Below are 57,671 nucleotides of genomic sequence, written 5' to 3'. Positions count from 1 at the left end.
CCACGCCCGGGACGGCGTCGGCATCGAGTCCGTCGTCGACAACCGCAACCTCGGCGCGGCCGGCACCCACACCCTGACCGTCGACGGCACCGCCCAGCCCGCCGCCCAGGGCTGGACCGCGACCTTCCCCGCCGCCCGGTGGGCGCACCTGGCCGGACACGGCGGCTACGTCTTCCCGGGCGGCGCCCCGCTGAAGGCCCTGCGCGAAACCCGGACCGGGGCCTGGTCCGACATCAACACGGGCGGCACCACGGACCCGGTGAGCCGCCGATACGTCACCCTCTGGTGCGACCACGGCACCGATCCCACCTGGGCCACCTACGCCTACGTCCTCATGCCCGGGGCGACCGGCGCCCAGACCGCGGCGCGCGCCGACGACACCGGTTGGCTCCAGGTCCTCGCCAACTCCGACGAGATCCAAGGCGTTTCGGTCCCCTCGCTGGGCTTCACGGGGATCAACTTCTGGTTCGCGGGCACCGCGGGTGCCGTCTCGGTGAGCGCCCCGGCCTCCGTGCTGATCCGACGCACCGGCAGCACCGCGGAGCTCCGGGTCAGCGGACCGCTCCGGGACGGCGCGGCCATCGACCTGACCTGGAACACCCCGGTCGCCGCCGTCACCGCGAAGGACGCATCGGTCCAGGTGCTGGGCACCGGGGCCGCGCTGCGCCTGCGCATCACTGCGGGAACCCTCGGCGCGGTGCACGCCGCGACCCTGACCCTGGCCTGACGGCAGGGGCACCCCCACGCTCCGTGGAGGTGCCCCGCCCGTCGGCCCGGCTCCCGCTCCCGACCAGCTCCCGGTCCCGGCGGCCCGCGCGCATCGGCCAATAGCTGGCCGGTTGTCGCCCTGCGCCCGCGTGGCGGCCGGGACGGTCGGGCCGGGACGCTACGATCACGGCGTGATGACGAACCGGTCACCGCTGTGCAACGCGTCGGCGGTTCAACCCGTCCGGCCCCTGCTGCGGTTGTCGGCCCTCGTCCTGCTGCTGCTCGGCGTGGTGCTCACCCACGGGGTGTACGCCGACAGTGCGGCCGGGCACGCCGCCGCACACCTCGGGGTCGCCCCCGCTGCGCACCACGCCACCGCGGACCACGGCCCCGCACCGGCCGACGCATGCGCCACTCCCGTACAGCGGACCGCTCCCGACGGCGACCACGCGCCCGCACACCCGGGCGAACACTGCGCCTCCGGCCCGTTGCCGTCGGGCCCCAGCGCCCCGGCCCCGGCCGTCGACCCCGGTGGCCGTCCCGCGGCCCTCGCGCGCTCGGCCCCGGACGGCCACCCAACGCCGCCGGCGCTCCTGCCCGGAGCTGCCGCGGGCCACGGCTCCACCGTCGTCCAACAGGTGTAGAGCGCACGCACGGCCCCGGCCGTGCGCCCCGCTCCACCGTCCTGCCCTCCGCCCGTCCGAGAGGGCCACCCCCCACCACTTCGCGCCCTGCAACCGCCGAGGCCACGGCCTCCCGTGCGGTCAACGGGCGTACGGAGAAACCCCGTTGTCCAAGCACCGCCCGCCCGTTCACCCCCGCCGACCCGGCCCCCACCCTCCTCCCGCCCGCCACCTGACCGCCCTCGTCCGCGGCATCGTCCTCGCCGCCCTGGGGTGGTGCGTCCTCGCCCACGGCCCCCTCGAACCGGACGCCCACGGTGCTGGACCGCTCCCGGTGGCGGCCGCCCCCGCGCCCGCCAGCTCCGAACACCACCAGCCCGGCGACCACCACGGCGGCGAGGAGTGCGCCACCGACCAGGCCCAGCGACTGCCGGTCGCCGCCCCGGACTTCCCCCCGGCCCCCGGTACCCCCGCACTGATCGCCGTCGCCGTGGTGGCCGTGCCGAGGGCGTGCCGCCGCAGCCCCCTGCGCCGTCACATAGACGGGCGCACCGGCAGAGCCACCTTGGTCCACACCTCGCGGTGGCGGATCTAGACCGCCTTCCCGCGGCCGGAACCCCGGCCGCCGCGCACCGGCCCCCCGGCGGCCCACCACCCGCCGCTCCGGAGCCGGGGCGCGAGATGAGCGCACCCGTGCACCCATCGAAGGAAAGCGAAGGACATGCAGTCCCTACGTGACACCACCACGACCCCGCCCACCGGTTCGGCCCTGCCCGCGCTGGTGGGGAACACCCCGCTGCTGCGGGTCTCGGCTCCGCTGACCCCCCGGGACCGCGGCTTCTGGGCCAAGCTCGAAGGCTTCAACCCGGGCGGCATCAAGGACCGGACCGCCCTCCACATGGTCGAACGGGCCCGCTCCCGCGGGACGTTGCTCCCCGGGAGCCGGATCGTCGAGTCGACCAGCGGCACCCTCGGACTCGGACTGGCGCTCGCCGGAATGGTCCACGACCACCCCGTCACCCTGGTGACCGACCCCGGACTCGAACCGTCCATGACCCGCCTCCTCACCGTGTACGGCGCCCGCGTCGACATCGTCACCGAACCCCACCCGGTGGGCGGTTGGCAGCAGGCGCGGCGCGACCGGGTCACCGAACTGCTCGCCCGGGAACCCGGCTCCTGGTGCCCCGACCAGTACAACAACCCGGACAACACCACCGCGTACACCCCGCTCGCCCTCGAACTGGCCGCCCAGCTCGGACACGTCGACACCCTCGTGTGCAGCGTCGGCACCGGCGGACACTCGGCCGGCGTGGGCCGGGTCCTGCGCCAGCTCTACCCGGACGTCCGGATCGTCGGCGTCGACACCGTGGGCTCGACCATCTTCGGCCAGCCCGCGCGGACCCGACTGATGCGCGGCCTCGGCTCCAGCATCCATCCGCGCAACGTGGCCTACGGACTCTTCGACGAAGTCCACTGGGTGGCCCCGGCGGAAGCCGTGTGGACCTGCCGCACCCTCGCCGCCTCCCACTACGCCACGGGCGGCTGGAGCGTCGGCGCGGTCGCGCTCGTCGCCGGCTGGTTGGCCCGCACCGAAGCCCCCGACGCCCGGATCGCGGCGGTCTTCCCCGACGGGCCGCAGCGCTATCTGTCGACCGTGTACGACGACGACTACTGCACGCGGCACGGGCTCCTCACCGGCCCGCCGCCGCCCGCGCCCGAAGTGGTGGGCAGCGCGGGCGAGAAGGAGGTCGTCCGCTGGACCCGGTGCGTCGACGTGCGTGACCCGCTCGTCGCCGGGACGGACGCCGGCACGGCCCGCGCGGAGGGCGCCCGGTGACCGGTGCCGCCGGCACCCTCGCGCAGCTGCGTAGCCATCCGCGCGGGGTGCAACTCCTCCTCGTCAACCAGTTCACCATCAACCTCGGCTTCTACATGCTGATGCCGTACCTCGCGGCACACCTGTCCGGCACCCTCGGTCTCGCGGCCTGGGTCGTCGGCCTCGTCCTCGGCGTGCGCAACTTCAGCCAACAGGGCATGTTCCTGGTCGGCGGCACCCTCGCCGACCGGCTCGGCCACAAGCCGATGATCGTCGCCGGATGCGTCCTGCGGACGGTCGGGTTCGCCGCCCTCGGACTGGTCAGCTCCGTCCCCGCGCTCATCGCCGCGTCCGCATTGACGGGTCTGGCGGGTGCGCTCTTCAACCCTGCGGTGCGCGCGTACCTGGCGGCGGACGCGGGGGACCGCAGGGTCGAGGCCTTCGCCCTGTTCCACGTCTTCTACCAGGCGGGCATCCTGCTCGGCCCGCTCGTCGGCCTGGTGCTGACCGGGGTCGACTTCCAACTGACCTGTCTCGTCGCGGCGGGACTCTTCGCCGTCCTGTCGGTCGTCCAGATCAAGGCCCTGCCGCCACGCCCCCGGGAAGCCGCGCAGGACCCGGACCCGGACCCGGGTTCGGGCTCAGGCGCGGGCGCGGAACCGGGCGCGGAGAAGACAACGGGGGACGGGCCCCGGGGCGGGGTGCTCCGCCAGTGGCGCGACATCCTCGCCCACCGTTCCTTCCTGCTGTTCTCCCTCGCCATGACCGGGTCGTACGTCCTCACCTTCCAGGTCTATCTGGCGCTCCCGCTGGAGGTGCGCAGGATCGGCGGCGAGGGAGGGGGCGCAACCGCCGCCGTCGCCCTCCTCTTCGTGGTGTCCGGGTTGTGCACGATCCTCGGTCAGACCCGGATGACCGCCTGGTGCGGAGCGCGGTGGGAGCCCGGAGTCGCGGTGGCGATCGGCCTCGTGGTGATGGGCCTGGCCTTCGTCCCCCTGCTGGTGGCGACGGCACTGCCGGTCCCCGAAGCGGGCACCGCGCGCTGGCTGCTCGCCGCGCTGCCGCCCGCACTGGCCGCGCTGCTCCTGGCCGTCGGCACGATGATCGCCTACCCGTTCGAGATGGACATCGTGGTCCGTCTCTCCGGGGGCCGCTGGGTGGCCACGCACTACGGCTTCTACAACACGGTCTGCGGCATCGGCATCACGCTCGGGAACCTGGTGACCGGTGCGGCACTCGACGCCTCCCGCGCCGCCGGAGCCCCCGCGTTGCCCTGGGCCGCGTTGGGCGTCCTGGGGCTCGGTAGTGCGGTGGCGCTGCACGCCCTGCACCGGGCGGGCCGCCTGGCGCCCGCCCGGCCCGTGACCGTCTGAGCCCGGACGGTGGGGCGGGCGCACGGTGCCCGCCCCACCGTCAGCGGGTCGCATCCCGGTGGTGACGGAGGGGTGCGCCCCGGCCCCCCTGTCGGTCAGGAGATCGACGGGGGCAATGACTACGGGGAGGACTGCTACCTGAGCTTCACCGAACGAGGTGAGCGCACGGGTGATCTGGTCGCCGTGCAAGTCAAGAGCGGCGTCGAGTACCGGAGGTCAGTCGGATACGCGATCCCCTGTCGCGATCACGTGGAAGATTGGACCCGGAGCCGGATCCCCGTCATCGGAGTCGTCTACGATCCCGACTTGAGGAAGCTCTTCTGGGTCAACCTCACTCGCCACCTTCGCGGGCAACTGGGCCGAGGGAAGAGACCTAGGAGCGTGCCGATCGCAGAGGACGCGGTCCTGGACGCGGGAACGCTCTCTTCGGTGGTCCGGTGCATGCGTGAGTTCATCGCGCAGGACGACGTCAGAGTGGCGCACGAGCGGGGCTTGGTGTCGCACCTGAGATCCAGTCTGCGTAGTCGCGGAAGCCGGTCGTTCCGTGAGGTGGAGGACGTCCCGATCGGCGGTAAGCCGTTCACCATTGGTGAGGGCATGCGGCCGTGTCACCACTCGACCGCCCCCCTTTGCGGATTCCCGGCGCGAACGGCCACGGCCCGGAGGCGCCTTGCACGGTGTTGCCGACAACGGCCGGCGGCCCCGCCCGGGGCACCGGGCCCGCACCCCCATTACCTCCCGCGTAATCGACGAGGCCCCGCCCCTGGATGCAGCCTTGTCCCACCGGAACCCGGGCGGCGCACTCCGTCCGGGGGCCGGCCTCCTCGGGGTCCAGAGCTCCGGGACCCGCACCGATGTCACGACTCCGCAGGAGGCCGAACACCATGTCCGCAACGTTCCTGACCGGCATCGCCCGCACCACCGAGCCCCTGACGATGCTGCGCCGCTTCCTCGCCGTCGACGCCGTGGTCACCGCCCCCACCGCGGCGGTCTACCTCGCCGCCTCCGGCCCGGTGGGCAGACTGCTCGGGGTGGACCCGGACGTCCTCCTCGGCAGCGGGGCCTTCCTCGTCCTCTTCACCATCGGTGTCGCCCTGATCGTGGCCCGCAGGGAGCCGCCCGCCGGTGCGGTCAAGGTGGTGATCGAAGTCAATCTCGCATGGACCGCCGCCAGTCTCGCCGCTCCCTTCCTCTGGCTGGACCCGAGCGCCGTCGGCACCGTCTGGATCGTCTTCCAGGCCCTCGTGCCCGCCGGACTCGCCGGTCTCTACTGGGGTGCGCTGCGGGCCGGGGCCGGAATCAGGCGCTGAGGGAACTCAGGTGGTCGACGGTCGCCGCGTCCGCCGGGAGGAAGGTCTCGATGGCCAGCTCGGCGACCGTCACGTCCATCGGGGTGTTGAACGTGGAGATCGACGACACGAAGGACAGCTCCCGTCCCCGGTGCGCGATCCGCAGCGGCAGCGCGAAGCACGGCATCGCCGGTCCGGGGCCCGGGTCGCCCGACGCGTCGGCCCCTCCCGGACCGTGGTCCGGATGGCCGTCGGGGAAGGGGTACGAGGCCACCTCGTCGTACAGCTCGCGCAGCGGGTCCGAACGCACCAGGGACATCTGGCTCTCCATCTGGTGCAGCAGATGGGAACGCCATTGGCGGAGATTCAGAATCCGCGGGGCCATGCCGTCCGGATGCAGCACGATGCGGATCCCGTTGAGCGGTGGCGTGAGCAGGTGATCGGCGACCCCCTCCAGCAGTCTGGTCATCCCCAGGTTGGCCGCGACCACGTCGTAGACCCCGTTCAGCACGATCGCGGGGTACGGCTCGTAGCCGTGGAGCAGCCGCTGGAGTCCTTCGCGCAGGGCGCCCATGGAGGGGTCGTCGTACGACGTCTCGGTGTACCGGGGGGCGTAACCACCGGCGAGCAGGAGCGCGTTGCGTTCCCGTACGGGGACGTCCAGGTGCTCCGCGAGCCGCAGGATCATCTCCTCGCTGGGGCGGGAACGCCCGTTCTCGACGAAGCTGATGTGCCGGGCCGAGGCGTCGGCGCGCAGGGCCAGTTCGAGCTGGCTGACCCGCCGCCGCTCCCGCCAGCCCCTCAGCAGGGGACCCACACCGGTGTCGGACGCGAGAGTAGTCATGCCCCCGACCGTAGTACGGCCGGCGGCCTGCTCCACCGGTGCATGTCCTCGGGCCGCGCGGGTGACGGGCCGGGTGCCTCCCCGGGTGTCCGCCCGCGGACCAGCGACGGAAGCGACCGTTCCGGACGGCCCGCCCCCGGCGGAGCCCGTCCGGGCCGCAGGCGCCGGTCTCCCGGCCTGCGGCCTTTCGGCCGACTGCGGTCCCTGCGGACCTTCCGCTCCCCACTGTTCCTGCTGTTCCTGCTGTTCCCGAGGTCTCGGAGGGCCTGAGGCCCTCCGGCCCGTTTGCGGTGCCGGGTGGTCCAGGTCGGGCCGGCCGTGCCCCGCGGGCGGTCTCCTCCCGGTCCCCCGGGTGCGGGCGTCCTCCGGGTGCCGCCCGGTCAGCCGTTCGCCTGGCGCAGCAGCTCCGCCAGCCCCGCACCCACGTCTCGGCGACGGCGTGCCGGGCCTGTCCCAGGGTGATGTGGGGGCGGGTCCGCTTGTACGCGCGCACGGCGCGGTCCTGCTCGCGGTTGTGGCGGTGGGTCATGCCGTCTCGTCCCAGTCGTCCCGGCGGGGGCGGTTGAGGTTGATGCTGAAGGTGTACGCGGTGTCGTTGGCGCGTACGAGGCGGACGATCGGCGCGTGCTGGTGGGTGGTGAGGAACTCGCGGACGGTCAGGCCGGCGTGCGTGCTGTCGTCGGCGGTGCGTTCCAGGGGGGGGCGGTCGCTGGACTTCGCGTCCGCCCCCCCCGGACCTCTCCTACGGCTCCGGCACGGCTCCAGCCGTCATCGCCGGCGACGCGACGTCGCGGCGGGAGGCTTCGTGCGCAGGCCCGGGATCAGCACCGCCGCCACCGCCAGATGCATCAGCGCCAGCGCGCCCCGAGTGCCGCCGTCCATGCCGTCGCCGGTCAACGGTAGGAAGGACACGGCGAGTACGGCGACGGCCACCCCGGTCCAGACGGCGCGGGCGCGACGTATCCCGAACCGCTCCAGAGCGGCCAACAGCCCCCAGCCGGCGAGTGCCGCCAGCAGCGCGGCTAACCCCACCGCCACCACGCCGATGTCGAGCGTCCGCGCACCGTCGGCGATCCGCAGCCGGTGGCCCCACACCGGGTCCGCGACCAGCCACACCAGGACGGGCGCCAGGACCGCGAGGCCCACGACCCCCGAGCGCCGACCGCGCGCGCTCACTTGGTGCCGCCCGCGAGCGCGCCGTGCAGAAAGACCTCCACCACGTCCTGTGTGGTCAGCTCCACCTCGTCCTCCAGATGTGCGTGGGTGAAGAGCAGCCCGAAGAAGAGGGCCGCGATCTGCTCCGGCGGCCGTCGCAACGCGGCCCGGTCGGGCTCCAGGAGGTCCACGAGGGCCGCACGGATACGGGTCGCCGACTCCTCGCGACCCGCGCCGCGCACCGTGCCGGGGTGCTTGCCACCGCGGTGCCCCAAAGCGTGCAGCGAGCCGGCGATCGCGCCCATGCGGGACAGATGGGCCTGCAACGCCTGCGCCGCCTCCACGAGTCGGTCGGGCAGCGGCTGCGACACCTCGATCGTGTCGAGTTCGCGCACCGCGTGCTCGGGGGAGAGCGCCTCCGCCAGGCAGGCCTGAAGCAACTCGTCCTTGTCGGCGAAGACCCGGAAGATCGTGCCCTCGCCGATGCCCGCGGCACGGGCGACCTTCGCGGTGGTCACCGCGGCGCCGTACTCGGCGATCAGCGGGATCGTGGTCTGGACGATCATCGCGCGCCGCTGCTCCGGCGACATGCCGGGGGCGCGGCGGCGGGTGGTTCGGTTTCGGTTCCCATCGGGTGATGTCATGACTGCGAGACTACGGAGTGAGTCCTCACTCCGTCAATGAGTGAGGACTCACTCCGTAAAGACGTCAGGGCAAAGTTCCGGAAGCGGGCCCCGTCCACCGGCGGCTTCGCGGCCCGAGCGCCGCCCCCTACACCCGCGCGGCTTCCTCCCCGGGCGTCTCCCGCGCGGACGCCGGCTCCGGCTCCGGCCGCGTTTCGGGCAAGGCGAGGAAACAGGCCAGGCTCAACACCGCGACCCCGGTCAGCCAGCCGGCGACGCCCCACGGCGGCCGGGCGCCCTCCGACAGCGCCGTGGCGACGATGGGGGTCACCGCCCCGCCGAGCACTCCGGCCAGGTTGTAGCCCACCGCCGCTCCGGTGCAGCGCACCCGCGGTTCGTAGAGCTCCGGAAGGTACGCCGCGATCACCGCGAACATCGTGATGAACGCGATCAACGCCACCATGAACCCCAGGAACATCAGCACCGGTTCCCCGGTGTCCAGCAGCGCGACCAGCGGGAACATCCACACCACCGAGAGGGCGCTGCCCGCCAGGCACAGCGGACGCCGGCCCACCCGGTCGCTGAGCAGGGCGACGGCCGGCGTCAGCGCCCCCTTGACCGCGACCGCCACCATCACGCACGTCAGCATCACCGAGGAACTGACGCCGACCCGATCCGTTCCGTACGCGAGCGCCCAGGTCGACACCGAGTAGAAGGTCGCGTACCCCACGGACAGCGCGCCCGCGGTGAGCAGGACCAACCGCCAGTGGCCGCGCAGGACTTCGGTGACGGGGGCGCCCGCGCGTTGCCCCGTTTCGCTCAGTTCGCGGAACTGCGGGGTCTCCGTCAGCGAGGAGCGCAGCACCAGGCCGGCCGCGGCGAGCAGGCCCGCCGCCCAGAACGGCACCCGCCATCCCCAGGACCGGAACTGATCGTCCGTCAGAGTGGCCGACAGGGCCAGCATCATGCCGTTGGCGAGGAGGAACCCCAGGGGCGGCCCCATCTGCGGGAAGCTCCCCCACAGTCCGCGCCGGCCGGCGGGCGCGTGTTCGGCCGTGAGCAGGACCGCCCCGCCCCACTCGCCGCCCAGGCCGATGCCCTGGACGAAACGCAGCACCAGCAGCAGCGCGGGAGCCGCCGCCCCGATCGACGCGTACGTCGGCACGCACCCCACCGCCACGGTGGCCGCTCCGGTCAGCAACAGCGATCCGAACAGCACCGGCCGTCGCCCGTAGCGGTCACCGATGTGCCCGAACACGACGGACCCCAGCGGACGGGCCACGAAGCCGACGCCGAACGTGGCGAACGCGGCGAGGGTGCCCGCCAGGGGCGAGAAGGACGGGAAGAACAACGGGCCCAGCACCAACGCGGCAGCGGTGCCGTACACGAAGAAGTCGTAGAACTCGACGGCGGTCCCGACCAGTGAGGCGGTCGCGAGCCGCAACATCGACGGGGCTCCGCCCCGGCCGGACGCGGACGACGGAGGGCGACGGGTAGACATACCGGACCAACGCCGCTCACCCGGCGCCGGTTACGCCTGGCACCGGCCCGGACGGAGCGCACGTCGGGGGCACGGACGGTGCCGTGTGCCGGACCGTGCGCGACCCCTCGTCGGGACCCGGGTGCGTGCGGGTCGCCGGGTGGCCTGCCCGGTCCCGGCCCCGCTCCAGCCCACGCGTGCGCACGGTTCGTGCGACCCCGCCCGGCGAGCGGCCCCCGTCCGGCGACACATGCGCCTAGCCTTCCGGACATCGCCGCATTCGGCGCTCGCACCATCACTGGAATCACCAGAAGCAGCGGGATCCGCGAGAACAGCGAGATCCGCGACACCAACGCAGCACTGCCGGACCGTCCGCGGTCGCGCGGGTCACGGCACCTGCCCTTCTCGGAGGTTGCCCATGCTGGAAAGCATCGTCGTCGTCGGTGGGGGAACGTCGGGCTGGATGACGGCGTCCTATCTGAGTGCCGCATTCGGGGACCGGATATCCATCACCGTGGTCGAATCCGATCGGGTCCCGACGATCGGCGTGGGGGAGGCCACCTTCAGCACCGTCCGGCATTTCTTCGAGTACCTGGGGCTGGCCGAGCGGGATTGGATGCCCGCGTGCAACGCCACGTACAAACTGGGAATCCGGTTCGAGAACTGGCGGGCGCCGGGGCACCACTTCTACCACCCGTTCGAGCGGCAGCGGGTGGTCGCCGGCTTCTCCCTGCCCGACTGGTGGCTGGCCCGATCCTCCCCGGCCGGTCGCTTCGACGAGGAGTGCTTCCTCGTCGGCACCCTCTGCGACAACGAGAGGTCGCCGCGCCACCTGGACGGTTCGCTGTTCGAGGGCGGTCTGGCCGACCGTTCGCCCGGCCGCAGCACCCTGACCGAACAGGGCACCCAGTTCCCCTACGCCTACCACTTCGACGCCGCGCTGCTCGCCGGGTACCTGCGCGACTACGCCGTGGCCCGGGGGGTGCGGCACGTGGTGGACGACGTGGTGCGGGTGGCGCAGGACGAACGCGGCTGGATCACCCATGTGGCCACCCGTACCCGCGGTGACCTGGCCGGTGACCTCTTCGTGGACTGTTCGGGCTTCCGCGGCCTGCTGATCAACGAGGCGGTCGGCGAGCCCTTCGACTCGTACCAGGAGACCCTGCCCAACGACAGCGCGGTGGCCCTGCGGGTCCCCGTGGACATGGAGCGCCGGGGCCTGCGCCCCTGCACCACGGCCACCGCCCAGGACGCCGGTTGGATCTGGACGATCCCCCTGTACGGCCGGATCGGCACCGGGTACGTCTACGCGCGCGACTACTGCTCGGCCGAGGACGCCGAACGCACCCTGCGCGCCTTCGTCGGCCCCGCGGCCGACGACCTGGAGGCCAATCACCTCCGCATGCGGATCGGCCGCACCCGCCGCTCGTGGGTCAACAACTGCGTCGCGGTGGGACTGGCGAGCGGATTCGTCGAGCCGCTGGAATCCACCGGGATCTTCTTCATCCAGCACGCCGTGGAACAACTCGTCAAACACTTCCCGGACTCCGATTGGAACCCCGGACTACGCGACTCCTACAACCGGCTCGTCGGTCGCTGCATGGACGGGGTACGGGAGTTCCTCGTCCTGCACTACTACGCTGCCGCCCGCGCGGACAACGCGTACTGGAAGGACACCAAGACCCGGAAGATCCCCGACTCCCTCGCCGAACGCATCGAACAGTGGCGGACGAAACTCCCGCACGCCGAGTCCGTCTATCCGCATTACCACGGATTCGAGGCGTACTCCTATGTGTGCATGGTCCTCGGACTCGGCGGCATTCCGCTGTCGCCGTCGCCCGGGCTGCGGCTCCTCGATCCCACCGCCGCGCAGCGGGAGTTCCGGCTGCTCGCCGCCCAGGCCGACGAGCTGAAACGTTCCCTGCCCAGCCAGTACGCCTACTTCGCCCAGTCCCGCTGACCGCGGCGCCGGGAGCCGTGGATCATGGCGGATCTGCTGATGGCGGGGCTGCACCTGATCGCCCTGCTGGGAGTCCTCGGTCTGGTCGCAGCCGTCGGGCGGGTCCTCGCCGGACGGCTGCGGTTACCGCTGGTGATCGGGGAGATCCTGGTCAGCCTGCTGGTCGGCCCCGCACTGCTCGCCCTCGTCGGCAGGCACCGGTTCGACACGCTGTTCCCCGAGCAACTCGCCGACCCCCTCAAGGCGGTCGGCGAGATCGGCCTCGTCCTGTTCCTCGTCGGTGTCGTCCACGGCCTGGACCACGGCGCGGCCGACCGGGGGAACCGCACCCTGGTCCGGGTGACGGCCGGGGTGTTCCTCCTGCCGCTGCTGACCGGGCTGGCCTTCGCCGGATGGGTCTGGTGGGCCGGTGGGCCCGCCCTGCTCGGAACGGCTCCGTTGCCCGCCCTGGTGGTGATGCTGACGGTGGCGATGAGCGTCACCGCGGTCCCCGTACTGGCGTGCATCATCGACGAACGCGCGCGGGGGCTGGGCCGTTCCGCTCCGCTCGCCCTGCTGTCCGCCATCCTGCTGGACACCGTGGCCTGGTTGATGCTCGCGGTGGCCCTCGGTCTGGCGGCCGGCGGAGCGTGGGGCGTGGCCGGCGCGTTCGCGGCCCTCGGAGCCGGTGCGCTGGTGACCCGGTGGGGACGGTCGGTCCTGGGACGCCCGTACGTCGCTGCGGTGGCCGCAGGGCACCCGAGGGCCGCGGCCGTCGTCCTCGCGGTCATCGCCCTGGTCGCGGCTGCCGGGGCGCGCGAGGCCGGACTGACCGTCGTCCTCGGCGCCTTCCTCGCCGGGGTGCTCCTGCCCAAGACCCAGGACGGCCCGTGGGAGGGGGTGATCGAGCCGGTCGTCCGGCTCGGGCGGCTACTGCTGCCGGTGTTCTTCGTCGGCACCGGCATCACCCTGTTCACCGAGTCCCGCGCGGCGCTGCCCTGGGCCGCGACGCTGCTGTGCACCGCCCTGGCCGTCGTCGGCAAGGTGGGCGGCGGGTACCTCGGCGCCCGCTGGGCCGGGGAGGACCGGGTCACCGCCCTGCGCGTCGGCGTCCTCGTCAACACCCGGGGACTCACCGAGATCGTCGTCCTCCAGGTCGGCTACGCGGCGGGCATCCTCACCCCCGGCCTGTTCCTCGCGATGCTGGTCATGGCGCTGGCCACGACCGGTCTGACCGGACCGCTGCTCTCCCTCATCGATCACCGCGTGGCCCGCCACGAGCCGCGCACGCTCCAAGGCGGTGTGCAGTGAACCTGTCCGACACGATCACCCCCACCCGGTTCCGCGCGCTGATGGCGGGGTTCCCCAGCGGGGTCGCCGTCCTCACCGCGGCCGACACGACGTCCGGACGGCCCTGGGGCATGACCTGCTCCGCGGTGTGCGCGGTCTCGCTGACACCGCCGACGCTGCTGGTGTGCGTACGGGTGGGCAGCCCCACCCTGGACACCATGCTCCGGGCGGGACTGTTCGCGGTGAACCTCCTGCACGACGGGGCACGCGCCACCGCCGAACTGTTCGCCTCCGGCGCCCCGCACCGCTTCGACCAGGTGCGCTGGGAGCAGGGTCGGGGCCGCGGTGGCCCCCATCTGGTCGACGACGCGCACACCGTCGCGGACTGCGTGATCAGCGGCCACCAGGTGGTCGGCAGTCACACCGTCGTCTTCGGCGAGGTGTACGGAGTGCGGCAGCACCGGGTGCCCAGGCCCCTGCTGTACGGCCTGCGCCGGTACGCCGTGTGGCCGCACGACGGGGAGGAGGTCCCCCCGGGCCACACGGTCACCTGACCCGACCCATCTGACCTGACCTGACACGCCGTCGCCTTCGGGGCCGTGCTCACGGGTCGACGGTCCGTCTGCCGGCGCCGCTACCGAGGAGCCAACCCACCGCCGCGGTCGCCGCGGCGGCGCGGCGACTGCGCGGCGACCCCGTCACCTGCTGCAACCGGGACTCGCCGGTGAGCGCGTCGGCAGCGGTCCGCGAGGAACGCAACGGAACGGTGGAAGCGCCGCTGCCGTGCACGATCAGGGTCGGGGCGGTGATCGCACCCAGCACCCCGCGCGGCTGGAGCCAGAAGACCTCGTTGAGCATCGCCCGGCCCAGCAGCAGACCGGGGGAGTACCGCACCCGGCCGTCCGCGACCAGCTCACGGCCCGTCACCTCGTCCAGATAGCCGTCGTGCCACGCGGTGGAGCCGTCCACGAAGTGCTCCTTGTAGTCGATCAGCGGATCGCACAGCACCAGCCGGCGCACCTCGTCGCCGCGGCGCGCCGCGTACCCGGCGGCCACCCCGCCGGTGAGGCCGGCCGCGACCAGGTCGACCTGCTCCGCCCCGGTCCGCTCCCGCAACAGACGGCTCCCCGCGCTGATCACGTTGAGCAGCCCGGACAGACTCAGCTCGGCCTGCCGGCCCTCGCTCACCCCGTGGCCGGGCAGGTCGAAGCGGAGACCCGTCACCCCGCCGCGCGCCAGCGCGTGCGCCACGGTGGTGTACAGGCCGCCCTGTTCCCGGGTGGCGCCCTCGGCGTGCAGGAACAGGGCCGCCCGCGTCGCCTCCCCGCCCGCCGCGGGGTCCGCGGGGGTCAACGTGCCCGAGAGCCACAAGCCGTCATGGGTGCGCAGATGGGTGCGCGACCCGCTCGATCCGATCCGGGGTGGTTCCACCCGCACGGTGGGATCCTCCATCACTCACACACTCCGTTCGGCTCGGGAACCGGGACGGACAGCCTGCCCCCGGGCGGGGGCGGACGATTCACCGCACGTGGGATTCCGCTGGCTCGCACGGTGTGGGACGCCACGGCGTGCAGGTACGGGCGCACCCGGCAACCGCAAACCGTCAAACCCCACCGATGCGTGGGGATGTGGGCCCCACCCCCACCCCCGCACGATGGGCGGCGTGGGTTCCACGCCCTCGCCGCCGCCCCCGGCCGGCGCCCGCCACCGGCGGTTCCGCAGCCGCGAGGGCCGACGGCCGGCCCTTCGGCACCCCACCAGCCCAGGCTCCGCAGCCGAGCCCGTCCGCCCCCTTCTCCCTCTCCGATCTCGTCCCCTCCGATCTCGTCCCCTCCGAAGGAGTCCGGTGCGCAGGAACGGCCCCACCGCCACGGGCACGGCCCGTCCGTCCCCGTCCCCCACGTCCCCCCGTGATCCGCTGCTCCCCGCCCCCGCTCCCGCACCCCCGGCGGCGGGCCCCAAACGGATCACCGTGCTCGGCGCCGGCATAGCCGGACTGGTGGCCGCCCACGAACTCGAACGGCTCGGCCACCGCGTCCAGGTGCTGGAAGCCCGGTTGCGTCCCGGCGGTCGGGTCCGCACGCACGGCTTCGCCGGCCGCGGCCACGGCCCGCTCGTCGAACTCGGCGCGATGCGCATCCCCGCCGCCCACCGTCTCACCATGCAGTGGATCGACCGGTTGGGGCTCAGCGACCGGGTCCGGCAGTTCCGGCCCCTCTTCTCGGACGACGCCAGCTACCTGGAGACCACCGCGGGGCACGTGCGGGTCCGGGACGCCTCGCCGGCGCTCGTGGAGGAGTTCCGCCGGAGCCTGCCGCCGGGCCACCGCTACCGACCCGAAACCGTGCTGTGCGCCGCCTGGCTCGCCGCGAGCGTCGACGCCGTCGCCCCCGGCACCTTCGGCCGGTCCCTGCTCTCCGGACTGCACGGGGAACTGCTCGACCTGCTCGCGGACATCGACGTCCGCCCGTACCTCGTGGACGGCCCCGTCCAGCGCGTCGACCTGAATCGATTCTTCGCCCACCACCAGGGGTTCGCGGCGAACGGCAGGTTCCGCTACTTCTTCAACGACGTGGTCACCGAGACCTCCTCGGCGTTGTTCCGACTCGACGGGGGCATGGACCAGATACCCGGGCGGCTGGCCCGACGGCTGCGCGGCCCGGTGCTCTGGGGACAGCGGGTCCTGGGACTGCACGTACGGCCGGACGGGGTCCTGGTCGACGTCCGACACGGCCTCGCGGTCCGCCGGTTGGTCTGTGACCACGTCCTGTGCACCCTGCCGTTCTCGGTGCTGCGCCGGATGCCGCTCACGGGCGTCGGCCCCGAGAAGACGGCGGTGGTCAACGACATGCAGTACTGGCCCGCCACCAAGATCGCACTCCACTGTCGGGAGGCCTTCTGGGAGCACGACGGCATCAGCGGCGGCGGCTCCTTCACCGGGGGACTCACCCGCCAGACCTACTACCCGCCCGTGGAGAGCGACCCCAGGCTCGGCGCGGCGCTGCTCGCCAGCTACACCATCGGCCCGGACGCGGAGGCCCTGAGCGAAGTGCCCCGGGAGAAGCGCGTCGGCACCGTCCTCGGCGAACTCAGCGCCGTGCACCCCGAACTCGGCGCACCCGGCATGGTCCTCGGCTCCGAGAGCCAGGTGTGGGGCGAGGACCCGTTGAGCCGGGGCGCCGCCTCGGTGCGCTGGAGCAAGGACCCCGTCACCGCGGAGGAGGAACGCGCCCTGGCCGCCGTGTCCCAGGGCGCCCTGTTCTTCGCCGGCGAACACTGCTCGTCGACGCCCGCGTGGATCGAGGGCGCCCTCGCGTCGGGACTGGCCGCCGCCGAGGAGATCCATGCGCACGCCGCGCCCCGCCGGGCGACGACCGCCGGGCACCGGGCGGACGCCGGCGGCGCCCGGTGACGCCGGAGGGCCACCGCACCTGCCACCCAGGAGGTCAGATGAACGCTCCCCAGCCCGCCGCGTCGCACACCGACGTGTTGATCGTCGGCGGCGGACCGACCGGCCTCGCCACGGCCCTGGAACTGCGCTCGCGCGGCGTCGACTTCGTGCTCGTCGAAGCGGGCGACGGCACCGTCACCCACCCCAAGGTCAGCAGCATCGGCCCGCGTTCCATGGAGTTCTTCCGCCGCTGGGGCGTGGCCGACCGCCTCCGCCACTCGGGCTGGCCCGGCGACCACAGCCTCGACGCCGTGTGGGTGACCCGCATCGGCGGCCACGAACTGTTCCGACTGCCCCGCCACACCATGGACACCCGCCCCCCGTTCCGGCACACCCCGGAGCCCGACGCCATCTGCCCCCAGCACTGGCTGGGGCCGCTGCTGCGCGCGGAGATCGGCGAACGGCCCGACGGCCCGGTCCGCATGCGGACCCGCATGGACCGCTTCCGGACGACCGACGACGGGGTGCGCGCCACGCTGACCGAGGCGGACACCGGGCGCACCACCACCCTCCACGCCCGCTACCTCATCGCCTGCGACGGCACCGGTTCCGCGGTCCGCAAGAGCTGCGGCATCCCCGCCCCGGCCCGGCACCGCACCCAGGTCTTCCGGAACATCCTCTTCCGGGCACCGCGGCTGCGCGCCGAACTCGGCGACCGCAACGCCAACTTCTACTACCTGTTGATGTCCTCTGCCCTGCGGTTCCCGCTGCGCGCCCTCGACGGCGCCGGCCTGTACCGCTTGACGGTCGGCCTCCAGGGCCACCCCGACTCGGCCGTCGACGCGGACGTGCTGGTCCGTCGGGCCATCGCCCACGACACCCCCGTCGAGGTGCTGTCGGACAACACCTGGCACCTCGTGCACCGGGTCGCGGACACCTTCCGGGCCGGACGGGTGTTCCTCGTGGGGGACTCCGCGCACACCCTCTCGCCGTCCGGCGGCTTCGGCATGAACACCGGCATCTGCGGCGCGGCCGACCTGGGGTGGAAGCTCGCCGCCGCACTCGACGGCTGGGCCGGACCCGCCCTGCTCGACAGCTACACCACCGAGCGGCGGCCCGTCGCCCTGGAAGGGCTGGAGGAAGCCAACGTCAACCTCCTGAGGGCGATGGGGCGGCAGATCCCCGACGCGCTGAACGACGACACCCCCGAAGGCGAACGGTTCCGTCAGCTGATCAGCGCGGCCCTGGCCCGCGGGGGAGTGGGCCGGGAGTTCGACGCCCCGGAGATCCACCTGGGATTCAGCTACGAGGGCTCCCCCCTGGTCGTCCCGGACCCCACCGCGCCCGTGGGGGCGCAACCCGACCGGCGGCCCAACACCCGCCCCGGCTCCCGCGCCCCGCACGTGTGGCTGACGCCCGGCAGATCGACCCTGGACCTGTTCGGCGAGGGCTTCGTCCTGCTGGCCTTCGCCCCGTCCGAACGCACCGACGGCTTCGCCCGCGCCTTCGCGACGCGGGGCGTGCCGCTCACCGTCCACCGCTGCACGGTGCCCGAAGCCGCCGCCGCCTACGAACGACCCTTCGTCCTGGTCCGCCCGGACGGCCACGTGGCGTGGCGCGGCCGGGCCCTGCCCGCCGACCCCGCCGCCGTGGCCGCCCGGGTGACCGGCGCGCACCCCCGACCCGACGCATCCGAGGGACCGTCATGACCCAGGCACCGGCCCGGCCCGCGCTGCCCCCCTTCAGCCTGACGGGATGGCCCACCGAACGGCTCGCCGACCCGTACCCCGTCTACCGGCGCTACCGCGAGGAGGCCCCCGTCCACCGGGCCGCACCCGCCCCCGGCCCGCCCGACGCCCCCGCCACCTTCTACGTCCTGGGCCACGACGAGGTCGCCGCCGTCCTCAGCGACGCCGCGTACGGCCGCAGCGCCCGGCGCGCCGCCACCGCCTCCACCCGCGCCCCGGAGCTGGTCCCCGAGGACCGTCCGACGCTGCGCGCCATGGTCCAGAACTGGCTGGTCTTCCTCGACCCGCCCCGCCACACGGAACTGCGGTCCGTCCTCAACCGGGAGTTCTCCCCGGGGGTGGTCACCCGGCTACGGGGGCGCATCCGGACGATCGCCGCCGACCTGCTCGCCGACCTCGGCCGCGAGGTCCGCCGGGACGGCAGCACCGACCTGGTCCGGTCGTTCGCCGCGCCCTTCCCGATCCTGGTCATCTCGGAACTCCTCGGCGTTCCCCCCGAGGACTGGCCCTGGCTCCGGGACCAGGCCGTGGCGGTCCAACAGGCGAGCAGCAGCCGGGTGGGGCAGTGCCCGGCCGCCCACCAGATCGCCGACCGGGCTGCCCGGCACCTCACCGACTACTTCCTGGACCTCGCCGCCCGCCGCCGCGCCGCCCCGGGACCGGACCTCGTGTCCCTCCTCGTCTCGGCGCAGACGCGGGGCGCCCCCCTGAACGACACGGAGACCGTCGCGACCTGCGTGCACCTGATGACCGCGGGCCACGAGACCACCACCAACACCCTCGCCAAGGCCGTCCTCACCCTGGGCGCCCGTCCCGCTGCCTGGGCGGCGCTCCGGGAACGGCCCCTGGTCCCGCTGCCGGCCGTCGACGAACTGGTCCGGTTCGACCCGCCGGTGCAGACGGTGACCCGCTGGGCCTACCGGGAGGTCACCCTGGGCGGTCTGGACGTCCCGCGCGGCAGCCGGCTCGTCGCCGTGCTCGGGGCCGCCAACCGCGATCCCGCGCGCTTCCCCGAGCCGGACGCGCTGCTCCTGGACCGCCGCGGCCGCAACCTGGGCTTCGGGCTCGGCATCCACTACTGCCTCGGCGCCAACCTGGCCCGCACCGAGATCGAGATCGGGCTCGGGCTGCTGCTGTCAGCCCTCGACGACCTCGGCGGACTCCGGGGCCCCGACGGCTCCGGCGCCCTCACCGTCACGGACGTCGCGTACCCCGACGACCTCGTCTTCCACGGTCCGTCACGGCTCCGGCTGCACCTGGGCTGAGGGCGCGGACGCACGCACCAACACCTCGTCCAGGTACCCGGCGAGCCGCCCGACCGGGTCGCCGTCCGGCAGGTCGACCACCGCGCCCACGTGTCCGTCCGGCCGGACGAGGACCAGTCGGGCGCCCTTCACCTGGTAGGCGTGGTGGGCCGCCGTCTCCCCGGGCGGCACCGCGTGCACGGCCACCATCCCCGGATAGCGGTCGTCCAGCGCCTCCGCCACCTCCCCCGCGTTCACCGCAGGCGACGGGCCGTCGCCACCGCGGTCGAAGCACAGCAGGTGGTAGCCGCCCCCATGGGTCAGTTCCAGCACGCCCCGGTCCTGCCCACCCTCCGCACCGCCCCGGCCGGCCGGGGCGTACGGTGCGCGGTCCCCGGGGCGCAGCCGCCCGGTCGCCGAGCCGTCGCGGGACACCGCCCGGCTGCCCCGGTAGGTGATCCACAGCTGCGAGAAGATGTGGAAGAACAGCCGCCGCACCGGGGCGAGCCTGCTGACCGCGCCGATGACCCGGGTCACCACCCGGGTCCGCATCCACACCGCGAGCGCGTTGTTCCCGGTCTCGGCCCGGAACCCGAGGTCCGTGCGCTTGAGGACCGCCCGCGCGACCGGGCGCCGTTCCGCGTCGTAGGTGTCCAGCAGCCACGCCGGGGCGTGCCCGTGCGTCACCTGGGCCAGTTTCCACGCCAGGTTGACCGCGTCGCCGATGCCCAGGTTCAACCCCTGACCGCCCGCCGGGTTGTGGATGTGCGCGGCGTCCCCGACGAGGAAGCAGTTCCCCGACCGGAACCGGGACGCGATCCGGCTGTGGAACCGGAACATCGACGCCCACACGATGTCCTGGAGTCCGGCGTCCACCCGGAAGTAGTCCGCGAACCAACGGTGCAGCACCTCCGGCTCCAGCGGTGCGTACGCCTCGTGCGAGGCCTGCGAGGCATCCCCGCCCCGGTGGATCCACGGCGGCACCACCCCGAACAGCCGGCACCGGCCGCTGGCGAGCGGGAGGATGCCGACGAAGCCGCCCCGCGTCAGGTTCAGCCGCATCCCCCGCACCCCGAGGTCCACGTCGAGGGTGACGTCCGCGAGCATGCCGCTCTGCGGGTACGTCCGCCCCCCGAAGTCCAGCGCCAACAACCGTCGTACGGTGCTGCTGGCCCCGTCCGCGCCGATCAGCCACCGTGCCGTCACCGTCCCCGGCGCACCGCCGTGCCGCACCCCCACCCGCACGCCCCGGCCGGTGTCCGTCAGGTCCTCCACGCCGGTGTCCCACTCGACGGCCACCCCGTGTTCGGCCAGCGCGTCCACCAGCAGCTGCTGGGTCTCGAACTGCTCCAGGGCCAGGGCGTACGGGAACCGTGTCCAGGCCGCCGTGCCCTCACCCGCGAGCGGCATCCGCCCGACGTGCCGGCCCCGCTCGTGGATCGCCACCTGGGTGATCGCCAACCCCCGCGCCACCGCCTGCTCCGCCACCCCGAGCCGGTCCAGCAACTCCAGGGTGCGGGCGTGCACGATCGCCGCCCGCGCCTCCTCGACGGGGCCGGACCCCCGGTCGACGATCCGTACCCGTACGCCGTGCTGCGCCAACGCCAGGGCGGCGGTCAGCCCGCTCGGTCCCGCCCCGGCGACCAGGACGTCGCAGTCGTGTGCATCGTGCATGTGACCCCTCAGCGTGGAAGTCGCCCCCGGGCCCGGCTCCGGACCCGCTGGCCCGAGTCTGACCGTCGGGCGCACCCGTCCGCATCGCGCGCCGCACGACACGGCGGACGGTTCTCGTCGCCGGCCGACCGCCCGGGGCGTCCCGGCGGAGGGGACCACGCGGGGCGCGGGGGCGCGCCACCCTACGCGAGTGCGCGGTATCCGGCGCGCCCCCGCCCCCACCCGCTTCCGGCCCCGGTGCCCGGCCGGATAGGTTCTGGCCCTCCCCCGACGGCCCACGTGCCCCGAATCCGTCCGGGAAATCCCCCCGAGCCGCCCCGAATCCACCGAGACCGGGGTCGACCACCCCGATGAGGACGTGCCGATGAGTGACGAGGAGTCCCGCGTGCACAACCGCCCCGAGCCGTTCTTCGACGACCTCGCGGACCTGTACGAACGCTTCACCCGGGTCCGCGACGCGGCCACCAGCCCGGTCCGCTCCTGGCTGGTGAGCCGCCTCCCGCCGGGCGCCCGGGCCGTGGACATCGGCTGCGGCAGCGGGAACAACTGCGTCCTGCTCGCCGAACGCTACGACCACGTGGTGGGCGTCGACATCTCCCGCCGCATGCTCGACATCGCCGCCACCAAACCCTCCCGCGTCCCGGTCCGCTACCAGCACCGCAGCGCCCTGGACCTGACCCCCGCCGTCGACGGCCGCTTCGACCTGGTGCTCTCCGTCAACGCCGTGTTCCACCTCGGCCCGGCCCCCGAAGTGCTGCCCCGGCTACGGGACCTCGTCGCCCCCGGCGGACGCCTGGTGGTCATCGACATCACCCAACCGGACGACGAGGAGGTGGCGCGCCCCGCCCAACAGAGCGCGTACGCCTTCGACACCGCCCGCACCCTGTACGAGGTGTCGGGGGACGCGGACGCCGCCGCCGACTCGCTGCGGATGATGCTGCACCCCCGTTGGCTGGAGATGAGCGCCGCCCACATGCCCCTCACCTACGCCGAGTTCGCGCACGCCTACCGTGCCCACCTGCCCGGCGTCACCCTCACCAAGGACCTGATCCCCACCATGAGCGCCGCCGTGTGGGACGCCCCGTGACCCCCGCCGGTGCCCCGCACGCACCCCGGGAGCCGCGGTGAGCGGACCGACGATCCGGCGCACCACCGTCTGCGTCGTCGGGGGCGGCCCGGCGGGCGCGATGCTCGGGCTGCTGCTGGCCCGCTCGGGCGTGGCCGTGGTGGCGCTGGAGAAGCACGACGACTTCCACCGCGACTTCCGCGGCGACACGGTGCACCCCGCCACCCTCCAGGTCCTCGACGAACTCGGCCTCGTCGACCGGTTCCACGAGCTGCCCCACCAGAAGGTCACGACCATCGGCGTGGTCCAGGAGGGCCGCCGCATCGACATCGCCGACTTCTCCCGGCTGCGCATCGCCTACCCGTACATGGCCTTCGTCCCGCAGTGGGACTTCCTCGACCTCATCACCGCCGAGGCCGCCCGCCATCCGACGTACCGGCTGTTCATGGGCACCGAGGCCGTCGGCGTGCTGCGCGCCGCCGACGGCCGGGTCAGCGGCGTCCGCGCCCGGGGACCCGACGGCGAGACGGAGGTCCACTGCGCCCTGGTCGTCGCCGCCGACGGCCGGCACTCCGCGCTGCGCGCCGCCGTCGGCGCCCGGCCCCGGCTGATCGGCCGCTCCCTCGACGTCGCCTTCTTCCGGATCTCCCGGCGCTCCACCGACCCCGACGAGGGCATCTGCGTACGCGTCGGCAACGGCAAGATCTTCGGCGCCACCGACCGCGGCAGCTACTGGCAGATGTCGTACGAGACCGTCCGCGGCGGCTTCGCCCGGGTGCGCCGCGAGGGCCTGGACGCCTTCCGCTCCGACCTCGCCGCCCTGGTGCCGTTCCTCGCCGACCGGGTGCACGAACTGCGCTCCCTGGACGAACTGAGCATCCTGGAGGCCCGGATCGACCGGCTGGACCGGTGGCACCGACCGGGCCTGCTGTTCATCGGGGACGCCGCGCACGCCATGTCCCCGGTCGCCGGCTTCGGCGTGAACCTCGCCGTGCAGGACGCCGTCGCCGCCGCCAACGCCCTCACCGCACCGTTGCTCCGCACCCAACGCACGGGTGCCCCCTTCGACGACACGCGGCTCGCCGCGGTCCGCCGCCGCAGGCTGCTCGCCACCGTACTGTCGCAGGGGCTGCAACGGGGCACCCAACGCTTCGGCATCGACACCACGGTGAAGGAGGCGCGACAGCCGCCCGCCCCCCGGCTGTTCGAGCGGTTCGGGCCCGCGCAACTGCTGATGAGCCGGGTCATCGGGGTCGGGTTCCGCCCCGAACACGTCCGCACGCCACCCGCCCCCGACCAGGAGAAGGACGCGTCATGACCGCACACGACACGACCGGGGGCGAGGAACCGGGGGAGTCCGGGGAGCCCGTCCTCGGCGCGTCCGACACCAGCAGCGGACCGGTGGGCGGCGGGGCCGCCGACCGGATGATGTCCATGATCACCGGATACTGGCGGACACAGATCGTCCGGACCGTCGCGGAACTGTCGATCCCCGACCACCTCGCCGACGGACCGTTGACCGCCCCCGCCCTCGCCGAACGGATCGACGCCGACCCCGACGGCGTCGCCCGACTGCTGCGGGCCTGCGCCTCCCTCGGCCTCGTCGAGGTCGACGCGCACCGCCGGTTCCACCGCACGCCCCTGCTCGACACGCTGCGCACCGGATCACCGCACTCCCTGCGCACGATCGCCCTGGTCCACGGCTCGCCCGGCCACTGGCTGCCCTGGGGACACTTCCCCCAGGCCGTACGGTCCGGAACCCCACAGACCGCGGCGGCACTGGGCCGGGACATCTGGGCGCACTTCCTCGCCCACCCCCGGGAAGGCGAACGGTTCGCCTCCTCGATGACGGAGCTGACGGCCCACCTGGCCGAGGAGGTCGCCGCGCTGCTCGACACCACCGGAACCCGGGTGGCGGTGGACGTCGGGGGAGCGAACGGCGCCCTGGTGCACGCCCTGCTGCGCGCCGATGCCCGACTGCGCGGCATCGTGGTCGACCTGCCCGCCGTGGCGGCGACCGCGCTCGCGGCGGCGCAACAGGCGGGGCTGAGCGACCGGGTCACCGTGCTCGGCGGCTCCTTCTTCGACCCGCTGCCCCCGGGCGACCTCTTCCTGCTCAAGGCGGTGCTGCACAACTGGGACGACGACGCGTGCGTGGCCGTGCTGCGCAACTGCCGCACCGCACTGAACCCGGGCGGCCGGGTCGTCGTGGTCGAGATGCCCCTGGGCCCGCCCGGAGAACCGGGGTTCGCCCCGCTGCTCGACCTCAACATGCTGGCGGTCCTCCCGGGCCGCGAGCGCGAACTGACCCACTACGACGCCCTGTTCGAGGCGGCGGGACTGCGCCGCACCAGGGTCACCCCCACCCGCTCCCCGCAGAGCCTCATCGAAGCGGTGGCCGGATGAGCCGCCCGGGCCCCGTGGTGCGGGCCCGGGCGGCTCATCCGGCCCGCCGTCAGGGGCTGCCGAAGGGGGGACCCGCCCCGTGGGCGCCGGGTGCGCAGACGATCCGGGTGAGGTCCACCCGGGACTGGATCGCCAACTTCCGGTAGATCTGCCGCAGGTGGAAGCTGACCGTGTGCGGTGAGATGAACAGCTCCCCGGCGACCTGACGGTTCGTCAGCCCCCGGGCCACCAGGTGCGCCACCTTCTCCTCCGCACCCGTGAGGCTGTCCCAACCGGTCTGCGGACGGGCCACCAGGTTCCAGTGCCGGCGCCGTACCCCCAGCCTGCGCAACCTCCGGCGGACCCGCGCCGCATCCCGTTTGGCGCCCAAGGCGTCGTACCCGGCCATCGCCGTGTTGAACGCACCGATCGCGCCCTCCCGGTCACCCACGCCCAACAGCACCCCCAGGTCCTCGGTCACCGACGCGACGGCCCACGGGTCGGTGTAGTCGTCGGCCGCCCGGGCCAGCAGCGCACCGTCCCCGTCGATCAGCGCCCGCCCGTGCGCCGCCGCCGCGCCGACCGTGGGGTGGTCCGGTGCCGTGACGGCGATGTGTTCGGCGCTGTCCGCCATCCGGGCGGCGAACTCCCGGTCGCCCGCGGCCAGCGCCGTGCGCACGCACCACGCGGTGGCCGACGGGTCCTCCAGCACCAACTGCCGCCGCAGCCCCGCGTCCTGCCGGGCGGCCCGCAACACCTCCAGCGCCTGTTCGGCCCCCCTCCGCGCGGCCGTCACCTGGGCTGTGATGAGGCACCGCATGGCCCACCACGGGCGCGGCGGCCCGTCCGGCGTGCCCGTCGGCTCCCACTGGGCCTGGCGTTCCAGTGCCTCCGCCAGGTCACCGCGGCGCAGCGCCACCGCCACCAGCACGGCCCGCAGATGCGGTTCGCACAACGGCATCCGGGCCTCGGCGGAGGCGGTGAGCCCCGCGGTCGCCAAGGTCTCCGCCTCGCAGAGGTCACCGCAGGCGAAGCGCGTCCACGCGCGCAGTGCGTACGGCAGCGGCTCCAACACCCCGTTCGACTCGGTGTCGATGGTGCGCTGGATCGCCTCGACCGTCGCCGCGGCCTGGTCGAGCCGGCGCAGCTTGATGAGGACCCACGCCTTGTTCCACAGTGCGGTGCCCTGCCAGATGCCGGCGGTGCGCCCGCCGGGCGGCGCGTCCGGGCCGAGCAGCGCGAGCGCTTCGTCCAGCCGGCCCTCGGCCCACCGGGCCCCGGCCCGGATGGTGCGGGCCGCCGACCGTTCGTCGTCGTGGTGGGCCGTCTCGTCCCCCAGCACCTCGTCGGCCGCCGTCAACGCGGCCCGTTCGTCGAGGTGGGAGAGCATGGTGAGCCTCAGCAGCAGCGGGGACGGACCTTCCTGTTGATGCCGGGCGACGCTCGCGCGGGCGGGTCCCGTGGCGTGCTGGAGGACCTGCGGCACGGCGTCGGCGTCCCCGCGCAGCAGCAACGCCGTCGCCAACCAGGCGCGCAACGGCCAGGTCGACGCAGCGGGGCCGGCGGGCTCGTCCGGTGGGCGGGCCCCCTCCGGGTCACCCGCGTGGTCGGGGCGTGCGTGCCGGTGCACGGTCAGGACCCGTTCGGCGATCTCCACGGCACGGTGCAGACTGCCGGAGCGCACCAGGGCGGCGGTCGCGGTGGTGGCCAGGTCGAGGTACGCCGGTTGCGCGGGCCGGGTGATGTCGAGCCCGCGCAGCGCCAGCGCGGCGGCGGCCTGCGGCGAGACCGGGAGCAGCCGGTCCGCGGCGGTCCTGATGGTGGTGATGGCCTGGGTGTCGTCCGCGTGCGCACAGTGCACCAGGTGCACCGCTGCCGCCGTGCCGTCCCCGAGTTGACCGAGGATCATGTTGGCCGCCTGCCGGTGCAGCAGGGAACGCATCAGCTGGGGCACGGTGCCCAGCACCGCGTACCAGATCGGCTCGCGGTGGAAGGAGAACTCCTCGGCGCCACTGGTGAGCAGCCCCGCGGCCAGCGACTCCTGGAGGGGACCGAGGAGTTGGACGGGACGTTCGTCGGCCATCTCCGCCAGGTCGCGCGGGATGAACGAGGGACCGAGCACCGCCGCCACCTGGAGGAGCCGTTGGGTACCCGGCGCGAGACGGTCCAACCGGTCGCGCATCAGCCGCAGGAAGGCCGCGGGCAGATGGGCACCCGGGTCGGCGGCGACGGCCGAGGTGAACCCGGACACGAGGGGTTCGGCCGCCAGCGAGACGGTGTCCCCGACGATCCGCAGGCACTGTTCCTCCACCAGCCCCCGCACCAGTTCCACGATCGCCTGCGGACTGCCCCCGAGACTCTCGCCGAGGGCCCGCACGTCGTCACTGGGGCGGGCGCCCAGCAGGTCGCCCATCAGCTCGGCGACCGCCTGGTCGTCGAGCGGTTCCAGCGGGGGGAGCCACTGGGCGCGGTGCGTGGTCAGATTGCGCAGCAGGAGTCCGTTCGCGGAGCGTGCGTCCTCGGTGCGCATCGTGAGCAGCCACCGCACGGGGACGGTCAGGAGCTTGAGGGCCAGCCCGCACAGGGTGCGCAGTTGCACCGGGTCCGCCCACTGGGCGTCGTCGACGACGACGAGCACCGGGCCGCGCCGCAGCCCCGCGTCGATCTGCGCCTGGATCTGCACCGGTCCGGTGGGTCGGACCGGTCGGGGGATCCTGGTCGCCGAGGAGCGTCCGGTGGCCGAGGAGGTCTCGTCGCCCCGCCAGGCGCCGGTGGTGGAACAGTCGAGCACGGTGTAACCCAGTGCTTCGGCGAGGGTGCCGGACTCCTGGAGCAGCCGGGTCTTGCCGCTCCCGGCGGGCGACTCCAGCAGGGTGATGCCGCCCTGGCGGCCCTCGGAGGTCGTGAGGAGACCGGCACGTATTTGCTCCAGGTGGCCGTCGCGCCCGCGGAGCGGACGGACGACTATCCGGGAGAACTGCGGGGCCGGGTCGTCCGGTTTTTCGAGGGTCTTCGCAATCATGGTCTCTCCTGCACAGGGGGGTGAGGGTCCCGCGTGCCACCGGCCCGCCGCCGGGCACCGCCGCGGCGGCGACCGGTCGGCCCGGGGTTCCCCGCGCCCGGCGGTGGGGCCGGGCGTCGCCCGGGGGGTGCCGGGCCCGTCGTCCGTCGGAACTCCCGGGGCGCTCCCCGGAGCCGTGGCACACGGGTCCGGACCGCCGAGGGGGTCGTGCGACCGCCGAAGTGCGGCGCGCGGTGGCTGCCGCCGGTGACGTCGATTCCGGCGGCGCGTGGCGCTTTCCTTCGACGGATGGTGTCGGCCATTTCCACGGGGCCTCCGTGCCGCGCGGTGCGATAACCGGCGGCCGTCATGAAATGAAGTACCGGTGGGGTGAATGCCTCGGACCGGATTCGATACCGGAAAAGAGTCGAGGGCAGCCGGGGCATTCTTCGCTGTCTGATGAAGCAACTTCAGCATACGCACGGGTCAAGGTCGTCGGGAAGGGTGACCGTCTTCGGCTCGGGTCGTCGCTCCCCGCATTGCGGCCGTGATCTTCCGAACTGAATGACGGATTCTACGGCGCGGTATTTCGGATGCTCTCGGACCGCCCTCCGACACGTCCGGGAGGTATATCGCACTTGGTAACTTACTTACTCTTTGGGCGTTTTGATGTCTGCTGTGCCCACAGTGACTGTCGTTTCTCCTGTGCTCGTTGTGGTGACGTGGAGTCATCTTCTGGCCTCCGGTAGGGGTCGGCGCTGGCCGCTCCGGCCCTTCCGGTCGCTTCCCTCCCCGCTCGACGGGGAGCGCGAGGACCGCCTCCCGGCCTCCGTGGCGGGGTCCCGTCGCGCCCCTGTCCTCGGGTCATCCGGGCCCGGCTGCAAGGGAGTCGGGGCCGGCCGCCCCACCGCGCCGAACCTCCGCGCGACCTGCGGCGTCCCGTGGTTCGCCGTCGTCCCCCGGGGGCGTGCGCTGGTCACGTCGACATGGAAGGCGGCGCGCAGGGCGTGGTCCATGACGTGGCGAGCGCCTCGGTCCGGCCCGGGCGCCCCCCTGACTCGCCTCCGGTCGAAGGCGGCTCGACGTCGACACGCCGTCCGGATCGCCCCCGTGCCCCGGAGCGTGTTCCGCATGCGTCCCGTTGGGCCCCTGGCGCCCCGTTCTCCTCGGGAACGGCTGCTCCCGCTCGCCGGTGTCCTCGCTGTTCGATCGACGGGGCGCGCGCCGGTGCGCGTCCGGTAGTTCAGTGCCCCCTCGGTGCACCGACAATCCGTCCGGGTAATCCCGCGCCCCCTGGCGCGCCCCTGTCGAGTCTGCCCGAGCGAAGAGCGCCGGTGTCCCCGGACGGGGTCGCGCACGCTTCTCGCCCTCACCTTCCGGTGGTCGGCGCCGGTCCTTTCTGCGGGCCCGCCACGGGGCATTCCGAAGAACGCCATCGAGCATCCGGACGGCACACAGGGGTGCCCCGGCCGTTCAACGGGAAACCGTATGTCCATGAGGGCGCGGAACGGTCCGGTCGGTCGACGGGGAATCCGGTGCGGCCGTGTGGTGACTGGAAATTCACCCACTGCCGAAAAAGCGTGGTGTGCCGTCCGATACCGGAAGACCGGATCGGGCCCCCGCGCCACCGGTGGAGAGCGCTCGGCGTATTTCCTGAAGCCGTGTCATGAATTCACGCGGGTCCAGGAAATGCGCCCCCGGTCCGGACGGCACGCCGGTTCCGCTCCCCGTCCCGACCCTGCGTCCCCACCCCGGAGCGTCTCCCAGGGTGCCCCTCCCCGGAAGGGCACCCTTCGCCGTTCCCGGCGCCCCTTCCGGGGCTGCCTCCGGCGGTGCGTCGCCGGGTGCGGCTGCACGGCGCTTGCTCGCGCAGTTCCCCGTGCCCCTTCAGTACGTCCACCTGGCCCTGCGTTGCTCGGTGCGCCCCGAAGGGGCGCGGGGAACTGCGCGGACGACCGCGGCGCACCCGCCCCGGGCAGCGCACGCCCAGACGAGCGTCCCGACCCGGTCGCCCGCCCCGCCGCGGAGGCCCCGCCGCCGGTCCCGGACCCCCGCCACCGGCCCCGACCGGAGATCCTGTCGCAACCGGTGACACGAGGGGGCGCGACTCGTATATTGCGGCGCGGCACGGAAGTTACCCGCGAGTTCAGGAGGATGGATGTCGCCCCCGCCCCGTCGCGCACGCCACCGGCTGTTCGCCCTCGCCACCACCACGGCCTGCGCCGCGGTCCTCCTCGGTGCCCCGCCGCCCGCCGCCACCGCGGCGGGGAACGGCCCGGCGGACCCCTACCTCATCGGCCGGGGCATCGCGGACGTGACCGGCGAAGCCGCCGAAACCGGGATGATGGGCTACTCCAGCTTCGACCAGAAGACCTCGGGCATCCACGGACGGCTGCGTTCCCGCGCGTTCGTGGTGCAGGACCGGGCCAGCGGGAGCCGGGTCGTCTACGTCAACGCGGACCTCGGCATGATCTTCCAGGCCGTCCGCCAAGGCGTGCTCGCCCGACTCGCCGAGCGGTACGGGGACCTGTACGGAGCACGGAACGTCCTGTTGTCCGCCACGCACACCCACTCCGGGCCGGGCGGCCACTCGCACCACCTCGCGTACAACCTGTCCGTCCTGGGGTTCCAACAGGGCACCTACCGCGCGGTCGTCGACGGCATCGTGGAGTCCGTGGTGAAGGCTCACCAGGACCTCGCTCCCGGAACGATGAGCCTGGGCACCGGCACCCTGACCGATGCGAGCGTCAACCGTTCCCGCAGCGCCTTCGACCGCAACCCCGCCCCGGACCGCGCGGCCTTCCCCGGTGCGATCGACCCCGCCATGACCGTGCTGCGGTTGCGCCGCGACGGCGAGGACGTGGGCGCCATCAGCTGGTTCGCGACCCACAACACCTCGATCACCAACAAGAACACGCTGATCAGCCCCGACAACAAGGGCTACGCCTCGTACGCCTGGGAGCACGACCACCAGGGCGTGCGCTACCTCGACGACACCCCCGGCTTCGTCGCCGCCTTCCCCAACACCAATGCCGGGGACCTGTCGCCCAACCTGAACCTCAAGCCCGGTTCCGGACCCACCGAAGACGAGTTCGAGAACGCCCGGATCATCGGCGAGCGGCAGTTCGTCAAGGCCCGCGAGGTCCATGCGACGGCGACCCCCGTCACCGGCACCGTCGACGCCCGCATCACCCACGTCGACATGGAGGACGTCACCGTCGCCGGGGCGTACACGCCCGACGGCACCGTGCAGCGCACCTGTCCGGCCGTGGTGGGCGCCTCGACGCTCGCGGGCAGCGTGGAGGACGGCCCCGCCCTACCCGGTTTCACCGAAGGCGCCCGCAGCCCCGTCGCCTCGATCGTCGACGCCCTGCGCATCGACACCCCGACCTGGCTCAAGAGCTGCCAGTACCCCAAGGCGAGCCTCGTCCCCACCGGCCTGCTGAACCACGTCCACCCGGTCACCCCGCGGGTCCTCCCGCTCCAGATCATGCGGATCGGGCCCCTCCACCTCGTCGCCGCCCCCGGCGAGTTCACCATCACCGCCGGGCTGAGGGTGCGCCGCACCGTCGCCCGCGAACTGGGCGTGCCCCTCGAACACGTGCTGCTCCAGGGGTACGCCAACGCCTACGCCCAGTACGCGACGACCCCCGAGGAGTACGACGCCCAGCAGTACGAGGGCGGCTCCACGCTGTACGGCCGCTACACCCTGCCCGCCTACCAACAGGAGTTCGCGAAGGTCGCCGCGTCGCTGCGGGCCGGCACGCCCCTGCACCCCGGCGCGGCGGTGCCCGACGAGTCACGGCGGCAGATCAACCTCCAGACCGGGGTGGTCCACGACACCCCGCCGCCCGGCTCGTCCTTCGGGGCCGTCCTCACCCCGCCCGCGGCCCGGTACCGGCGCGGCGACACGGCCACGGTCGGGTTCGCCACCGCCCACCCCAAGAACGACCTGCGCCGCGGGGGCACCTTCCTGGAGGTCCAGCGACTCGTCGACGGCCGCTGGACCCGGGTCCTGGACGACGGCGACTGGAGCACCCGCTACCGCTGGACCCGCCTCAACGGGCTCACCGGCACCTCCAGGGCCACGCTCACCTGGACCATCGCCCCGGACACCCCCACGGGTACGTACCGCTTCGTCCACCACGGCGACAGCAAGAACCTCCTCGGCCGGATCACCCCGTTCACCGGCGTCTCGCCCGCCTTCGAGGTCCGCTGACCCGAGCCGACCCGACGGGTGCCCACCGCTCCCGGCCCCGTGTCGCCGTCCGCCCGGCGGACCCCGGGGGCCGGGACTACCCTGGGAGGAGGACCCGTCGCGGTCCGGCGTGCGCGGGTCCCGTTGGAGAGAGGAGCCCGCCATGAACGCCACGAACGCGACGGTCGACCGCTCCGCGATCGAAGCGGACATCAAGGAGACCCTCGGGCTCGTCCCGCACTTCTTCACCCGGATCCCCACCGAACTCCTCGCGCCCGAATGGGAGATCTTCAAGCGCATCGAGCTGGGGGAGACCCTGATCCCGAACAAGTACAAGGAACTGATCGGTGTCGGGCTGCACGCCGAGACGAAGTGCCATTACTGCTCCCTGTTCCACACCGAAGCGGCGAAGCTGTTCGGCGCCACCGACGAGGAGATCCAGGAAGCCGTCCACTACGCCAAGGCCAGCCTGGGGTGGAGCGCGTACATCAACGGCATGCAGGAGGACTACGACCGGTTCGCCGCCGAACTCGCCCAGATCGGCGACCACCTACGGTCCCGGGCCGCCTGATGCGACTGGAACGCCTCCGTCCCACCGTCCTGCGGGCCACCCTCCACGTCCACGAACTGGCCGCGCTGACCACCGCGGCCCGTTACGTCACCGAGAGTGAACCGCCGGGCGTACCCGCCGAGGCGCTGGAAGAGCTGCGCGCCCTGCTCACGGACTACGACGCCCAGGTGCGCAGCCTCGCCCCCACCCCGCACCCGGACGCACCGCCGCCCCGCCCGCCCGACTGACCGCTCCCGCCCGGCCGTCCGCCTCCGACCGATCGGCCGCCCCCGACTGGCCGTCGCGGGGCCGGTCACGCCGGACGGGACGTGGTGCCCGGACCCGCCGTCGCGACGCCGCGCCCGCTCGTCAACGGGACGCCCCCACCCCGCCCGCAGACCGCCCCGCGAATCGCCCTCACGTCCGAGGCCCGTACGGGCGCGGCCCCCGGCCGGACCCGAAGGGCGGCCCGCCAACCTTCCGGGTGAACCGGTTTTGACTGGGTCCCTCCGTGACCTCAACACTGCACAACGCCGCAGCGCGTACGTGCACACGGAGCCGTACCGCTGGCGACCAGCAGCCCCTTCATCAGTCCGATGATCGGCTCGTCGTTGTTCCGCGGCGCTACCCTCAGGAGGTTTGGCGTGGGGCCGTCCGCCCAGGAATCCATCGCCGTCGTCGGAATGAACTGCCGGTTCCCGGGCGACTGCGAGTCCCCCGAGGAATTCTGGAGATTCCTTTCCGCGGGCCGGCACTTCCGCACCGGACTGCCCCGGGACCGGGGCTGGGACCTGGGGCGGCTCACCCACCCGGACCCCGCCGCGGCCGGCGTCACCTACGTGCGCCAGGGCGGGTTCCTGCCCCGGGCCGGGGACTTCGACGCGGCCTTCTTCGGCGTGGGCCCCCGCGAGGCCACCGCCATGGACCCCCAACAACGGCTGCTCCTGGAAAGCGCCTGGGGCGCCGTGGAGCACGCCCGCACCGCCCCCACCGCGCTCCGCGGCTCGCGCACCGGCGTGTACGTGGGCATCAGCGAGAGCCGCTACCTGTGCCGCCTGGGACAGCCGGAAGCCGACCTGGAGGCGTACCTGCCCACCGGCCTCTCGGTGAGCGCCGCGGCCGGCCGGATCTCCTACGCGCTCGGGCTGCACGGACCCGCCCTGTCCGTGGACACCGCCTGCTCCTCCTCGCTCGCCGCCGTCCACCTCGCCGTACGCGCCCTGCGCGCGGGGGAGTGCGACAGTGCGATCGCGGCCGGGGTGTGCGTCATGGCCGAACCCGACGTCCTGGTCTACTTCTCCCGGCTCGGCGCCGTCACCGCCGACGGCCGGTGCAAGTCCTTCGCCGCCGAAGCGGACGGCTTCGCCCCCGCCGAAGGGGTCGCCGCCCTGCTGCTGACCCCGCTGTCCCGGGCCCGCGCCGCCGGACAGTGCGTCCTCGCCGTCATCCGGGGCAGCGCACTCAACGAGGACGGCACCGGCACCGGACTGACCGTGCCCAACGGCACCGCGCAGCGGGCCGTGATCGCCGACGCCCTCCGGGACGCCGGACTCCACCCGCACCAGGTCGACCTGGTGGAAGCGCACGGCACCGGCACCCCGGTCGGCGACCCCGTCGAAGCGGCCACCCTTCAGGACGCCTACGCCAGCGGCCGGACACCCGACGACCCCGTGTGGATCGGCTCGGTCAAGTCCAACATCGGCCACACCCAGGCCGCCGCCGGACTCGCCGGGCTCGTCAAGACGGTGCTCGCCCTGCGACACGAGGAGATGCCGGCCACCCTGCACGCCGCCCACCCGACCCCGGCGGTGGACTGGTCGGCCGGCACGATGCGGCTGCTGCACCGCAACCGCCCCTGGCCGCGCGGCGACGAGCCCCGCCGGGCCGGGGTACTGGCCTACGGCATCAGCGGCACCAACGCCCACGTACTGGTCGAAGAGGCACCCGACACGCCCCGGGTCGTCCGGCCCCGCCGCGGTGAGGCGCCGCTGGTGTGGCCGCTGTACGCGGCGACCCCCGAAGCGCTCGCTCCGCAAGCGGCGGCACTGGCCCGTCGGCTGCGCCAGGACCCCGCCACGGACCTCGCCGCCGTCGGCCACTCCCTCGCCACCACCCGCAGTGCCCTCACCGAACGGGCCGCCGTCACCGGCACCGACCGGGACGGACTCCTCACCGCCCTCGACGCGTTGGCGACCGACGGCCAGCACGAGGCCGCCGCCCGCTCCCGGGCCATCGACGGCCCCGGCCCGGTCTTCGTCTTCCCCGGGCAGGGCGCCCAGTGGCAGGGGATGGGCGCCCGACTGCTCGCCGAGTCCCCGCGGTTCGCCGAGGCGTTCGAAGCGTGCGCCCGTGCCCTGCGCCCGTGGACCGACGACGACGTCACCGCCGTCGTCCGCGGCGCACCGCACGCCCCGCCGCTGGAACGCGCCGACGTGGTGCAACCCGCCCTGTTCGCCATGTACGTGTCCCTCGCCGTGCTGTGGCGCTCCCACGGGGTGCGCCCCGCCGCCGTCATCGGCCACAGCCAGGGCGAGATCGCCGCCGCGTACGTCTCCGGAGCGGTGAGCCTGGAGGAAGCCGCCCGCGTGGTGGCCCTGCGCAGCAGGCTGCTGCGGGGCATCACCGCCCGGGGCGCCATGGTGTCGCTGGCCGTGCCCGCCTCCCGGGCCGCGGAACTGCTCGCCCCCTGGGCGGGCCGCATCGAGGTCGCGGTGGTCAACGGCCCGGCCGCCACCGTGGTCGCGGGCGACGCGGACGCGGTCACCGAACTGCTCGACGCCTGCGCGTCCGAGGGCCTCTGGGCGCGCCGACTGCCCGTCGACTACGCGTCCCACTGCCAGCACGTGGAGGCCGTGCACGGCGCCGTGCACTCCGCGCTGAAGGGCACCACCTCGGGTCGGACGGTCGTCCCGATGTTCTCCTCGACCACGGGCACACCCGTGGCGGAAGGCGAACTCGACGCCGGCTACTGGTACCGCAACCTGCGGCGCCCCGTCCTCTTCGACGAAGCCGTGCGGCACGCCCTCGCCGCGGGATTCACCCAGTTCATCGAGATCTCCCCGCACCCGGTGCTGACCGGACCGCTGCGCGACATCGCCGCCGACGCCGGCCGTGACGCCGCCGTCAGCGCCAGCCTGCGGCGCGAGCGCGCGGGCACGGCCGACTTCGCCGCCGCCCTGGCCGCGGCGCACACCGGGGGAGCCGACCTCGACTGGACCACGCTCTACCCGCGCACCGGGGTCACCGACCTGCCCACCTACCCGTTCCAGCGGCAGCGCTACTGGGCCGCCGCGGCGCGCCGCACCCCCGAACTGGCCGCGGCGGGGCTGCGCGACGGGGGCCACCCGCTGCTCGGCGCGACGGCGGAACTGCCGGACGGCTCGCTGCTGTGCACCGGACGACTGGCACCCGCCGACCAGCCCTGGCTCGCCGACCACGCGGTGCACGGCACCGTCCTCCTCCCGGCCACCGGCATGGTCGAACTGCTGCTGCACGCCGCCCGCCGCGCCGGGCTGCCCGCCCGGCTGGAGGACGTCGTCTTCCACGCCCCCCTCGTGCTGCCGGACACCGCCGTCGACGTCCAGGTGCACTGCACGCCCGACACCGACGGCGGCCGACTGCTCACCCTCCACTCCCGGGGCCACACCGCGACCGGAGGGTGGACCCGGCACGCCGAGGCGACCGCCACCGCGACACCCCCCGGGCCCCCCGCCCCGACGACGGCCCCCTGGCCGCCGCCCGGCGCCGAGCCCGTCGCGGTCGACGACTGCTACCGCGCCCTGGAACGACGCGGCTACGCGTACGGTCCCGCGTTCCGCGGCCTCACCGGCGCCTGGCGCGAGGGGGAGACCCGGTACACGGAGGCCCGGCTCACCGGGGACGGCACCACAGGACCGGACGGGTACGCGGTGCACCCCGCCCTGCTGGACGCCCTGCTGCACGGCCTGTTGCTGGACGGCGCCACGGACCGCACGCTCCTGCCCTACGCGATCGGCCGGGTCGAGGTGCTGACCGAGGGCGCCACCACGCTGCGGGCCACCCTGGTACCGGCGGACGGCGACCGGGTGTCCCTGACCGCCGTCGACCCCGCCGGACGGACGGTGGTCACCCTGACCGACCTCCGACTGCGGCCCACCACCGCCCGCCGACTGCGGGCCGCGCTCGCCGCCGCCGACACCACGCTCTTCGCCCCCGTCTGGCGGCCCGTCACCCTCCCCGACGGCGGCCCGCCCGGCGACTGGGTGACCGTCGGCCCGTCCGGGGGACCGGTCCCGGGCCGTTCCCTCCCCGACATGTCCGCCCTGGCCGACGCGCTCGCCGCCGGTGCACCCGCCCCCGACGCCGTGGTCCTGGACTGTCGCACCGGCCCCGACGACCGCGCGGCGGCCATCGAACCCGGCCCGCGCCTCGCCCGTCTGCTCGGTGAGACGCAGGTGTTCCTGGCCCGCGAAGAACTGGCCGCCATCCGACTGCTGGTCCTGACCCGTCGCGCCCACGCCACCTCCTTCGGGGATTCCGTCCACGATCCGGTGGCCGCCTCCTGCGCCGGTCTGATGCGCTCGGTACAGAGCGAGCACCCCGGCCGGGTGTTCCTCGTCGACACCGAGGACGCCGCCGGCCACGCGAACCCCGCGTCCGCCGCCCTCGCCGCGGTCCTCGCCGGCGACCACCCCCAAGTGGCGATCCGCGGTGACCAGTTCCTCGTCCAGCGCCTCGTCCCCGCCCACGACGGCGTCGGCGACGGGCTGACGCTGCCCGACGACGACCCGCCCTGGCGGCTGGCCCCGGCGGCCAGCCGCACCCTGGAGGACATCGGGCCCGTCACCGACACCACGGGCGCCGCGCCGGTGGCCGCCGACCGGCTGCGCATCCAGGTCCACTCCTGCGGAGTCAACTTCCGTGACGCGGTCGTCTCGCTCGGCATGGCGGAGGGCGACGCGATCGGCTTCGAGGTAGCCGGAACGGTTCTGGAGACCGGTGCGGACGTCACCGCGTTCCGCCCCGGCGACCGGGTCGCCGCCTGCCTGTTGTGGCAGGCCGGCGGGTACGCGCCCCGGGTGGACGTCGACCACCGGCTGGTCGTGCCCGTCCCCCGGGGCTGGACCCTGCCGCAGGCCGCCGCCGCGACCGCCGCCTACCTGACCGCCCACCACGCACTGGTCGACCTCGCCGCCCTGCGCCCCGGCGAGCGGGTCCTCGTGCACGCCGCGGCCGGTGGCGTGGGCACGGCCGCCGTCCAACTCGCCCACCGGCTCGGCGCGGAGGTCCACGCCACCGCGAGCACCGGCAAGCACGCCCTGGTCGCCGCCGCGGGAGTCGCCGAGCACCGCATCGCCGACTCCCGCACCCCCGACTTCGACGACACCCTGCTGCGGGCCACCGGTGGCGCCCGGTTCGACGTCGTCCTCGGCAGCCTCGCGGGGGAGTTCGTCGACGCGTCCCTGCGGCTGCTGCGGCCCGGCGGTCGCTACCTGGAGATGGGCAAGACCGACGTCCGCGACCCGGACAAGGTCCACGCCGAGTACCCGGACGTCCGCTACCGCGCCTTCGACGTCCGTGACCACCCCGCCCCGGAACGCGCGCTCGCCCACCTCGTGGAGCAGTTCCGGGCGGGCACCCTGCCCCCCCTGCCCGTGCGGACCTGGCCCCTGCGGCACGCCCGCAGCGCCCTGCGCTTCCTCAGCCAGGGCCGTAGCACCGGCAAGATCGTCCTGACCCGGCGCACCACTCTCGACCCGGACGGCACCGTCCTCATCACCGGCGGCACCGGCACCCTCGGCACCCTGCTGGCCCGGCACCTCGCCGACGTCCACGGGGTGCGCCACCTGCTGCTCGTCAGCCGGCGGGGCGAACGGGCCGACGGAGCCCGCGCCCTGGCCCGGGAACTCGCCGACCGCCCGCAGGGCCCCGTCCATGTGACGTTCGCCGCCTGCGACGTCGCGGACCGCACCGCCCTCGCCGACGTACTCGCCGGAATCTCCGCCGAACACCCCCTGACCGCCGTCGTGCACGCCGCCGGAACCCTCGACGACGGACTCGTCGGCGACCTCACGCCCGACCGGCTGCACACGGTCCTGCGGACCAAGGCCGATGCGGCACGGCACCTGCACGACCTCACCCGCGGCGCGGACCTCGCGGCCTTCGTGCTGTACTCCAGCATGGCCGGCCTCGTCGGCACCCCCGGTCAGGCCAACTACGCCGCCGCCAACGCCTATCTGGACGCCCTCGCCCACCACCGCCGCCAGCAGGGGCTGCCCGCGACCTCACTGTCCTGGGGCCTGTGGCAGGAGACCAGCGGGCTCACCGCCCACCTCCACGCCACCGACCAGGCACGACTGTCCCGACACGGACTCGCACCGCTGAGCACCCGACAGGCCCTGGCCGGCTTCGACGCCGCCCTCGACCTCGACGAGCCGCACCTCGCGGTCACCGCCGTCGCCCCCGCGGCCGCCGACCAGGCCCCCGCCGCCCTGCTCGCCGAAGTGATCCACCACCGCCCCGCGCGCCGCACCGCCCCCACGCCCGACGACGAACGCTCCCACCTGCTGACCCTGCCCGACGGGGAACGCCTCGCCCACCTCGTCGCCCTGGTCCGCACCCATGCGGCCACCGTCCTCGGACATCCGGGCCCCGAGGCCGTCCGCCCCGAACGCCGGTTCCGCGAGGCGGGCTTCGACTCCCTCGCCTCCGTCGAACTGCGCACCCGACTGAGCCGCGCCACGGGCACCAAACTCTCCGCCACGGCCGTGTTCGACCACCCCACCCCCACCTCCCTCGCCCGTCACCTCGACACCCTCCTCACCCCGACCACCGCCCACCCCGCCGAGGGCGGCACGAAGTTCGTCACGGACGTCCTCGACACCTGGGCCCGGGGCGACTACGAGTCGGGACGGCGCCACCTGCGGGAGGGCGCCCGCCACCGTCGGACCACCACCCGCCCCGCGGACCTCCCCACCGGCGACTGGGAACGCCTCGGCCGCGGTCCCGCCCCGCTGCGGCTCGTCTGTCTGCCCCCGTTCACCACGTCCCCCGCCTCCGAGCCCTACGCCCGTCTCGCCGCCCTGCTCGACGGACGGCACGACGTGTGGACCATCGGACTCCCCGGCCTCCGCGACGACGAACACCTCCCCGCCGACACCGCGACCCTGAGCCGGGCCTGGGCCGACGCCCTCACCCGACTCGACCCCGCCGGACCGTACGTCCTGCTGGGCCACTCCTCCGGCGGACTCCTCGCCCACGCACTCGCCCACACCCTCCAACGGCGCGGGACCCCGGCGGCCGGGCTCGTCCTCCTCGACCCGCCCCTGCTGAGCGCGGTTCCCGACCGGCTGGCCGCCCAGGTCACCGACCGGGTCCGGCGCGCCCGCTCGCTCGTCACCCCGGCGATGCTCACCGCTATCGGCGCCTACTCGCAGCTCTTCGCCGACTGGACGCCCGAACCGCTGGACACGCCCACCCTCCTCGTCCACCCCCGCGACAGCGACCTGCCGCAACACTGGCCCGTCCCGCACACCCGCCGGCCCGTCGACGGGGCCCACTTCTCCATGTTGGAGGAACACGCCCCGGACACCACCCGGGCCGTCGAGACCTGGCTCGCCTCCCTGCGCCCCTGACCCTCCGGAACCGGCACCCCACCGACCCCGCCCCCGACCAACCGCGTTCCCGGCCACACCGCGGGACACCGCGGAGAGGACTACCTTGACCACCACCGCCGGCACCACTGCCGGACCGACCGCACGCACCGGCGCACCCCCTCTCCCGACGGCCCCCGGAGCCCTCCCGGTCCTGGGGCACGCCCTCCCGCTCGCCCGCGACCCCCTCGGCTTCCTGTCGCGGCTGCCCGCCCGCGGTGATCTGGTGCGCGTGCGGATCGGTCCACGGACCCTGGTCGTGGTGTGCGAACCCGAACTGACCCGACAGGTACTCCTCAACGACCGGGTCTTCGACAAGGGCGGCCCGCTCAGCGAACGGGGCCGCGAAGTCCTCGGCAACGCCCTCCTCACCTGCTCCCACGCCGAACACCGCCGCCAACGACGCCAGTGCCAACCCTCGTTCCAACCCCCGAGGATGTCCGCCTACGCCGACAGCTTCACCGAGGCGGCACGCACCGCCGTGGACGACTGGCACGACGGCCGGGAACTCGACGTGGTCCCCACGATGATGGCCCTCACCGTGCACACCGCGGTCACCACCATGTTCACCACCGACGCGCCCGCCCACGCCCCCCTCGCCACCGGTGCGCTCACCGACGACATCGCGACCGTGGTCGAGGGCGTGCTCCGACGCGCCCTCACCCCCGCGTTCCTCCGCCATGTGCCCAGCCCGGAACGACACCGCTACGACCGCGCCCAGGTCCGGCTGCGCGCCCTCCTCGGCGGACTCGTCGCCGCCCGCCGCACTGACGCCGACCCGCCGGACGACCTGCTGCACGCCCTGCTCTCCGCCGGCGGCCCGGACGGCCCGGACGGCACGCCCCGCCTGACCGACACGGAAGCCGTCGACCAACTCCTCACGTTCCTCGTCGCCGGGGTGGAGACCACCGCCAGTGCCCTCGCCTGGGCCTGGCACCTGCTGGCCCGCCACCCCGAGGTCGAACGCCGGGTCCACCACGAACTCGACGACGTGCTCGACGGCAGGCTCCCCGCACCCGCCGACGTGCCCTCCCTGCCCACCACCGCGAACGTGCTCACCGAAACGCTGCGCCTGTACCCGCCCCTGTGGATGATGACCCGTGAGGTCACCCAGGACACCGTGCTCGGCACCTTCGCCCTGCCCCGCGGCACCGTCCTCGGCGTCAGCCCCTACGTCATCCACCGGCGCCCGGACGTCTACCCCGAGCCCGACCGCTTCGACCCCGACCGGTGGCGGGACCGACGGCCCGACCGGGCGGCCTACCTGCCCTTCGGCTCCGGAGCCCGCAAGTGCATCGGAGACCGCTTCGGCGTGGTCCAGGCCACCCTGGTGCTCGCCACCATCGCCGCGCGCTGGCGACTCGTGCCGAGCGGCGGACGACCCCCGCGCTTCTCGGCCCTGTCCACCCTCACCCCCCGCGGGCTGCGCATGCGCATCACCGACCGCGCCACCCGCCCGACCCCCGGGCGGCCCGGATGAACCCCGGCCCCGCGCACGTGAACTACGCCGAGCCGATCCTCGACGCCCTCGCCGCGGACCGTGACCGGCCGGTGCTGCACACCGCCGACGGACGCCAGGTCACCGCCGGGGACGTGTGCGACACCGCCCGCCGCCTCGCCCGCTACCTGGTCGAGCGCGGCACCGGCCCCGGCACCACCGTCGGACTGCTCGTCGGGAACACCCCCGAAGCGGTCCAGGCGCGGTACGCGGTCGCGCTCACCGGCGCCCGCGTCGTCGTACTGCACGGCGGCGCGCCGCCCGCGACGCTCGCCCGAGTGCTCGCGGACGCCGGATGCACACTCCTGCTCGTCGACGCGGACCGGTGCGCGACGGCACGGACGCTGCCGCTCATCCCCGACGGCCCCGCCCTGCTGACACTCGGACCGCATCCCCCCGGACCACCGGCCCTCGCCACCGACGCCCTCGCCGCCTGCGCCGGCCACCCGGCCACCCCGTTCGCGGTCCGCGTCCACCCCGGGACCGACTGGTGCGTCGTCTACACGGGCGGCACCACCGGAACCCCCAAGGGCGTCCGGATGAGCCACGCCGTCCGGCTGGCCGCCCTCGGCAGGGCCCTGCGGGACCCCGCCGGCTCACCCCGGTACCTCCTGTGCACCTACTTCAGCTACGCCGTCGGCACCCTCATCGACCTCGCCCTGCTCCACGGCGGCTCCGTCGTCCTGCGCCCCGGGTTCGAGGCGGGCGACGTCCTGCGCACCATCGCCCGGGAGCGCATCACCCAACTCTGGCTGTCACCCGCCTTGTTGTGGCGACTCCTCGACCACCCCGCCCTCGCCGCGACCGACCTGTCCAGCCTGACGCGGGTGGCGTACGGGGGCTGCCCGGCCCCGGCCGCCCGACTGCGCCGGGCCGTCGAACTCCTCGGCCCCGTCCTGTACGGGTACTACGGACAGACCGAGGCCGGGCCGATCAGCGTGCTGCTCCCGCACGAGCACGTGCCGAGCGGCCCGGACGGCGCGTTCTCCGTCGGTCGCCCGCTGCCCGGCGTCGACCTCGCCCTGCTGGACGAACGGGGCCGACCCGTGGCCCCCGGAGCCCCGGGGGAGATCTGCGTACGCTCGCCCACCGTGATGTCGGGGTACGCGAACCGCCCCGAACTCGACCCCGAGGTGTGGCGGGACGGCTTGCTGCGCACCGGCGACCTGGGCCGCCTGGACGAGCGGGGACACCTCTTCGTCGTCGACCGGCTCAGGGACGTCCTGCTCGTCGGGGGAGCCGAACTCCCCCTGCACGTCTACCCGTCCGAGCTGGAGGACCTCCTCCTCACCCACCCCGGGGTCAGCCAGTGCGCGGTCTTCGGGGTGCCCGGTCCCGACCGCACCGAACTGATCCACGCCGCCGCCGTGCCCGTCCCCGGTCACCGTCTCGACCTCAGCGAGGTCCGCGCGTTCGTCACCGCCCACCGCGGAGCCCCCTGCGCCCCCGTCGCCCTCCACCGCCTGACCGCCCTGCCCCTCACCGCCCAGGGCAAACCCGACAAGGCGCACCTGCGGGAGCGTTACGCCCCGCACGGCGAACCGGTGCGGAGCTAGCCGATCTCCCACGCGCCCGGCGGGGTGTGTCAGTGGCGGCTGCGATGCTGCGGGCATGAACGAGGAGATCATGCGCCGACGGGTCTACGGGGCCGACCACGACGATCCCGACCCGGGCCCCCGGCCGGGCCACGACTACGTCGAACTGGTCGGCGGCCCGCTCGACGGCCTGCTGCTCGACGTCACCGGTTGGCCGGAGGAACGCCGCCGGACCACCGTCCCGCTGAGCACGGAGATCGGACGGTACGGTGCCGGTGGACACGCCCTGTACGGTCCCCGGCCGGACGACCGACGACGGTACGACTGGCAGGGCGACACCCCCTGACCGCACGCCCTCGGAGGGCGTCGCGGGGGACGGGGGTTCACTTCCGTAGCGCCAGGTGCCGTGCCATCACCTCGTGGTGGTGGCGGACCGCGTACACGGCCAGTTCCACGTCCCGGGTGCGCACGGCCCGCAGGATGGGCTCGTGCACGGCCGTCAGGGCCGCCGCCTGGTCGGCCTCCAGCCAACTGGGGACGGTCCCGCCGTCGATCCACGCCCGGTACTCGTAGTCGATCAGCGCGCCGTGCACGCTCGCGAACATCGAGGTGAGGTAGGCGTTGTGGGACGCGCCGATCAGCGTGGAGTGGAAGTAGGTGTCCGCGCTCATCCAACTGGCCGTGTCGCCCGCGCTCGACGCGAGGCGGTCCAGGGCGACCTCTCCCTCGGCGAGTTCGTCGGGGGTGGCCCGCTCCACGGCCCGCACGATCCCGGCCGTCTCCAACGCCAGGCGCAGCTCGGCCAGTTGGTCCACCGAATCCGGGTCCACGTCGAGCATCAGGTTCATCGACGTGGCGAGGGTCGTCTCGGGCCGGAGCCGTACGTACGCCCCGGAGCCCCGGCGCGACTCGACCAGCCCCTTGACGACGAGGATGCGGATGGCCTGACTCACCGTGGGGCGGCTCGTCGACACCAGGGCCGCGAGGTCCCGTTCGGACGGCAGACGCGCCCCGTCGGGCAGCTCGCGCGCCAGGATGAGGCGCTGGATGCGCGCCGCGACCTCCTCGGCCACGCCCTCCCGCCGGTCCTGTGCGATCCCCCTCAGGGCGTGCCACGGGCTGTCGTCGGGCACCCCTTTCGTTCGCGCCACTCGACCGTCCTCCCGCGTCTCGCCCGTCCCGGTGGCGGCGACCGTCCGGGGCCGTCGCGGTCCCAAGGTATCCCAGGGCCGTGCGCCCTCAGTCGGAGCCGGTCCGGGCGGCCGTCACCACGACCGTGGTGTACGGCATGGTGAAGCGACCGCCCAGCGCATCGATCACGGCGGCGGTGCCGGCGAGGAGTTCCGCCCGCGCGGACGGCGGCAGTTGGGCGTGCCCCCCGAAGGTGGGCAGCTGGTCCAACCACGCGTCACGGGTGTACGGCCGTTCCCAGTCGATCTGCCATCGCTGCGGCGCACCGAACGAACCCTGCTCGCGCAGCGCCGCGTCCGCCCGGTCGCACAGAAGTTCGTACCCGGTGGTGCCGGGCCCGGCATCACCGGGGAACGGGGCGTCGGGCAGCACCCGACGGCGGACGTCGGCGAAGGCCTCCGCCAGTTCGGGAGCGGGGCGCTGGACGTTCCAGAACACCGCCAGCCGGCCACCCGGGCGCAGCGCCCGAGCCGCCCCGGCGGTTCCGACGACGGGGTCCACCCAGTGCCAGGTCTGTCCGGCGACGACGGCGTCGAAGAGCCGCTCCCCCCGGTTCCAGGTCTCGAACGACGCCACCTCGGTCTCCACCCCGTGCCGGCGCGCGAAGGCGGCCATCCTGGGGTCCACGTCGATTCCCAGGACCCGGCACCCCGCCGCCCGGAACTGTCGGGCGGCTATCCCGGTGCCCGTGCCCACGTCGAGGACGTCGGGGCCGGGGCTGGCGGCTACCACCCGCTCCACCAGGGCGTCGGGGTAGCGGGGCCGGGTGCGGTCGTAGCGGGCCGGGTCCGTACCGAAGGACTCGGCCGGACCGCGGGCGCGATGGGGTTCCCGTGCGGCGGGGCGCGAGTCCCCCGACGATAGAGTGGGCATGTGCCCATTTCTAGTGGGCGCCCGCCCACTCGTCAATCGGCAGGGCGGTTTCCCGCCGGAAGGGGAGCGGACCGTGACACCGACAGGCGTGGCCATCCGGGAGGTGCGCCCCCAACTCTTCGACGCCGCGGAGCGCGTCCTGCTCAGGGCCGGACCGCAGGCGCTGACCAGCCGCGCCGTCACCACCGAGGCGGGCTGCGCCAAGGGCGTGCTGCACCGCCACTTCGCCGACTTCGACACGTTCCTCGCCGAGCTCGTCGCCGACCGGATCGCCCGGATCGACGCCCGGGCGGACGCCCTGGTCGGCACCGCAGGGTCGGGCACGGTCATCGGCAACCTCACCGGTGCACTGACCGACCTGTTCGGCTCCGTCGCGCTGCGGATCGTCGGTCTCGTCATCTCCCGGGACGACCTGCGCGCCCGGCTGCGCCGCACCACGCCGACCGGCGTCCCGCTCCTCGCGGAAGCCACCGACACGGTCGCCCGCTATCTGCACGCCGAGCGCCGCATGGGCCGCCTGGCCGCCGACGCCGAGGTGGACCTCCTCGCGCCCACCCTGGTCGGCGCCGCCCACCTGCTGTTCGCCGACCCGGACCGCAGCGCCCCGGACGCCGCGGCCGTCGCCCGGACGGTGGGCACCGTACTGGGGGGCGCCCTGCACACGCCGTCGACCGGCACAGCGCACGACGGCCGTGCCTGACCTCAGGGGCAGAACACCGACTCGGCCAGGGCCCGGAAGCTCCCCGTCGAGTCCGCGTTGTAGTTGAACGCGGCGGACGTGCGGCCGTCGCGGGTGGACACCAGCAGGGAGGACCAGCCGTGGATGCCGCCGTCATGGCCCCACACCGTGACCTCGCAGCTCAACCGGGACGGTGACATCCCGAGCCCACCGACGGGACCGAGCGCCGCCGACGTGGGCGTGAGCATCTGCGCCAGCTCCGCCCGCGGGAGCAGCCGCCCGCCCAGCAGGGCGCGGGAGAACCGGGTGAGATCGGTGAGCGACGAGATCATCTCGCCCGCGGCACCGGCCGAGGAGGGATTGAGTTCGGTGACGTCGTGCAGCGGAACGGCCGGATCCGCGCCGAAGAAACGGGAGTGGCCCCGGGCGTGCGGTCCGGGGATGCGGGTCCTCGTGCCCGGCAGGGACGTCGACCGCAGCTGAAGCGGTTCGATGATGCGGCGCCGGATCTCGGTGGCGTACGTCCGCCCGGTCACCCGCTCGATGACCAGGGAGGCCAGGACGTAGTTGGTGTTGGAGTACCGCCGTCCGGTGCCCGGGGCGAAGTGCGGCGGGTGCGCGAGCGCCGTGCGCACCAACTCCGTGGGCGTGTGGGTGGTGAACCGGTGGGTGAGGAACGCCTCGGTGAAGAGCTGCGAGGCGAGCACCGGATCCCGGTCGTAGCCGTACAAGCCGCTGGTGTGGTTGAGGAGGTGGCGCAGCGTGATGCGGGAGCCGTCGTTCCCGTTGCCGTGCACCAGCCCGGGCAGCCACCGTTCCACGGGGTCGTCGAGGTCGACGCTTCCCTCGCCCTGGAGTTGGAGCAGCACCGTCGCCACGAACGTCTTGGTGATGCTGCCGATCCGGAACCGTTCGCCCGGGTGGCGCGGCTGCCGTCCGGCGCGACGGTCCCCGTCCCCGACGGCCGCCGACCACTGCGACCGGCCGTCCCGCACCTGGACCAGTGCGCCGAGTCGCCGGTCCCCGGCCCGGTCCAGGTCCGCCCGCAGCACGGCGAGCGTCCGCTCCCGGCTCCGTTCGGTCCGTTCGTCGGCGGCCACCGGGCTGGTGAGCGCCGTCCACGCCAGGACGACGGCGCCGGCCGCCGCCAGCCGTCTCCTTCTCCGACGGGGCCTTCCGGATTCGGTCAAGGTGTCGTACCCCTCCTGCCGTTACGGGCATCCGTACGGTCGGGGGGACGCCGGTACGGCCGGTCGTGTTGCCCGTTCGGGACGGGCGCGTCGGCAAACCCGTCCCGCGGGGGATTCGCCCCCGAGGCCGTGCCCGGACACGGCCCCTAAGGGTCCACTCCCCGACGGCCCCGGAACCGGGCGCAGATCACGTCCGCTCGCCCTCGGGAACCGCCGGACCCGGCGCTACGATCGCGCCATGACCGACTTCCAGGGCAGCCGCCACGCGAAGCGCATCGGCCTGGCGATAGCCGTGGTCGCGTTGCTGCCGTTCGTCCTCCCGTTGACCATCGGCTCGCACCGGACCGTCAACGGCGAACTGACCTCGTACAGCTACCTCAACCTCACCGCACTGGTCGCCGGCGTGGTCGCCCTCGGGTACACGGTGCGCACCTATTCCGGTCTGCGGTTCGAACAGCGGCTCACCACCACGTACAAGACGCTGCTGGTCGCCCTCGTGGTGGTGGCCCTGTTCCAACTCGTGCGCGGCAGCGGGGTGGTGCCCGCGGTGACGGAGTGCTCCGCGTCCTACAGCCTCGACCTGTGCCGACCGGAGTCCGTCCAGTAGCGCGTGACGTCGTGGCGCCGGGAGCCGAAGGGGAGTCCTTGCCGAAACCGGGCGGTGGGGTACCCGGCGCAACTACACGCGCTCGTCATCGGCGGGGATCTGGAACAGGGCGACGCGCGGGTGCCGTCGTCCCTGACGTCCTACCACCACCTCCAGGCCGCGTCCCTCTCCCCACGGGACTCGATCAGCATGACCAATCGCGTGCGCGAGCAGGCTTCCTGACGGGCGCCCTGCCAGACTGGTCGGAACAGGGGGAGGGCGTATGGATCTCGCTGCGAAGCATGCAGCTCTTTACCAAGGCACGCTGCTCGTCGCGGAAGCTGCCGAAGACGCGTACGGGTTGGGGGGTCTCGACCGCTTCCTGAAACCGTGGATTCGCGGCAGGCTCGACTCGCTCCGCGGTCTGCTCGCGAGTTGCGACACGCGGCGCCAGCTCGCCGAGGACGTGCGCGCCCTGGCCGGTGCGGCAGCCGCGTACTCCGAGTTGCGGAACCAACTCTTCTCGGATCTCCACCACACGCAGCCGGAGCCGCCCTGGCGGATCCTGCGACACCAGGACATGGCGATACGCGCGCAGTCCAGAGTGCTGGACCGACAGCCGACCTTCGTGCTCCGTCGGCTCGATGCCGGAGCGAACATCCCCGGGGCCGAAACCTGGGACTTCACCGTGCTCACGAGCCCGTCCGATCCCGCCGACCAGGGAACGTCGTTCATCGTCATGGCGGACAGCCAGGAGAAGAACGCCAGGATCACCGTCCAGGTGGCCAAGGAACTCGCGAGCGAGCGGTCCTGGTACCAGCAGCTCGAGTACGGTTTCTACGCCCTCGGCGCCAGACCGTTCCTCACCGCGATCTACGACCCGGACCGGCACCGGCGGCAGCCCCCGGAAGGGGCGGCCGGAGAGTACGGCTGATCACGGCGGCGGACCATCCACCGGGGGACCGGGTCCCGCCACCAGCCGTGACGTGACGTGCCGGGCGACGGAGCGTCGCCCGGCACGGCGCCGGGTCAGCGCACGTCGACCCGGTCACTGGAGCTGGTGGTGCCCAACAGCGCCGAGTTGGTGGTGAACACGGCCCGCCAGCTGCCGTCCTTCTTGGCGGTGAACCCCTTGGAGAACGCGCCCGCGCTGTTGGTGCGGGTGCTGGCGAGCTTGGTCCAGCTCCGCGCGCCGTCGGCCTTGAACCAGATGCTCACCGTCTCGTTCGACGCCTTGCGCCAGCTGCCGTCCAGCTTGGTGAGCGTGCCCTTGACCGTGATCTTGCTGCCCTTGCGGACCGGCTCGGGGCTGGCGTTGAGGCCGGTCACGGCGGTACGGAGCCGGACGTCCACGTAGTCGGCGCCGCTGGTCGAAGCGGCCCGGTCGGCGGTTCCGGTGTACCGGGCACGCCAGTCGCCGTCCTTGGCGGCGGTGATGCCCGCGGAGAACGCGCCGTTGGTGCCGGTGGTGGCGCTCGCCGCGCGGCTCCAGGCGGTGCTGCCCTTGGCCCGGAACTCGACGACGACCCCGGTCCGCGCCACCGCACGCCAGGTCTCGTTGGTGGCGCCGACGGCCTGGAGGGTGCCCGTGACCGTCACCTTGCTGCCCTTGGCGACCGGCTCGGGACCGGCGTTGAGGCCGGTGATGCGGCTGGGCACGGCCTTGACGGCCAGGGCGGCGGAGCGGGTGCTCACCTCGCCCGCGGCGTTGGTGAACACGGCCCGGTAGAGGCTGCCGTTCAGGGCCCCGGTGGCCTTGACGGCCAGGGTGGTCGAGGTGGCACCGGACACCGCGCTCCAGGTGGTGCCCCGGTCGGTGCTGCGCTCCCAGCGGACGGAGTCGGCGTCCTCGGCGGCGGCGCGGAAGGTCGCCGTCGCTCCGGAACGCACCGTCTGGGCGGACGGCTGCGTGGTGACCCGTGCGCTGCCGAAGCGGAGCGCACGCTCCACGTCCTGGGCGCGCGAGGGCATCCAGGTGGCGTCGTTGCGGTCGTGCGAGTTGAAGCTGGTCACGAAGCAGGCGGTGGTGGTGCAGTCGACCGGAGTCGCCAGGGCCCCGGCCGGAGTGAAGGTCTGGGTGAGCTTGAGGACGGTGGTGAAGGTGCCGTCCGCGTCGACCTGACGGATGTACGCCGCGTTCCCGAAGACACTGGGGTAGGTGGTGCCCGGCAGTGCGATCGACTGGGCCAGGTAGACGCCCTTGCCCGGACGGTAGCCGCTGCCCTTGACGGTGACCTCGGTCTCGGCACCGAGGCCGGAGACCTGGCTGACGGTCAGGGTCGGCGTGCTGACGGTGCCGTCGAGGCCGAGCGGGTCGAGGACGGTCCCGGGTTCGTACATCGGCTGGCCCTGGTTGCTGAAGACCTGCGCGCCCTCGGCGGTCAGCTTCGTGGTGATGCCGCTCCAGTCGAGCCGCGATCCGGTCAGGGAGCCGGGGGCGGCCGTGAGGGTGGCGAACGGCACGGCGGTGGCGCTCGTGGGCTCCTTGCCGTCCAGTTCGGTGCGCACGTCCATGTACAGCGTGCCCGTGCCGTCCTTGAGGACGACCCGCGGCTTGGCCAGCGTGATGGCGGTGATGCCGTGGGCGGGAACCGCGTAGGTGACCGATCCGTCGAACAGGACGTCCGCGGACGCCTCGGCGGGGTTCACCGCACCGTGCAGGACGGGGTAGGAGACGACTCCGGTCGTGCCCGAGGCGGTGGCGCCGCCGGCCGTGGTGACCGTGCCGCCGAGGCCCGTCACGTAGCGGAACCAGGAGGTCTTGAATCCCCACCCGGCCTGGCCGGTGAGCAGGATCGGGGAGGCGGCGGTGGCGCTGCCGTCGGCCGGGGCGGGCGCCGCCTGGGCGCCGGACCTCAGGGCCGAGGCCACCCCGGCGTCGACGGTGGCGGAGGTCGCGGCGGTCGCGGTGAGGACGCCCGCACTCGTCGAAAGGGCGGTGAGGACCGCGAGGGCGGCCAGCCGGGTTCTGCGGTTGGTGGACATGCGGGGCATGTCTCCTTCGGAGGGGAGGGCACACGGAAGTGCCGGGCTGCGTCCGGAGCGGAACACACACGGAACGGAAAAAGGGCGTGGGGAACGGCTCCTCGGAGTGGGGGAACCCGGGGCCGACAGCGATCATATTAGGTGAGGCTTACCTAAAGTGCCATCATCGGTGCGGCACGGGCCCGCCCGCCCTCGACGCGGGCGGGCCGTCAGGCCCCGGAGGCCGCCCCGGAAACCGTCGACGACACCGCAGACACCGCAGACGCCGCAGATGCCGTGGACGCCACAGACGCCACGCGTTACCCGGACGCCACGGATGCCCCGGCCGATGCGGGGAGCGTGGGCGGTGCGGGCGGTGCGGAGCCCGGTCCCGGGTCGTACGCGCGCACCGCGTCCAGGTACTCCGCGATGGCGTCCCGGTTGCGGACCAGACACGCGACCCGCTCCGTCATGCGGTCGCGCTCGTGCTCCAGGGTCGCGATCATCTCCGCGGTGGCGTCCGGGAAGTAGATGGTTCGGGGCTTGTCGAGGCAGGGCAGGATCTGTTTGATGATCCGGGTGGGCAGCCCGGCGTCGAGCAGGCCCCGGATCTGGAGCACCCGGTCGACGAAGCGTTCGTCGTACGAGCGGTAGCCGTTCGCACAGCGCTCGGCGACGATGAGCCCCTGCTCCTCGTAGTAGCGCAGCAGTCGACGCGAGGCGCCGGTGCGTTCCGACAGTTCTCCGATGCGCATGGGCGGGCTCGCTCCCGGTGACCTTGACCTTCACACCAATGTGAACGTTTCACCATAGCCGGCATGTCAACCCGCGATCTGCACATCCTCCTTGACTCCCCGTCCGACCGGCGCCGGGACCGGCTCCCGATGGCGGCGCTGCTCGCGCTGTCCACCGCCGTCTTCATCACCAGCCTCACCGAGACCCTGCCCGCCGGGGTGCTCCCCGCCATGAGCGGTGACCTCGGGGTCGGCGAGTCCGCCATGGGGCAGTCGGTGACCATCTACGCGATCGGTAGCGCGCTCACGGCGATCCCGCTGACTGCCGCCACCGCCGGGGTCCCCCGCAAGCGGCTGCTGCTGGCCGCGATGGCGGGGTTCGCCCTCGCCAACACGGTGACCGCCGTCTCCTCCCACTACCCGCTCACCATGGTGGCCCGGTTGCTGGCCGGGGTCGCCGCGGGTCTCGCCTGGGCGCTGCTCGCCGGCTACGCCCGGCAGATGGCTCCCGTGCACCTCCAGGGGAAGGCCATCGCCGTCGCCATGGCCGGCATCCCCGTGGCCCTCTCCCTGGGCGTGCCCGCCGGCACCTTCGTCGGCGACGCCCTGGGCTGGCGTGCGGCGTTCCTCCTCATGACCGGTCTCACCGTGGTCCTGTTGGGGTGGATCGTGGTGAGCGTCCCGGAGTACGCGGGGCGCCGGGGCGGCGAACGGGAGCCGATGCTGCGGGCCCTCGCCGTCCCCGGCGTCGCGCCGGTCCTGTGGGTGACCCTCGTCTTCGTGCTCGCCCACACGGTCCTCTACACCTACGTCGCCACCTTCCTGGACCACGTCGACATGGCGGACTCCACCGACCTCGTCCTGCTGACCTTCGGCGCCGCCTCGCTGCTGAGCATCTGGGTCGTCGGCGTCCGCATCCACCGTCAGCTGCGGGCCCTCACCGTCGCCAGTGTGCTGCTGGTCGCCCTCGCCGCCGCGCTGCTCGCCGTGGTGTCGGACCGTGCGGCGCCGGTGTACGTCGCGGCGGCGCTCTGGGGCCTCGGTTGGGGAGGCGTTCCCACGCTGCTCCAGACCGCGGTCGGCGACGCCGGCGGCGACTTCGCGGACTCGGCGCAGGCCATGTTGGTCACCCTGTGGAACGTGGCCATGGCGGCCGGCGGAGTCGTGGGCGGTGTCCTCCTCGGTGTCATCGGGGCGCAGGCGTTCCCGTGGAGCGTGCTGGTGCTCATGGTGCCGGTGCTCCTGATCGTGCTGGTCGCCCGTGCCCACGGGTTCCCCGTCCGGCGCGCGACGGACTGAGGCCTGCGCCGTCCGCGCGACGCCGGTCCGGGGTCACGGAAGGGGCGCTCCCCGGGACAGCCAGCCGAGCAGATCGTCCGTGAGCGGCTCGCCGTCCGCTTCGACACCGGGGCCGAGGGCGCCCGGGTCCAGCCGGTACAGCTGTCGGCGGTCACGGCCGTGGCGGCGCATGAGCAGTGCGCCGCCCCGGCCGTCGTCGCCGACCAGCACCCAGTGGGGTGCGCGGCGCGCCACCTCGAAGCTTCCGTTGCGCTCCACGAACAGGTGCGGGCCGTACACGTGCACGCCGTTGGCGAGCAGGGCGCCCGGGGTCGTCCGCCACAGTCGGGCCAGTGCGGGCTGGGGGCCGTCGCCCAGCCCCAGTTGCCGTGCGGCCAAGACCGTGAGGAACCCGGCGAAGGACTCCGCCACCGGGTGCTCCTCCTCGATCGTCCCGTCGTGGCACACCACGGGCAGTTCGCCGTCCGGGGACTCCGGCCGGCGGTCCAGGGCGAAGGAGTAGCCGTATCCGCAGTCCGGTTCGGCGCCGAACTGCAACCGGTCGCCGCGCAGCCGCCAGGGCGCGGTGATGAGGTCGTACGGGTCGTACCCCGGTACGTCGGGACCGACCGTGGCGAGGTCCGTCCCCGGGGCCCGGGTGCCGCCGACCTCGGTGAGCCACCACCGGTACGACGGGGGCAGCGGCCCCACCCTGGCCTCGGCGGCGACGGTCATCGCTTCCCGCTCCCGCGTCCCGCCCGCCGGCCCGTGCCGGAACCCCGGCACGGTGTCGATCAGGTCGTGCAGCTGCGTCAGATCGGGTTTCACGGCACGCAGTGTGCCAGGGCGTCCGCTCGGGGTCCGCCCTCGGGGGTGTCGGCGGCGAGCGGATGACCGACGGGTGCTCAGGGTCCTTCTCCGGCTGGGGCGTTGGGATCGCTGTCTAGCGGAAATCCCTCTCTAGCGATTAAAGTATGGCCTCATTATGAATGACGTACAGAAATCTTCGGACGATCTGGCTCGCGATGAACGCGGCCTCCTCTACAACCCCGGTGCGCGGGCCTCGATGAGTGCCTTCGCCCTCGACGGTGACACCCTCGCCCTGGAGGCCGTGGCCGCCCTGCGTTCGGCCCTCCAGGCGGTCGACCGGCTCCGTGCGCGGGGCGCGGGCAATCGTGGTCTCAGTGCGGGTGCCCTCGACGTGCTGATGCGTCTGGGGGTGGCCCCGGACGAGGGGGTGACGGTCGGTGAGCTGGCCCGGGCCGGTGGCGTGAGTTCCCGCAACGTGACCGGGTTGGTGGACACCCTGGAGCGGGACGGTCTGGCCGCCCGGGTGCCCGACCGGCAGGACCGTCGGGCCGTGCGGGTGCAGATCACCTCGCAGGGGCGGACCTGGCTGGACGACTTCCGGCTGCCGGCGCGGCGTGCCATGGAATCGATCTTCCGGGGTGTGGAGCCGGATGACGTCGCGAAGCTTCGGCACCTGTGCCTGAGCCTGGTGGAGAACCAGCGCCGCGTCGAGCGGTACCTGGAAGGGGGCGGTGTGACCGGGCAGGTCGTCGGCTGAGGCCCGGAGTGGAAACTCTAACGTTCGTACAATATTGTGCGAGCGTTAGAGTTTCTTGAGGAGGGGTCTCTCCGTCGTGGCCAACGTCTATCGCGACCTGTTCCGGGCACCCGGGACCGTCGCCTTCTCGGCCGCGGGCTTCGTGGCCCGCATGACGATGCCGATGACCGGCATCGGGATCATCACCATGCTCGGCCTGCTCCGCGGCGACTACGCGCTCGCCGGCGCCGTCTCCGCCGCCTTCACGCTCTCCACCGCGCTCTGCGGGCCGCGCATCTCGCGCTGGGTCGACCGGGCGGGACAGCACCGGGTGCTGTGGCCCGCCACCGGACTCAGCCTGCTGGCGCTGGGCGCGCTGCTGCTCTGCGCCCGCTACGAGGCCCCCGTGTGGTCGCTCTTCGCGTGCGCCGTGCTCGCCGGCGCGCTCCCCAACATGGCGGCGATGGTCCGGGCCCGCTGGACCCACCTCCACCAGGGGTCCCCGCGCCTGCACACCGCCTACGCCTGGGAATCCGTCGTCGACGAACTCACCTTCGTGATCGGCCCCGCGCTCGCGGTGGCACTCTCCACGGTGCTGTTCCCCGAGGCCGGCCCCCTGGTCGCCGCCGTGCTCCTGGCCCTCGGCGTCGCGTTGTTCGTCCCCCAGAAGGCCACCGAACCCCCCGTCGTCCGGGCCGAACCCCGGGCGGCCGACGGCGCCGGCCGCTCGGCCGTCCGCAACCCCTCGGTGCGGCTGCTCGCCTCCGTCCTCGTGGCGGGAGGAGCCATCGTCGGCACGGTGGACGTGGTCAGCGTCGCCTTCGCCGAGGAGCGCGGCACGCCCGCGGGCGCCGGCATCGTCCTGTCGGCCTACGCCGTCGGTTCCGCCCTCGCCGGACTGGCCTTCGGCGCCCGCACCCCACGGCTGCCGCTGCCCCGACTGCTGGTCATCGGCACTGCGGGCACGGCCTGCACCACCCTCCCGCTGCTCTGGGTGGACGGCCTGCCGGGGCTCGCCGCCCTGGTGTTCGTCTCCGGTCTGTTCTTCGCCCCCACCATGATCGTGGTCATGGGCCTCGTCGAGCGCAGCGTCCCGGCCCCGCAACTCACCGAAGGGATGACCTGGGCCATCACCGGTCTCAGCGTCGGTGTCGCCCTCGGCGCCGCCGTCTCGGGCCACCTGGTCGACCGCTTCGGTCCCGCATCCGGGTTCGTGGTGGCCGTCGTCGCCGGTGCGCTCGCCCTGCTCCTCTCCCTGACGGCACGGGGGCCGCTCACCCGGACCCCGGCCGCCGGGCCCGAACCGGTGGCGGCCGGTGCGCCCACCACGGACGGGCGCGGCTGACGGACGGGTAGGGTCGGGGGCACACGGCGGGAACACGGGAGTACGCGGGTGAGTGAACCGACCACGGACGGCCGCCGGCTCAAGGGCGAGCGCCGCAAGAAGGAACTGATCGACGCCACGGTCCGGGTCGTCGCCCGGGACGGGGTCGCCGGGGTCAGCCACCGGGTCGTCGCCCGGCAGGCCGGGCAGCCCGCCACGGCCGCCGCGTACTACTTCAAGAACATCGACGACCTCCTCACGGCGGCCCTCACCGACTGCATGGCGCAGGACGCCGCGCGGATGCGCACCCTGGCGGCGGGAACCGACGGCGGCCCGGCCGGGCTGCGGGCGCTCGCCGAACTGATGGCCACCGTGGTCGTCCACCCCGACCACCTGCTGGCCGAGTTCGAGCTCTACCTGCTCGCCGCCCGCCGACCCGAACTCAGGGAAGCGACCGACGACTGGCTCGCCGCGATCGACGAGTTCGGCCGTCGCTACACCGACGACCCGGTGCGTCTGCGCATCCTGGCCGGCGTCCTGGACGGACTGCTGATGCAGGCCCTCCTCACCGACGACCCGCCCAGCGTCGACGCCTTCGAGGACGTGCTCCGACAGGTCCTGCTCTGACAGTCCTGCCCTGACGGGGCGTCACCGCCGGTGAACCCCATCTCCTGCTAACTTCAACCGGGTTGGGATCCAGGACGAGAGGAAGAGGGGACGGCCATGCGCGCACGGACCTGGCGGACCGCGGCGACGGCCCTGGGCGCGGCCCTCGCGCTCGCCGTGTCGGCCGCCCCGCCCGCGGTCGCCGAGAACGACCGGCGGCCCGGGCCGTGGACCAGCGCATGGGGGACCGCCCCGCAGCACCCCGCCGCGCCCGACCTCCCCTGGGGCGGCTGGTCGAGCGAGGGGTTCACCGACCAGAGCGTCCGGCAGGTGATGCGGATCAGCGCCACCGGCTCCCACCTGCGCGTCCGACTGTCGCACCGGTACGGAGCGCAGCCGATCCGCCTCGCCCGGGCCACCGTCGCCCGATCGGCGGGCGGTGCCGCGGTCCGCCCCGGGACCCTGCGCGACCTCCGGTTCTCCGGCCGGGCGGCCACCGTGCTCCCCACCGGTGCCGAACGCTTCTCCGACCCGGTGGCCCTGCCCGTCCGCGCGGGCGAGAAGCTCACCGTCACCCTCTACTTCGCCGCCCCGACCGGCCCCGTCACCCATCACGGGGACGGCCTCGCCACCAGCTACCGCGCCCGCGGCGACCAGACCCGCGGCACGGCGGGCGACCCCTTCACCGGCGACACCAGCACGTCGTTCTACCTGCTGGCCGGCGTCGACGTCACCCGTGGGCGCGGGCCCGGCACCGTTGTCGCGTTCGGTGACTCGATCACCGACGGGTACGGCTCCACACCGGACACCGACCGGCGCTACCCGGACCGGCTCGCCGAACGACTGCACGCCTGGGGACGTCCCCACGGGGTCGTCAACGCCGGGATCAGCGGGAACCGGCTGCTCACCGGATCCCCCTGTTTCGGAGCGGACGGCCTCACCCGGTTCCGCCACGACGTGCTCGGCCGCGCGGACGTCCGCACGGTCGTCGTACTGCTCGGCATCAACGACATCGGGGCCGGCGGGGCGCCCGACTTCGGCTGCGGAAGCCCGCCCGCCGTCACCGCCGAACAGCTCATCGAAGGACACCGCGCCCTGATCCGGGCAGCGGAACGGAGCGGCGTCACCGCCGTCGGGGCCACCCTGACCCCCTTCAAGAACTTCCCCTTCTACTACACCCCCGACAAGGAACGGGTGCGCGACGAGGTCAACCACTGGATCCGCACCAGCGGGGCCTACGACACGGTGGTGGACCTCGACCGCGTCCTGTCCGACCGCCGCCCGGGCCGCGGCGACGAACTCGCCGCCGGATACGACGCGGGGGACGGGATCCACCCCAACGACGCGGGCATGGACGCCCTCGCGGAAGCCGTCGCGGCCCGCCTGCCCCGCTGAACGCCCGCCGCCCGTCACTCCCGTGACCTCCCGTCGTTGGTGCTGGTGTCGTCCGGGCCACGGGCGGGCCGGGCCGCCTCCGGGCGCACGGCGAGCACAACGGCGCGACCGACCGCGAAGCCGGTCCGGTCCACGGAGACAGGGGTACGCGCATGTGGGGCATCCGTCGGGCCGGACACCGGCTCGCCTCCGTGGTGCTGGCGGCAGTGGCGCTCTGCGGGACGGCGACCGCTCCGGTCGGGGC

The 57,671-nt window shown here is 73.7% G+C and carries 45 protein-coding genes (2 of these 45 running past the window's edge); 32 read left to right on the top strand and 13 right to left on the bottom strand.

What is annotated here, in order from left to right; genetic code table 11:
- From ACFYOU_RS13225 to ACFYOU_RS13195, 7 genes are all read left to right on the top strand, one after another.
- On the top strand, positions 1 to 727 hold the final stretch of the coding sequence (locus ACFYOU_RS13225; protein WP_391305401.1) for a polysaccharide lyase family 8 super-sandwich domain-containing protein. It extends 1,730 nt beyond the left edge of the window; 727 of the gene's 2,457 nt are visible here — the last part of the coding sequence; its start codon lies beyond the left edge, outside the window; the stop codon is at positions 725 to 727.
- Between the two features lie 172 nt (positions 728 to 899).
- Entirely contained in the window at positions 900 to 1,352 is a 453-nt protein-coding gene (locus ACFYOU_RS13220; RefSeq protein WP_391305399.1) for a hypothetical protein, read from the top strand.
- Between the two features lie 145 nt (positions 1,353 to 1,497).
- The gene (locus ACFYOU_RS13215) at positions 1,498 to 1,926 is read left to right on the top strand and encodes a hypothetical protein (protein WP_391305397.1); all 429 of its coding nucleotides are present in this window, start codon (positions 1,498 to 1,500) and stop codon (positions 1,924 to 1,926) included.
- A 126-nt stretch (positions 1,927 to 2,052) separates the two neighbouring features.
- Complete coding sequence (locus ACFYOU_RS13210; RefSeq protein WP_391305395.1) at positions 2,053 to 3,168, top strand: pyridoxal-phosphate dependent enzyme; 1,116 nt, start codon at positions 2,053 to 2,055, stop codon at positions 3,166 to 3,168.
- A complete protein-coding gene (locus ACFYOU_RS13205; RefSeq protein ID WP_391305393.1) occupies positions 3,165 to 4,520 on the top strand; it encodes an MFS transporter in 1,356 nt (451 codons plus the stop codon). Before ACFYOU_RS13210 ends, ACFYOU_RS13205 begins: the two co-directional genes overlap by 4 nt.
- Positions 4,521 to 4,529: 9 nt before the next feature.
- Positions 4,530 to 5,423, top strand: coding sequence for a DUF4365 domain-containing protein (locus tag ACFYOU_RS13200; RefSeq protein WP_391305391.1), 894 nt, complete (start codon positions 4,530 to 4,532; stop codon positions 5,421 to 5,423).
- Positions 5,405 to 5,830 carry a hypothetical protein gene (locus ACFYOU_RS13195; protein ID WP_391305389.1) on the top strand — a complete coding sequence of 142 codons (426 nt, stop codon included), beginning with the start codon at positions 5,405 to 5,407 and terminating at the stop codon, positions 5,828 to 5,830. Before ACFYOU_RS13200 ends, ACFYOU_RS13195 begins: the two co-directional genes overlap by 19 nt.
- Here the strand turns inward: ACFYOU_RS13195 and ACFYOU_RS13190 are convergent.
- The 4 genes from ACFYOU_RS13190 to ACFYOU_RS13175 all read right to left on the bottom strand — a co-directional run bounded on the left by ACFYOU_RS13190 (position 5,820) and on the right by ACFYOU_RS13175 (position 9,878).
- Entirely contained in the window at positions 5,820 to 6,653 is an 834-nt protein-coding gene (locus tag ACFYOU_RS13190) for a helix-turn-helix domain-containing protein (RefSeq protein WP_391305387.1), read from the bottom strand. The two genes, ACFYOU_RS13195 and ACFYOU_RS13190, sit on opposite strands and share 11 nt — an antisense overlap.
- Before the next feature lie 768 nt (positions 6,654 to 7,421).
- Positions 7,422 to 7,829, bottom strand: coding sequence for a DUF6069 family protein (locus tag ACFYOU_RS13185; protein WP_391305385.1), 408 nt, complete (start codon positions 7,827 to 7,829; stop codon positions 7,422 to 7,424).
- Positions 7,826 to 8,374: a TetR family transcriptional regulator gene (locus ACFYOU_RS13180; protein WP_391305792.1), complete on the bottom strand. Its 549-nt coding sequence runs from the start codon at positions 8,372 to 8,374 to the stop codon at positions 7,826 to 7,828. The genes ACFYOU_RS13185 and ACFYOU_RS13180 overlap by 4 nt, the downstream gene beginning before the upstream one ends.
- A 205-nt stretch (positions 8,375 to 8,579) precedes the next feature.
- The gene (locus tag ACFYOU_RS13175) at positions 8,580 to 9,878 is read right to left on the bottom strand and encodes an MFS transporter (protein ID WP_391305383.1); all 1,299 of its coding nucleotides are present in this window, start codon (positions 9,876 to 9,878) and stop codon (positions 8,580 to 8,582) included.
- Between the two features lie 451 nt (positions 9,879 to 10,329).
- On the opposite strand from ACFYOU_RS13175, the gene ACFYOU_RS13170 reads away from it, so the two are divergent.
- Genes ACFYOU_RS13170 through ACFYOU_RS13160 form a run of 3 tightly spaced genes read left to right on the top strand, consistent with a single transcriptional unit; the run spans position 10,330 to position 13,694 of the window.
- Positions 10,330 to 11,871, top strand: a complete 1,542-nt coding sequence (locus tag ACFYOU_RS13170) for a tryptophan halogenase family protein (protein ID WP_389766425.1) — start codon at positions 10,330 to 10,332, stop codon at positions 11,869 to 11,871.
- Positions 11,872 to 11,895: 24 nt separating this feature from the next.
- Positions 11,896 to 13,161 (top strand): cation:proton antiporter, encoded by a 1,266-nt coding sequence (locus ACFYOU_RS13165; protein ID WP_391305380.1) that lies wholly within the window; start codon positions 11,896 to 11,898, stop codon positions 13,159 to 13,161.
- The gene (locus ACFYOU_RS13160; RefSeq protein ID WP_389766429.1) at positions 13,158 to 13,694 is read left to right on the top strand and encodes a flavin reductase family protein; all 537 of its coding nucleotides are present in this window, start codon (positions 13,158 to 13,160) and stop codon (positions 13,692 to 13,694) included. The genes ACFYOU_RS13165 and ACFYOU_RS13160 overlap by 4 nt, the downstream gene beginning before the upstream one ends.
- Positions 13,695 to 13,743: 49 nt before the next feature.
- Here ACFYOU_RS13160 and ACFYOU_RS13155 read toward each other — a convergent pair whose 3' ends face one another.
- Positions 13,744 to 14,592 (bottom strand): alpha/beta fold hydrolase, encoded by an 849-nt coding sequence (locus ACFYOU_RS13155; RefSeq protein WP_391305378.1) that lies wholly within the window; start codon positions 14,590 to 14,592, stop codon positions 13,744 to 13,746.
- Positions 14,593 to 14,986: 394 nt separating this feature from the next.
- Between ACFYOU_RS13155 and ACFYOU_RS13150 the strand changes: the two genes are divergently transcribed.
- From ACFYOU_RS13150 to ACFYOU_RS13140, 3 genes are read left to right on the top strand one after another with little or no spacing between them, the layout of a single operon-like run.
- A complete protein-coding gene (locus ACFYOU_RS13150; RefSeq protein WP_391305376.1) occupies positions 14,987 to 16,552 on the top strand; it encodes an FAD-dependent oxidoreductase in 1,566 nt (521 codons plus the stop codon).
- A 38-nt stretch (positions 16,553 to 16,590) separates the two neighbouring features.
- Positions 16,591 to 18,240: an FAD-dependent monooxygenase gene (locus ACFYOU_RS13145; RefSeq protein WP_391305374.1), complete on the top strand. Its 1,650-nt coding sequence runs from the start codon at positions 16,591 to 16,593 to the stop codon at positions 18,238 to 18,240.
- Positions 18,237 to 19,544 carry a cytochrome P450 gene (locus ACFYOU_RS13140; RefSeq protein ID WP_391305373.1) on the top strand — a complete coding sequence of 436 codons (1,308 nt, stop codon included), beginning with the start codon at positions 18,237 to 18,239 and terminating at the stop codon, positions 19,542 to 19,544. The genes ACFYOU_RS13145 and ACFYOU_RS13140 overlap by 4 nt, the downstream gene beginning before the upstream one ends.
- On the opposite strand, the gene ACFYOU_RS13135 is transcribed toward ACFYOU_RS13140, so the two are convergent.
- Positions 19,518 to 21,197 carry an FAD-dependent monooxygenase gene (locus tag ACFYOU_RS13135; RefSeq protein WP_391305371.1) on the bottom strand — a complete coding sequence of 560 codons (1,680 nt, stop codon included), beginning with the start codon at positions 21,195 to 21,197 and terminating at the stop codon, positions 19,518 to 19,520. The two genes, ACFYOU_RS13140 and ACFYOU_RS13135, sit on opposite strands and share 27 nt — an antisense overlap.
- 364 nt (positions 21,198 to 21,561) lie before the next feature.
- Here ACFYOU_RS13135 and ACFYOU_RS13130 point away from each other — a divergent pair, with 364 nt between their 5' ends.
- The 3 genes from ACFYOU_RS13130 to ACFYOU_RS13120 are packed head-to-tail and all read left to right on the top strand — an operon-like array spanning position 21,562 to position 24,669.
- A complete protein-coding gene (locus ACFYOU_RS13130) occupies positions 21,562 to 22,284 on the top strand; it encodes a methyltransferase domain-containing protein (protein WP_391305369.1) in 723 nt (240 codons plus the stop codon).
- A 37-nt stretch (positions 22,285 to 22,321) separates the two neighbouring features.
- Positions 22,322 to 23,581, top strand: coding sequence for an FAD-dependent monooxygenase (locus ACFYOU_RS13125; protein WP_391305367.1), 1,260 nt, complete (start codon positions 22,322 to 22,324; stop codon positions 23,579 to 23,581).
- Entirely contained in the window at positions 23,578 to 24,669 is a 1,092-nt protein-coding gene (locus tag ACFYOU_RS13120) for a methyltransferase (RefSeq protein WP_391305366.1), read from the top strand. The genes ACFYOU_RS13125 and ACFYOU_RS13120 overlap by 4 nt, the downstream gene beginning before the upstream one ends.
- A 49-nt stretch (positions 24,670 to 24,718) precedes the next feature.
- On the opposite strand, the gene ACFYOU_RS13115 is transcribed toward ACFYOU_RS13120, so the two are convergent.
- On the bottom strand, positions 24,719 to 27,670 hold the full coding sequence (locus tag ACFYOU_RS13115; RefSeq protein ID WP_391305364.1) for a LuxR C-terminal-related transcriptional regulator: 2,952 nt from the start codon (positions 27,668 to 27,670) through the stop codon (positions 24,719 to 24,721).
- Positions 27,671 to 29,807: 2,137 nt separating this feature from the next.
- On the opposite strand from ACFYOU_RS13115, the gene ACFYOU_RS13110 reads away from it, so the two are divergent.
- From ACFYOU_RS13110 to ACFYOU_RS13080, 7 genes are all read left to right on the top strand, one after another.
- Positions 29,808 to 31,868, top strand: coding sequence for a neutral/alkaline non-lysosomal ceramidase N-terminal domain-containing protein (locus ACFYOU_RS13110; protein WP_391305362.1), 2,061 nt, complete (start codon positions 29,808 to 29,810; stop codon positions 31,866 to 31,868).
- Positions 31,869 to 32,010: 142 nt separating this feature from the next.
- Positions 32,011 to 32,418, top strand: coding sequence for a carboxymuconolactone decarboxylase family protein (locus ACFYOU_RS13105; protein ID WP_389761524.1), 408 nt, complete (start codon positions 32,011 to 32,013; stop codon positions 32,416 to 32,418).
- Positions 32,418 to 32,645 (top strand): hypothetical protein, encoded by a 228-nt coding sequence (locus tag ACFYOU_RS13100; protein ID WP_391305360.1) that lies wholly within the window; start codon positions 32,418 to 32,420, stop codon positions 32,643 to 32,645. The genes ACFYOU_RS13105 and ACFYOU_RS13100 overlap by 1 nt, the downstream gene beginning before the upstream one ends.
- Positions 32,646 to 33,041: 396 nt before the next feature.
- A complete protein-coding gene (locus ACFYOU_RS13095) occupies positions 33,042 to 40,010 on the top strand; it encodes an SDR family NAD(P)-dependent oxidoreductase (RefSeq protein ID WP_391305358.1) in 6,969 nt (2,322 codons plus the stop codon).
- 85 nt (positions 40,011 to 40,095) lie between these two features.
- A complete protein-coding gene (locus ACFYOU_RS13090; RefSeq protein WP_391305356.1) occupies positions 40,096 to 41,508 on the top strand; it encodes a cytochrome P450 in 1,413 nt (470 codons plus the stop codon).
- Positions 41,505 to 43,082, top strand: coding sequence for an AMP-binding protein (locus ACFYOU_RS13085; protein ID WP_391305355.1), 1,578 nt, complete (start codon positions 41,505 to 41,507; stop codon positions 43,080 to 43,082). Before ACFYOU_RS13090 ends, ACFYOU_RS13085 begins: the two co-directional genes overlap by 4 nt.
- A gap of 55 nt (positions 43,083 to 43,137) precedes the next feature.
- A complete protein-coding gene (locus ACFYOU_RS13080; RefSeq protein WP_389761536.1) occupies positions 43,138 to 43,407 on the top strand; it encodes a hypothetical protein in 270 nt (89 codons plus the stop codon).
- A gap of 37 nt (positions 43,408 to 43,444) precedes the next feature.
- Here the strand turns inward: ACFYOU_RS13080 and ACFYOU_RS13075 are convergent, their stop codons facing one another.
- Entirely contained in the window at positions 43,445 to 44,212 is a 768-nt protein-coding gene (locus tag ACFYOU_RS13075) for an FCD domain-containing protein (RefSeq protein ID WP_391305353.1), read from the bottom strand.
- 88 nt (positions 44,213 to 44,300) lie between these two features.
- Positions 44,301 to 45,125, bottom strand: a complete 825-nt coding sequence (locus tag ACFYOU_RS13070; protein WP_391305351.1) for a methyltransferase domain-containing protein — start codon at positions 45,123 to 45,125, stop codon at positions 44,301 to 44,303.
- 73 nt (positions 45,126 to 45,198) lie between these two features.
- Here ACFYOU_RS13070 and ACFYOU_RS13065 point away from each other — a divergent pair, with 73 nt between their 5' ends.
- Complete coding sequence (locus tag ACFYOU_RS13065) at positions 45,199 to 45,825, top strand: TetR/AcrR family transcriptional regulator (protein ID WP_389761540.1); 627 nt, start codon at positions 45,199 to 45,201, stop codon at positions 45,823 to 45,825.
- A 2-nt stretch (positions 45,826 to 45,827) separates the two neighbouring features.
- Here the strand turns inward: ACFYOU_RS13065 and ACFYOU_RS13060 are convergent, their stop codons facing one another.
- Positions 45,828 to 46,994, bottom strand: coding sequence for a serine hydrolase (locus tag ACFYOU_RS13060; protein ID WP_391305349.1), 1,167 nt, complete (start codon positions 46,992 to 46,994; stop codon positions 45,828 to 45,830).
- A 238-nt stretch (positions 46,995 to 47,232) separates the two neighbouring features.
- On the opposite strand from ACFYOU_RS13060, the gene ACFYOU_RS13055 reads away from it, so the two are divergent.
- Together ACFYOU_RS13055 and ACFYOU_RS13050 are read left to right on the top strand one after the other, a co-directional pair.
- Complete coding sequence (locus ACFYOU_RS13055) at positions 47,233 to 47,601, top strand: hypothetical protein (protein ID WP_391305347.1); 369 nt, start codon at positions 47,233 to 47,235, stop codon at positions 47,599 to 47,601.
- Between the two features lie 262 nt (positions 47,602 to 47,863).
- Complete coding sequence (locus tag ACFYOU_RS13050; RefSeq protein WP_391305345.1) at positions 47,864 to 48,514, top strand: hypothetical protein; 651 nt, start codon at positions 47,864 to 47,866, stop codon at positions 48,512 to 48,514.
- A gap of 95 nt (positions 48,515 to 48,609) precedes the next feature.
- Here the strand turns inward: ACFYOU_RS13050 and ACFYOU_RS13045 are convergent, their stop codons facing one another.
- Together ACFYOU_RS13045 and ACFYOU_RS13040 are read right to left on the bottom strand one after the other, a co-directional pair.
- Positions 48,610 to 50,565 (bottom strand): HtaA domain-containing protein, encoded by a 1,956-nt coding sequence (locus ACFYOU_RS13045; RefSeq protein WP_391305343.1) that lies wholly within the window; start codon positions 50,563 to 50,565, stop codon positions 48,610 to 48,612.
- Between the two features lie 299 nt (positions 50,566 to 50,864).
- Complete coding sequence (locus tag ACFYOU_RS13040; RefSeq protein WP_391305341.1) at positions 50,865 to 51,299, bottom strand: MerR family transcriptional regulator; 435 nt, start codon at positions 51,297 to 51,299, stop codon at positions 50,865 to 50,867.
- A gap of 63 nt (positions 51,300 to 51,362) precedes the next feature.
- Between ACFYOU_RS13040 and ACFYOU_RS13035 the strand changes: the two genes are divergently transcribed.
- A complete protein-coding gene (locus tag ACFYOU_RS13035; protein WP_391305339.1) occupies positions 51,363 to 52,577 on the top strand; it encodes an MFS transporter in 1,215 nt (404 codons plus the stop codon).
- Between the two features lie 33 nt (positions 52,578 to 52,610).
- On the opposite strand, the gene ACFYOU_RS13030 is transcribed toward ACFYOU_RS13035, so the two are convergent.
- Positions 52,611 to 53,384: an SMI1/KNR4 family protein gene (locus ACFYOU_RS13030; protein ID WP_391305337.1), complete on the bottom strand. Its 774-nt coding sequence runs from the start codon at positions 53,382 to 53,384 to the stop codon at positions 52,611 to 52,613.
- Positions 53,385 to 53,541: 157 nt separating this feature from the next.
- Between ACFYOU_RS13030 and ACFYOU_RS13025 the strand changes: the two genes are divergently transcribed.
- The 5 genes from ACFYOU_RS13025 to ACFYOU_RS13005 form a co-directional block, all read left to right on the top strand.
- The gene (locus ACFYOU_RS13025) at positions 53,542 to 54,123 is read left to right on the top strand and encodes a MarR family transcriptional regulator (RefSeq protein ID WP_391305336.1); all 582 of its coding nucleotides are present in this window, start codon (positions 53,542 to 53,544) and stop codon (positions 54,121 to 54,123) included.
- A 76-nt stretch (positions 54,124 to 54,199) separates the two neighbouring features.
- Positions 54,200 to 55,447: an MFS transporter gene (locus tag ACFYOU_RS13020; protein WP_391305335.1), complete on the top strand. Its 1,248-nt coding sequence runs from the start codon at positions 54,200 to 54,202 to the stop codon at positions 55,445 to 55,447.
- 48 nt (positions 55,448 to 55,495) lie between these two features.
- Positions 55,496 to 56,053: a TetR/AcrR family transcriptional regulator gene (locus tag ACFYOU_RS13015; protein ID WP_389761563.1), complete on the top strand. Its 558-nt coding sequence runs from the start codon at positions 55,496 to 55,498 to the stop codon at positions 56,051 to 56,053.
- Between the two features lie 96 nt (positions 56,054 to 56,149).
- Entirely contained in the window at positions 56,150 to 57,427 is a 1,278-nt protein-coding gene (locus ACFYOU_RS13010; protein ID WP_391305333.1) for a GDSL-type esterase/lipase family protein, read from the top strand.
- 152 nt (positions 57,428 to 57,579) lie between these two features.
- Positions 57,580 to 57,671: the 5' portion of a family 43 glycosylhydrolase gene (locus ACFYOU_RS13005; protein ID WP_391305331.1), read on the top strand. It continues 1,264 nt past the right edge of the window; only the first 92 of its 1,356 coding nucleotides appear in the window; its start codon is at positions 57,580 to 57,582; the stop codon falls past the right edge of the window.

The sequence above is a fragment of the Streptomyces sp. NPDC005955 genome (assembly GCF_042871255.1).
Taxonomy (GTDB): Bacteria; Actinomycetota; Actinomycetes; order Streptomycetales; family Streptomycetaceae; genus Streptomyces.
The sequence above is the reverse complement of the archived record's forward strand: the minus strand, read 5'-3'. Positions and strand labels throughout refer to the sequence as shown.

Coding starts and splice junctions, on each gene's coding strand:
- ACFYOU_RS13210 (WP_391305395.1), top strand. CDS start 2,053: ATGCAGTCCCTACGTGACACCACCACGACCCCGCCCACCGGTTCGGCC.
- ACFYOU_RS13195 (WP_391305389.1), top strand. CDS start 5,405: ATGTCCGCAACGTTCCTGACCGGCATCGCCCGCACCACCGAGCCCCTG.
- ACFYOU_RS13190 (WP_391305387.1), bottom strand. CDS start 6,653: ATGACTACTCTCGCGTCCGACACCGGTGTGGGTCCCCTGCTGAGGGGC.
- ACFYOU_RS13180 (WP_391305792.1), bottom strand. CDS start 8,374: ATGATCGTCCAGACCACGATCCCGCTGATCGCCGAGTACGGCGCCGCG.
- ACFYOU_RS13175 (WP_391305383.1), bottom strand. CDS start 9,878: ATGTTGCGGCTCGCGACCGCCTCACTGGTCGGGACCGCCGTCGAGTTC.
- ACFYOU_RS13170 (WP_389766425.1), top strand. CDS start 10,330: ATGCTGGAAAGCATCGTCGTCGTCGGTGGGGGAACGTCGGGCTGGATG.
- ACFYOU_RS13165 (WP_391305380.1), top strand. CDS start 11,896: ATGGCGGATCTGCTGATGGCGGGGCTGCACCTGATCGCCCTGCTGGGA.
- ACFYOU_RS13155 (WP_391305378.1), bottom strand. CDS start 14,592: ATGGAGGATCCCACCGTGCGGGTGGAACCACCCCGGATCGGATCGAGC.
- ACFYOU_RS13145 (WP_391305374.1), top strand. CDS start 16,591: ATGAACGCTCCCCAGCCCGCCGCGTCGCACACCGACGTGTTGATCGTC.
- ACFYOU_RS13140 (WP_391305373.1), top strand. CDS start 18,237: ATGACCCAGGCACCGGCCCGGCCCGCGCTGCCCCCCTTCAGCCTGACG.
- ACFYOU_RS13135 (WP_391305371.1), bottom strand. CDS start 21,197: ATGCACGATGCACACGACTGCGACGTCCTGGTCGCCGGGGCGGGACCG.
- ACFYOU_RS13130 (WP_391305369.1), top strand. CDS start 21,562: ATGAGTGACGAGGAGTCCCGCGTGCACAACCGCCCCGAGCCGTTCTTC.
- ACFYOU_RS13120 (WP_391305366.1), top strand. CDS start 23,578: ATGACCGCACACGACACGACCGGGGGCGAGGAACCGGGGGAGTCCGGG.
- ACFYOU_RS13115 (WP_391305364.1), bottom strand. CDS start 27,670: ATGATTGCGAAGACCCTCGAAAAACCGGACGACCCGGCCCCGCAGTTC.
- ACFYOU_RS13110 (WP_391305362.1), top strand. CDS start 29,808: ATGTCGCCCCCGCCCCGTCGCGCACGCCACCGGCTGTTCGCCCTCGCC.
- ACFYOU_RS13105 (WP_389761524.1), top strand. CDS start 32,011: ATGAACGCCACGAACGCGACGGTCGACCGCTCCGCGATCGAAGCGGAC.
- ACFYOU_RS13100 (WP_391305360.1), top strand. CDS start 32,418: ATGCGACTGGAACGCCTCCGTCCCACCGTCCTGCGGGCCACCCTCCAC.
- ACFYOU_RS13085 (WP_391305355.1), top strand. CDS start 41,505: ATGAACCCCGGCCCCGCGCACGTGAACTACGCCGAGCCGATCCTCGAC.
- ACFYOU_RS13080 (WP_389761536.1), top strand. CDS start 43,138: ATGAACGAGGAGATCATGCGCCGACGGGTCTACGGGGCCGACCACGAC.
- ACFYOU_RS13070 (WP_391305351.1), bottom strand. CDS start 45,125: ATGCCCACTCTATCGTCGGGGGACTCGCGCCCCGCCGCACGGGAACCC.
- ACFYOU_RS13055 (WP_391305347.1), top strand. CDS start 47,233: ATGACCGACTTCCAGGGCAGCCGCCACGCGAAGCGCATCGGCCTGGCG.
- ACFYOU_RS13050 (WP_391305345.1), top strand. CDS start 47,864: ATGGATCTCGCTGCGAAGCATGCAGCTCTTTACCAAGGCACGCTGCTC.
- ACFYOU_RS13045 (WP_391305343.1), bottom strand. CDS start 50,565: ATGTCCACCAACCGCAGAACCCGGCTGGCCGCCCTCGCGGTCCTCACC.
- ACFYOU_RS13040 (WP_391305341.1), bottom strand. CDS start 51,299: ATGCGCATCGGAGAACTGTCGGAACGCACCGGCGCCTCGCGTCGACTG.
- ACFYOU_RS13035 (WP_391305339.1), top strand. CDS start 51,363: ATGTCAACCCGCGATCTGCACATCCTCCTTGACTCCCCGTCCGACCGG.
- ACFYOU_RS13025 (WP_391305336.1), top strand. CDS start 53,542: ATGAATGACGTACAGAAATCTTCGGACGATCTGGCTCGCGATGAACGC.
- ACFYOU_RS13010 (WP_391305333.1), top strand. CDS start 56,150: ATGCGCGCACGGACCTGGCGGACCGCGGCGACGGCCCTGGGCGCGGCC.